Source organism: Staphylococcus sp. HMSC035D11 (assembly GCF_001836075.1).
GTDB classification, from domain to species: domain Bacteria; phylum Bacillota; class Bacilli; order Staphylococcales; family Staphylococcaceae; genus Staphylococcus; species Staphylococcus hominis.
Window position 1 is genome coordinate 57,672 of record NZ_KV827241.1, and the last position, 53,424, is coordinate 111,095.

At 32.1% G+C, this 53,424-nt stretch carries 41 protein-coding genes and 3 pseudogenes (1 of these 44 cut by a window edge); 3 read left to right on the forward strand and 41 right to left on the reverse strand.

Annotated elements, in window-relative coordinates; translation table 11 throughout:
- The 33 genes and pseudogenes from HMPREF2647_RS05790 to ylqF form a co-directional block, all read right to left on the reverse strand.
- A pseudogene (locus HMPREF2647_RS05790) lies at positions 1–1,137 on the reverse strand (DNA translocase FtsK); its annotated part reaches 537 nt to the left of the window's first position; the annotation flags it as partial.
- 77 nt (positions 1,138–1,214) lie between these two features.
- Positions 1,215–1,887: pseudogene (locus HMPREF2647_RS11595) on the reverse strand (cell division protein FtsK); the annotation flags it as partial.
- A gap of 336 nt (positions 1,888–2,223) precedes the next feature.
- Positions 2,224–3,897, reverse strand: a complete 1,674-nt coding sequence (rnjB, locus tag HMPREF2647_RS05795; protein ID WP_017174616.1) for a ribonuclease J2 — start codon at positions 3,895–3,897, stop codon at positions 2,224–2,226.
- A gap of 205 nt (positions 3,898–4,102) precedes the next feature.
- Positions 4,103–6,199, reverse strand: a complete 2,097-nt coding sequence (pnp, locus tag HMPREF2647_RS05800) for a polyribonucleotide nucleotidyltransferase (protein WP_019835109.1) — start codon at positions 6,197–6,199, stop codon at positions 4,103–4,105.
- Between the two features lie 136 nt (positions 6,200–6,335).
- Positions 6,336–6,605, reverse strand: a complete 270-nt coding sequence (gene rpsO / locus HMPREF2647_RS05805) for a 30S ribosomal protein S15 (RefSeq protein ID WP_017174614.1) — start codon at positions 6,603–6,605, stop codon at positions 6,336–6,338.
- 110 nt (positions 6,606–6,715) lie between these two features.
- Positions 6,716–7,687 carry a riboflavin biosynthesis protein RibF gene (gene ribF, locus HMPREF2647_RS05810; RefSeq protein ID WP_002448787.1) on the reverse strand — a complete coding sequence of 324 codons (972 nt, stop codon included), beginning with the start codon at positions 7,685–7,687 and terminating at the stop codon, positions 6,716–6,718.
- Between the two features lie 17 nt (positions 7,688–7,704).
- Complete coding sequence (gene truB, locus HMPREF2647_RS05815; RefSeq protein ID WP_017174613.1) at positions 7,705–8,622, reverse strand: tRNA pseudouridine(55) synthase TruB; 918 nt, start codon at positions 8,620–8,622, stop codon at positions 7,705–7,707.
- Between the two features lie 211 nt (positions 8,623–8,833).
- Entirely contained in the window at positions 8,834–9,184 is a 351-nt protein-coding gene (rbfA, locus tag HMPREF2647_RS05820) for a 30S ribosome-binding factor RbfA (protein WP_002448740.1), read from the reverse strand.
- Positions 9,185–9,278: 94 nt separating this feature from the next.
- On the reverse strand, positions 9,279–11,393 hold the full coding sequence (gene infB, locus HMPREF2647_RS05825; protein ID WP_070859715.1) for a translation initiation factor IF-2: 2,115 nt from the start codon (positions 11,391–11,393) through the stop codon (positions 9,279–9,281).
- Between the two features lie 4 nt (positions 11,394–11,397).
- On the reverse strand, positions 11,398–11,715 hold the full coding sequence (locus tag HMPREF2647_RS05830; protein ID WP_017174611.1) for a YlxQ family RNA-binding protein: 318 nt from the start codon (positions 11,713–11,715) through the stop codon (positions 11,398–11,400).
- Entirely contained in the window at positions 11,712–11,996 is a 285-nt protein-coding gene (rnpM, locus tag HMPREF2647_RS05835) for an RNase P modulator RnpM (RefSeq protein ID WP_002448835.1), read from the reverse strand. The genes HMPREF2647_RS05830 and rnpM overlap by 4 nt, the downstream gene beginning before the upstream one ends.
- 29 nt (positions 11,997–12,025) lie before the next feature.
- A complete protein-coding gene (gene nusA, locus HMPREF2647_RS05840) occupies positions 12,026–13,252 on the reverse strand; it encodes a transcription termination factor NusA (protein ID WP_019835114.1) in 1,227 nt (408 codons plus the stop codon).
- Between the two features lie 20 nt (positions 13,253–13,272).
- Positions 13,273–13,740, reverse strand: coding sequence for a ribosome maturation factor RimP (rimP, locus tag HMPREF2647_RS05845; RefSeq protein ID WP_017174609.1), 468 nt, complete (start codon positions 13,738–13,740; stop codon positions 13,273–13,275).
- A gap of 145 nt (positions 13,741–13,885) precedes the next feature.
- Positions 13,886–18,196 (reverse strand): PolC-type DNA polymerase III, encoded by a 4,311-nt coding sequence (locus HMPREF2647_RS05850; RefSeq protein WP_128805165.1) that lies wholly within the window; start codon positions 18,194–18,196, stop codon positions 13,886–13,888.
- 168 nt (positions 18,197–18,364) lie between these two features.
- Positions 18,365–20,065 carry a proline--tRNA ligase gene (locus HMPREF2647_RS05855; protein WP_017174607.1) on the reverse strand — a complete coding sequence of 567 codons (1,701 nt, stop codon included), beginning with the start codon at positions 20,063–20,065 and terminating at the stop codon, positions 18,365–18,367.
- Positions 20,066–20,081: 16 nt separating this feature from the next.
- On the reverse strand, positions 20,082–21,368 hold the full coding sequence (gene rseP / locus HMPREF2647_RS05860) for an RIP metalloprotease RseP (protein WP_049415301.1): 1,287 nt from the start codon (positions 21,366–21,368) through the stop codon (positions 20,082–20,084).
- Between the two features lie 212 nt (positions 21,369–21,580).
- On the reverse strand, positions 21,581–22,363 hold the full coding sequence (locus HMPREF2647_RS05865; protein WP_017174605.1) for a phosphatidate cytidylyltransferase: 783 nt from the start codon (positions 22,361–22,363) through the stop codon (positions 21,581–21,583).
- Positions 22,364–22,366: 3 nt separating this feature from the next.
- Positions 22,367–23,137 (reverse strand): isoprenyl transferase, encoded by a 771-nt coding sequence (locus tag HMPREF2647_RS05870; protein ID WP_017174604.1) that lies wholly within the window; start codon positions 23,135–23,137, stop codon positions 22,367–22,369.
- Positions 23,138–23,322: 185 nt separating this feature from the next.
- Positions 23,323–23,877 carry a ribosome recycling factor gene (gene frr / locus HMPREF2647_RS05875; protein ID WP_017174603.1) on the reverse strand — a complete coding sequence of 185 codons (555 nt, stop codon included), beginning with the start codon at positions 23,875–23,877 and terminating at the stop codon, positions 23,323–23,325.
- Between the two features lie 16 nt (positions 23,878–23,893).
- Complete coding sequence (gene pyrH, locus HMPREF2647_RS05880; protein ID WP_017174602.1) at positions 23,894–24,616, reverse strand: UMP kinase; 723 nt, start codon at positions 24,614–24,616, stop codon at positions 23,894–23,896.
- A gap of 138 nt (positions 24,617–24,754) precedes the next feature.
- On the reverse strand, positions 24,755–25,633 hold the full coding sequence (gene tsf / locus HMPREF2647_RS05885; protein ID WP_017174601.1) for a translation elongation factor Ts: 879 nt from the start codon (positions 25,631–25,633) through the stop codon (positions 24,755–24,757).
- Between the two features lie 260 nt (positions 25,634–25,893).
- Complete coding sequence (rpsB, locus tag HMPREF2647_RS05890) at positions 25,894–26,682, reverse strand: 30S ribosomal protein S2 (RefSeq protein ID WP_002448842.1); 789 nt, start codon at positions 26,680–26,682, stop codon at positions 25,894–25,896.
- 220 nt (positions 26,683–26,902) lie between these two features.
- Positions 26,903–27,679: a GTP-sensing pleiotropic transcriptional regulator CodY gene (codY, locus tag HMPREF2647_RS05895; protein WP_017174600.1), complete on the reverse strand. Its 777-nt coding sequence runs from the start codon at positions 27,677–27,679 to the stop codon at positions 26,903–26,905.
- Between the two features lie 21 nt (positions 27,680–27,700).
- The gene (hslU, locus tag HMPREF2647_RS05900) at positions 27,701–29,101 is read right to left on the reverse strand and encodes an ATP-dependent protease ATPase subunit HslU (RefSeq protein WP_017174599.1); all 1,401 of its coding nucleotides are present in this window, start codon (positions 29,099–29,101) and stop codon (positions 27,701–27,703) included.
- Positions 29,102–29,167: 66 nt separating this feature from the next.
- Positions 29,168–29,713: an ATP-dependent protease subunit HslV gene (gene hslV / locus HMPREF2647_RS05905; RefSeq protein WP_002448739.1), complete on the reverse strand. Its 546-nt coding sequence runs from the start codon at positions 29,711–29,713 to the stop codon at positions 29,168–29,170.
- Positions 29,714–30,607, reverse strand: coding sequence for a tyrosine recombinase XerC (gene xerC, locus HMPREF2647_RS05910; protein WP_017174598.1), 894 nt, complete (start codon positions 30,605–30,607; stop codon positions 29,714–29,716).
- A 137-nt stretch (positions 30,608–30,744) separates the two neighbouring features.
- A complete protein-coding gene (gene trmFO / locus HMPREF2647_RS05915; protein WP_002455420.1) occupies positions 30,745–32,052 on the reverse strand; it encodes an FADH(2)-oxidizing methylenetetrahydrofolate--tRNA-(uracil(54)-C(5))-methyltransferase TrmFO in 1,308 nt (435 codons plus the stop codon).
- A gap of 23 nt (positions 32,053–32,075) precedes the next feature.
- Positions 32,076–34,145 (reverse strand): type I DNA topoisomerase, encoded by a 2,070-nt coding sequence (topA, locus tag HMPREF2647_RS05920; protein WP_017174596.1) that lies wholly within the window; start codon positions 34,143–34,145, stop codon positions 32,076–32,078.
- 138 nt (positions 34,146–34,283) lie between these two features.
- Positions 34,284–35,156, reverse strand: a complete 873-nt coding sequence (dprA, locus tag HMPREF2647_RS05925) for a DNA-processing protein DprA (protein WP_049434046.1) — start codon at positions 35,154–35,156, stop codon at positions 34,284–34,286.
- Positions 35,157–35,413: 257 nt separating this feature from the next.
- On the reverse strand, positions 35,414–36,319 hold the full coding sequence (gene sucD / locus HMPREF2647_RS05930; protein WP_037540990.1) for a succinate--CoA ligase subunit alpha: 906 nt from the start codon (positions 36,317–36,319) through the stop codon (positions 35,414–35,416).
- A gap of 21 nt (positions 36,320–36,340) precedes the next feature.
- Entirely contained in the window at positions 36,341–37,507 is a 1,167-nt protein-coding gene (gene sucC / locus HMPREF2647_RS05935) for an ADP-forming succinate--CoA ligase subunit beta (protein WP_017174593.1), read from the reverse strand.
- A 126-nt stretch (positions 37,508–37,633) separates the two neighbouring features.
- Positions 37,634–38,401 (reverse strand): ribonuclease HII, encoded by a 768-nt coding sequence (locus tag HMPREF2647_RS05940; protein ID WP_017174592.1) that lies wholly within the window; start codon positions 38,399–38,401, stop codon positions 37,634–37,636.
- A complete protein-coding gene (ylqF, locus tag HMPREF2647_RS05945; protein ID WP_017174591.1) occupies positions 38,385–39,269 on the reverse strand; it encodes a ribosome biogenesis GTPase YlqF in 885 nt (294 codons plus the stop codon). The genes HMPREF2647_RS05940 and ylqF overlap by 17 nt, the downstream gene beginning before the upstream one ends.
- 255 nt (positions 39,270–39,524) lie before the next feature.
- Here ylqF and HMPREF2647_RS05950 point away from each other — a divergent pair, with 255 nt between their 5' ends.
- The 3 genes and pseudogenes from HMPREF2647_RS05950 to HMPREF2647_RS05960 all read left to right on the forward strand — a co-directional run.
- Entirely contained in the window at positions 39,525–42,131 is a 2,607-nt protein-coding gene (locus tag HMPREF2647_RS05950; protein ID WP_017174590.1) for a YfhO family protein, read from the forward strand.
- The gene (locus HMPREF2647_RS05955) at positions 42,121–44,745 is read left to right on the forward strand and encodes a YfhO family protein (RefSeq protein ID WP_070859718.1); all 2,625 of its coding nucleotides are present in this window, start codon (positions 42,121–42,123) and stop codon (positions 44,743–44,745) included. Before HMPREF2647_RS05950 ends, HMPREF2647_RS05955 begins: the two co-directional genes overlap by 11 nt.
- A 342-nt stretch (positions 44,746–45,087) precedes the next feature.
- Positions 45,088–45,615: pseudogene (locus HMPREF2647_RS05960) on the forward strand (transposase); the annotation flags it as partial.
- A 47-nt stretch (positions 45,616–45,662) separates the two neighbouring features.
- On the opposite strand, the gene rplS reads toward HMPREF2647_RS05960, so the two are convergent.
- From rplS to smc, 8 genes are all read right to left on the reverse strand, one after another.
- Positions 45,663–46,013, reverse strand: coding sequence for a 50S ribosomal protein L19 (gene rplS, locus HMPREF2647_RS05965; RefSeq protein WP_002448843.1), 351 nt, complete (start codon positions 46,011–46,013; stop codon positions 45,663–45,665).
- A gap of 104 nt (positions 46,014–46,117) precedes the next feature.
- On the reverse strand, positions 46,118–46,855 hold the full coding sequence (gene trmD / locus HMPREF2647_RS05970; RefSeq protein WP_070859719.1) for a tRNA (guanosine(37)-N1)-methyltransferase TrmD: 738 nt from the start codon (positions 46,853–46,855) through the stop codon (positions 46,118–46,120).
- On the reverse strand, positions 46,855–47,355 hold the full coding sequence (gene rimM, locus HMPREF2647_RS05975) for a ribosome maturation factor RimM (protein WP_017174586.1): 501 nt from the start codon (positions 47,353–47,355) through the stop codon (positions 46,855–46,857). The genes trmD and rimM overlap by 1 nt, the downstream gene beginning before the upstream one ends.
- Before the next feature lie 131 nt (positions 47,356–47,486).
- A complete protein-coding gene (gene rpsP / locus HMPREF2647_RS05980; RefSeq protein ID WP_002448807.1) occupies positions 47,487–47,762 on the reverse strand; it encodes a 30S ribosomal protein S16 in 276 nt (91 codons plus the stop codon).
- A gap of 261 nt (positions 47,763–48,023) precedes the next feature.
- Positions 48,024–49,394 (reverse strand): signal recognition particle protein, encoded by a 1,371-nt coding sequence (gene ffh, locus HMPREF2647_RS05985; RefSeq protein ID WP_019835642.1) that lies wholly within the window; start codon positions 49,392–49,394, stop codon positions 48,024–48,026.
- A gap of 20 nt (positions 49,395–49,414) precedes the next feature.
- On the reverse strand, positions 49,415–49,747 hold the full coding sequence (locus tag HMPREF2647_RS05990) for a putative DNA-binding protein (protein WP_017174585.1): 333 nt from the start codon (positions 49,745–49,747) through the stop codon (positions 49,415–49,417).
- Complete coding sequence (gene ftsY, locus HMPREF2647_RS05995) at positions 49,734–50,963, reverse strand: signal recognition particle-docking protein FtsY (RefSeq protein WP_017174584.1); 1,230 nt, start codon at positions 50,961–50,963, stop codon at positions 49,734–49,736. The genes HMPREF2647_RS05990 and ftsY overlap by 14 nt, the downstream gene beginning before the upstream one ends.
- Positions 50,960–53,424, reverse strand: a 2,465-nt coding sequence (gene smc / locus HMPREF2647_RS06000; protein WP_256326479.1) for a chromosome segregation protein SMC, incomplete at its 5' end; no start/stop codon positions are given. The genes smc and ftsY, both read right to left, overlap by 4 nt.

Genomic DNA, 53,424 nt, shown 5'->3' on the forward strand with positions numbered 1-53,424 from the left:
GGCTGCACGGGCCATTTGTGTGATACGCTGTATTGCATTTTCAACTTCTTTTCCTGCCACCATCATTAAATCTGCTAATTCATCAACAATGACAACGATATAAGGAAGTTCTGATTGCTTTTCATCAAGTTCTTCATTTTGACGTCTTATAAATTGATTGTATCCTTCAATGTTTCTAGTAGACGAATGTTGAAATAAATCGTAACGACGTTCCATTTCAGCTACAATTTTCTCTAATGCCTGTGATGCTTTATGAGGATTTGTTACTACAGGTATTAATAAATGTGGAACACCATTATATACATTTAATTCTACCATTTTAGGATCAATTAACATTAATTTTACCTCGTGTGGCTTAGCGTTTAATAAAATGCTCGTAATAATACCGTTGATACATACTGACTTACCACTACCTGTAGAACCAGCCACTAATAAGTGAGGTGTTTCATTCAATTCAATAGTCATTGGTTCTCCGGAGATGTCTCGTCCTAAACCGACTTCTAATTTATTTTTTGCTGGAAACTTAGATTCTAAAACTTCTTTTAGCGTAACTAAAGAAATTTTATCATTTGGAACCTCAATGCCTACAGCTGAACGTCCAGGTATAGGCGCTTCAATACGAATGTCCTTCGCAGCAAGTGCTAAAGCTATATCATTATGTAAATTAACGATTTTATTTACTTTAACACCTTGAGCTGGTTGAACTTCATATTGAGTGACAGCCGGTCCAATTTTAATTTGAGTCACTTTAGCATTAACTCCAAAATTTTTCATGGTTGATTCTAATATTTGACCTTTACGTTGTACTTCAGCTCTTGAAGTTGTCGTTTGTTTTGTTGGCTGTTTAAGTAATGATAAAGGAGGAATGTGATAGGCTACATTGCCAACTTCTCCTGCTTCTATGATCGAACTATTATTCGTATCGTCATCATTAGAAACGTGTTTTATTTTATCTTTTTTCATAGAATTTGACGCAGACACATGCGTAGGTTCTTTATCTTGATGGTCTATGTCAAATTGACGTTTTTTACGTTTAGATCGTACTTTTTCTTCATCCGTTGCTGCATGATGGCTATATATAGGAATATCTTCATGTTGCTGTTTCACTTCTGGGAAGTCACTCACATCTTTCATGACTTCATCTTTCCTTTGTTGTTCTTCTAATTCTCTTTGGTGTGCCAATGCTTGACGCTGTTCTTCTTTTTCACGTAATCGTTCTTCTCTTCTAATTTTATTTGCTTCTCTTTTTTCTTTTAAAGTAGATGAGGCACTCTGAGTAGAACGTTTAAAATAATCAATTGTGTTTCTCGCCACATCTCTATGATGTAATTTTAGTAATAGGATAAAGCTCGATATCAGTAAAATCAAAGTCACAATGATAATCCCAGCAATAGAGATTAAAGGTACAAATAATTTTAATAAATAAAAGCCTATAATACCTCCACCGAAATTTGGAAAATGAGTATGTTCATAAGATTTATAGACGTAAGACAATACCGGTTCTCTTTTCGCAACTTCTCCTTTAGAAAAATAATAAATGAGTTGAGAAACAATCAGTAATACAAATTGTAATAAAATGAGACCGAATGTACGACGTGTTTTTGGAAAATGTCTTTGCATTGCAATATAAATCGTAATTAAACTTACTAAAATATATGTAAGGTAACGACTTGCGCCAAATAAATAATTGAAAAAGCTATCAATCATTCTACCAACAAGCCCTAATTGAAATATTCCTAAAATAGATATAATCACAATTACAATAGCAATAATATACCTTATAGAACTATCTGTTTTTTGTTGCTTTTTCTTTTTAGTTTGGCGTGCTTTCGTTTTCGTCTTTGAATTGGTTTTTCTAGTCGTTGTTTTTTTCTTAGTTCGTGGCAAATGTTACACCTTCTTTTATTTTTAATTATAATAATGACATTTTCAAAAATATAAAAAAATGTAAGTTATGTTTTAGAGTTAAAAGTATGAAAGAGGTTGAGACAATATGTATCACATAGACTCTTAAGCCCATTTTTAAATAATTAAAAATAAATGAGTCAAATCATCTTTTAAAATTATAGAGTTCACTATAAAAGTTAGGGTAAATGTCTTATCTTTTATATACTTTCAATTTAATACATCAATGAATCTATAAATAAGAATGATAAACGTTTATATTTTTAATTATTTTATAAAAGTGATATTGTCCCGACCTCTTTATTAAATGTATATCTTTTAAATTTCAGAAATAACTGGAATAATCATTGGGCGACGTTTTGTACTTTCGAATAAAAGCTTGCTAATTTGGTCGCGCATATTTTGTTTAATTTCAGACCACTCAATGCGTTTTTCTTGTAGTCCAGCTTCCACAATTTCTCGAACTTTATCTTCCGCTTCTTGCATTAATTCTTCACTTTCACGTACGTAAACGAATCCGCGTGATTGAATTTCAGGTCCAGCAGCTATACGTCTATTTTTAGGGTCTAATGTTACTACTGCAATAAAGATACCATCCTCTGCAAGAAGATGACGATCTCTTAACACAATATTTCCAACGTCTCCTACACCTATACCATCGATAAGAATATTACCTGAATTTACTTTTTCATTTAATACCATGTGTGAGCCATCAAAATGAATCACATCACCTTTTTCGACAAGGAAAATCTTTTCAGGTGCAACACCTGCTTCATTTGCTAATTTTGCATGAGCAATTTGCATTTTAAATTCACCTTGAACAGGAATAAAGTATTCAGGTTTCATAATATTAATCATCATTTTTAATTCTTCCATACAACCATGACTAGAGGCATGAATTTTTTTATTATTTGGAATAATATGTGCACCTGCTCGAACAAGTTCATTTAACGTATTGGCTATAATAACTTCCATATTTGCTGAAGCAGTGATGGCTAAGTAAACTGAATCGCCCTCTTCAATATTTAAAATCTTATGTTTATGTTGGGCCATTTGACTCAACGCTTCAATAGGTTCGCCTTCCATACCTGTTGCTATAATAACGACTTCATTTTTAGGATAGTTTTCAACTTCATTGATTGGAAGCAATAAATCTTTAGGAATATCAAAATATCCCATTTTGCGTGCAGTATTAAATGAACTTTCAAGAGATTTTCCTAAGAAAGATACTTTACGATTTAATTTACTAGCAACATTCAATACTTGTTGAATTCTAATAAAATTCGATGCATAGCATGAAACAATTAAGCGTCCTTTTACTTTAGCAAATGCATCATAAATATGCGATTCTATGACATTTTCTGGAGTATTATAACCAGGTTTTTCTGCTTCAGTTGAATCACTAATCAAAGCAAAAACACCTTCTTCTCCAATTTCAGCCATGCGTTTCATATCAGGAGCATAATGCCCTTGTAAACTTTGGTCAAATTTAAATTCACCTGTATATACAATTGAACCGTGTGAAGTATGAATACAGATACCTAAACTATCTGGAATACTATGTGATGTATTAAAGAAAGTAATATTGACGTTTTTAAATCTCATCACTGAATCATGATTTACAGTATAATATCGTACTTTTTTCTTTATATTTCTTTCTTTGATACTTTCTTTAACTAAAGCTAAAGTAAGTTTTGATCCATAAATTGGTGCATCAACTTGCTCTAAAATATAACTCACTGCACCAATTGCATGTTCATGACCATGACTTAAAAATATCCCTTTTAATTTATCTTTGTTTTCTACTACATATTGGATGTCAGGAATAACAATATCTACTCCTAACATTTCATCTTCAGGAAACATTAATCCTGCATCTAACATAAACATCTCATCGTCTACTTCGACGATATACATATTTTTAGCGATTTCGCCTACGCCCCCAAGTGGAATAATGCGAATATCGTCATTCTTTTTCTTTACTAAACTCAAAATGTTACCTCCTATAATTAATTCCCGTCCATATAAACTCATAATTTATTATAATTTAATTTACGAAGGATGTACACTATTAAAGTGTGTTGTAACTAAGGAGTAAAAGACCTTTAATAAAAAAATATATACTTTCATAAAATCATTCTTTATATATATAAAGAAGGTTAGGACTTCATTTTGTCCTAACCTTAACTTCATTCACTTATTCATCTAAAACTTTATGAGACGCATTTACACGGCCTTGTTTATCAATTTCTGTAATTTTAACTTCAATTGTATCACCGATTTTTAAAACGTCTTCAACTTTATTTATTCTATCTTTAGAAATTTGAGAAATGTGTAATAAAGCATCTTTACCTGGGAATAATTCTACAAAAGCACCATATTTTTCAATACGCTTAACTTTCGCATGGTATACTTGGCCAACTTCAGCTTCGCGTGTAATTTCATTAATAATTTCTCGAGCTCTATTTATCATTTCTTGATCAACAGCGCCAATAAAGATAGTGCCATCTTGTTCAATATCTAACTTAACGCCAGTTTCGTCAATAATTTCATTAATTTTTTTACCACCTGGGCCAATGACATCACGAATTTTTTCAGGTTTGATATGCATAATTTCTACCTTAGGTGCATATGCACTTAATTCACTACGTGGTTGATCGATTGTTTGTAACATATGATCCATAATCGCTAAACGACCTTGACGAGCTTGTTCAAGAGCTTCTTCAATCACTTCACGTGTTAAACCATCAATTTTGATATCCATTTGAATCGCAGTAATTCCCTCTTTAGTTCCAGCAACTTTGAAGTCCATATCACCTAAAGCATCTTCCATACCTTGAATATCAGTTAAAATTGTATAACTATCTTCACGAGTGACAAGACCCATAGCAATACCAGCTACTGGAGCTTTAATAGGCACACCAGCATCCATTAACGCTAATGTTGATCCACAAATTGAAGCTTGTGAAGATGATCCATTTGACTCTAATACTTCACTCACAATACGAATTGTGTAAGGGAACTCTGTAGTGTCAGGAATGATATATCTAAGCGCTCTTTCACCTAGTGCACCATGACCAATTTCACGACGACCTGGCGCTCTCACTGGACCCGTTTCACCTACTGAGAAATTAGGGAAATTATAGTGGTGCATAAAACGTTTTTCAATTTCAGGTCCTAATCCATCAATAAGTTGGTAGTCTCCTAATGCTCCTAAAGTAAGTACAGATAATGCTTGAGTTTGTCCACGGGTAAACAATCCAGAACCATGTGCACGTGGTAATAAACCAACTTCTGATTCAAGCGGACGAATTTCATCTGGTTTACGTCCATCAGGTCTAATTTTTTCATCTGCAATTAATCGACGAACTTCTTCTTTTACTAAATCATTTAAAATCGCATATACTTCATCGATAAGCAACTCATTTTCTGGATCCGCTTCGTCTACAAATTCAGTAGCGATTTCTGCTTTAAGTGCATCTAAATTTTCATCACGTTGTTGTTTGTCAAATGTTAATACAGTTTCTTTTAATCCTTTTTCTTCCGTTAAAGATTTTACTCGTTGTACTAATTCTTCATCACGTTCAACAGGAATAAATTCTTTTTTTACAGGTTGAATATGCTCAACAACTTCTTCTTGGAAAGCAACTAAGCGTTTTATCTCTTCATGACCAAAGAAAATCGCTTCAAGCATTTCTTGTTCTGTAATTTCACTCGCACCTGCTTCAACCATATTTACAGCATCTTTATGACCAGCAACTTCTAAATCTAAACGAGATACTTCTTTTTGTTCAAGTGTTGGATTAATCACGTATTTTCCATCAATATATCCTACATTTACACCGGCAATTGGTCCTTGGAATGGAATATCAGACACGCTCAATGCCATTGACGATCCAATCATTGCTGCCATTTCTGGGGAGCAGTCTGGATCCGCACTTAATACAGTATTCATAATTTGAACGTCATGTCGATAACCTTTAGGGAATAATGGTCTAATTGGTCTATCAATTAAACGTGCAGTAAGTGTCGCTTCATCTCCAGGACGACCTTCGCGTTTTTTAAATCCACCTGGAATTTTACCAGCCGCATACATTTTTTCTTCATAGTTAACTGTTAAGGGGAAAAAATCACCATCACGTGGCTCTTTAGAAGCAACTGCTGTAGATAATACAACAGTATCACCATAACGTACTAAAACTGCACCATTAGCTTGTTTCGCTAATTGACCTGTCTCAATCGTTAACGATCTTCCAGCCCATTCAGTTTTGAACACTTTCTTTTCTTGAGACATTATGAATCTCCTCTCTGAAATCTAATACTTACATCATATCATTTATTTATATATTTTTATATTAGTGTTTATGATAAAAATACAAAAAAAGGAAAGTACCAATCTAAATGGTGCTTTCCCTTCAATATATTTAAAATTAACGACGAATACCTAATGATTTAATTAATTCACGGTAACGTTGAATATCTTTACTACGTAAGTAGTTTAATAAGTGTCTACGACGACCAACCATTTTTAATAATCCACGACGTGAATGGTGATCTTTTTTGTGTTCACGTAAGTGTTCGTTTAATGCAGAGATTTCTGCAGTTAAAACAGCGATTTGTACTTCTGGTGAACCAGTATCTGTTTCGTGTACACGATATTCTTTAATAATTTCATTTTTACGTTCTTGAGTAATAGCCATAATTAAATTCCTCCTAATTTTTGTTTACACCTTAATCTGAGCAAGGCGTCGGAGTTTCAACCTGCCAAGATAAAGGATTCAATAGTAATAAGTTTTTCAAAAACTCAACTTTAAATATTATACGATACATCATCACCAAAATCAACTGCTAAAAGATATTTTGCACGTTCTTTATCGTCATTCATTTGACTTACTAAAGCATCTATACCATCAAATTTTACCTCTGGTCTTAAATAATGGTGCCAATATACGATTACACGTTCTCCATAAATATTTTCTTCAAAATCAAAAATATTTACTTCTATCACTACTTCTGCTTTAGATGGATCGTGGAATGTCGGCTTAACACCTACGTTAGCTACCCCACGATATATTTTGTGTTCGGCACCTATTTCAATACTTACCGCATATACCCCTTTTTTAGGAAGGACATAATCATCGCTAGGTTGGACATTAGCTGTTGGAAAACCGATTGTTCGACCTCTTTTTTCTCCTTGAACAACTGTGCCTTTAATTCGATATAAATACCCTAATTCATCATTAGCTTTTTGTAGATTGCCTTCATGTAACGCTTGTCTAATTGATGTTGTTGAAATTTTTTCAGAATCTAAATCTAATTTACCGACTATTGTAGTATTAAATTCATCTATTTCATTTAACACGGCCATATTTCCTTTACCAAATTTACCAAATGTAAAATCAAATCCAGCAACAACTTCTTTAACATGATTATTAATAATATAGTCTTTGATAAACTCTTCAGCTGTGACGTTAGCGAAACGTGATGAGAAATTGATAACAATACAATAATCAATATCATGCTGTTCTATCATTTCTAATTTATCAGATAGTGGCGTTAAGTAATCTGTACGTTTACGTTCAGGATTTAATACTACTGATGGATGCGGATCAAATGTTGTTACTGCCTTTTTTAAATTTTTTTCTTTTGCACGTATATCTAATGCTTCAAATACTTTACTGTGACCACGATGCATACCATCAAAAAAACCAAATGCCATTGCAACATCTTCTTTTATGAGTTGTTCATTTTGTATTGGATGTGTTATTTCTATCACTTTCATATCAATCAAAGGCTCCTTTAATTAAATACTTTTTTAGGCTTTATTTCATTAATTTTGTCAGGATGATGTTCATAAATGGCTAATGCTTTTTCACTTATCTTATCAATAAACACAAATTGCTTTTCTAATGATAGAGTAAAATCTTTTTTTAGGAGTTTTTGACCATTTAAGATTCTATACTTTAAAGTGTCATCATCAATGACTACATGTTGTAAACTTTTCAAACCATATTCTATAGGAAATAGATAATGTTGTAATGTTTCATGCTCATGTAATTCAGAAATTTTTTCAAGTGATAAACTTTCATTTATATTAAATCCACCCGAATTTATACGAGTTAACAACGACATATGAGCAGGATAGCCTAAAGCTTTGCCAATATCTGTTGCTAACGTTCTGATATAGGTGCCTTTTCCACACGTTACTTTTATATCAAAATGACATGTTTGTTCTATAAATGTTAAATCAGATATTCGTTCAATTTCATCAATTTTAACTTGTCGTTTTGGCCGTTCAATAGTTTCTCCTTTTCTAGCATATTCATATAATTTTTTTCCATTTACTTTTACAGAGGAATACATTGGAGGAATCTGCTCTATTACTCCTTTAAATTCTTCTAAAACACGATCAACTTCTATAGAAGTAATCGTATTCGATGATATATTTACTTTTTCTATTACTTCTCCAGTTTGATCTTCAGTTGTCGTACTTTCACCTAATGTAATGGTTGCTTGATAAGATTTCCCCATATCCATGACATAGTCGCTTACTCTTGTTGCTGTCCCTATACAGATAGGTAGTACACCTGAAACTTCAGGATCTAATGTTCCAGTATGACCTATCTTTTTAGTTTTTAAGATTTTTCTAAGTTTAAATACAACATCATGACTGGTCAAACCACGTTCTTTATACACTGGTAATATACCGTTGTACATTTTTTCACACCCTTTAGTTTATTATGTCTCACTATGTATTATTAAATCATCTAATGTCTTATCCATATTTTATCAGTATTAATCATATAAAAAGGAGTAGGACTGAATTCATGTAAATGTTATCGTCCTACCCCCATCATATGTTGCATCTAAACTTCTTTTTCTGAAGTTATTTGATTGAATGTCACTGATTAATAACAATGATAAAGTATTATTTATCTTGTTTGTGTAAATCTTGAATCATTTTTTCAATTTTATTACCGTATTCAATTGATTCATCATATTCAAAGAATAACTCTGGTACTATACGTAATCTCATTCTTGAACCTAGCTCAGATTTAATGAATCCTTTTGCTTTATCTAAAGCTTTAAACGTATCATTAACTTCCTTCTTATTGCCAAGCACTGTTAAGAAAACTTTGGCTTGTGATAAATCATTTGTTAATTCAACGTCAGTAATAGTAATAAATCCTACTCTTGGATCTTTTACTTTATTATTAATGATATCCATAACTTCTTTTTTCATTTGTTCGCCAACACGTTCAGCTCTCATATTACTCATGGATATGTCACCTCTTTATTATTTAACATATGATTAGAAGAGAATGCTAAAGTGCCTACCTATATCATATACACTTTAGCCTCTTACAAATTAGTTATCTTTCAATTTCTACCATTTCGAATGCTTCAATAATGTCGCCTTCTTTAATGTCATTAAAGTTTGCAATTGTAATACCACATTCGTAACCTTGTGATACTTCTTTAGCGTCATCTTTAAAACGTTTTAACGTATCAAGTTCACCTTCGAATTGAACAATACCATCACGAATGACACGTACGCCTGCGTTACGAGTGATTTTACCTTCAGTCACGTAACTACCAGCAATGGTTCCAACTTTTGAAACTTTGAATGTTTGACGTACTTCAGCTTGTCCGATAACTTGTTCTTCAAATTCAGGATCTAATAAACCTTTCATCGCTGATTCAATTTCTTCTATAACATTATAGATGACTCTATGAAGACGCATATCAACATTTTCAGCTTCTGCTGCACGTTTCGCACCTGCATCAGGACGTACGTTAAATCCAACAATAATACCATTTGAAGCATTAGCTAATGTAACATCTGATTCATTGATTGCCCCAACAGCTGTATGAATAATACGAACATTTACGCCTTCAACATCAATTTTCATAAGAGATGCAGCTAAAGCTTCTACAGAACCTTGTACATCACCTTTAATAATGACATTAAGATCTTTCATTTCTCCTTGTTTCATTTGTTCGAATAAATTATCTAATGAAACATTTTTGCTTTCTTGACGTTGTTGAATCACACTTGCTTCATGACGAGCTTCACCAATACGACGCGCTTGTTTTTCATCTTTGAAAATAACGAAGCGGTCACCTGCTTGAGGTACATCGTTAATACCAGTAATTTCAACCGGTGTAGAAGGGCCAGCTGTTTTAATTCTTTGACCCAAATCATTTACCATAGCTCTTACGCGCCCATACGTATTACCAACTACAATTGAATCACCTACATGTAACGTACCATTTTGAACTAATAATGACGCAGCTGGTCCACGTGATTTATCTAATTCTGCTTCAATAACAGTACCTACTGCTTGCTTATCAGGATTAGCTTTTAATTCTTGTACTTCGGCAACTAAACCAATCATTTCTAATAAGTCATCAATACCATCACCATTTAATGCTGAAAGTGGTACAAAGATTGTGTCGCCACCCCAATCTTCTGGAATTAAACCATATTCAGTTAACTCTTGCATCACTCGGTCTGGATTTGCAGTTGGTTTATCAACTTTGTTGACCGCAACAATTGTTGGTACATCCGCTTCTTTAGCATGGTTAATTGCTTCAATTGTTTGAGGCATAACGCCATCATCTGCTGCTACTACTAAAATAGTGATATCTGTTACTTGAGCACCACGTGCACGCATTGTTGTGAAAGCTGCATGTCCAGGTGTATCTAAGAAAGTAATTTTTTTACCATTATTTTCAATTTGATATGCACCAATGTGTTGTGTGATACCGCCTGCTTCTCCTGCTGTGACTTTAGTATTTCTAATTGAGTCTAGTAATGTTGTTTTACCATGGTCAACGTGTCCCATAATTGTTACAACTGCTGGTCGTTCAATTGCATCTGGATCGTCTTCTTCATCATCAAAATAAGTTGTTAGGTCTTCTTCATTAACAACAACTTCTTTTTCAATTTCAACACCATAATCATCTGCGATAAGTTCTAATGTTTCTTCATCTAATGATTGGTTAATATTAGCAACAATACCTAACAAGAATAATTTTTTAATAATACCAGATGATTCGATATTTAATTTATCAGCAAGTTCTCCTACTGTAATACCTCCCTCATACGTGATTTTTGAAGGCATTTCTTTAGGTTCAGCAGCAGATTTGTTATTCTTACCTTTATTATTATTTTTGTTGTTTTTATTGTTTTTATTGTTTTTATTGTTTTTGCTATTTTTATTGTTTTTTTTCTTTGAATTAGATTTGTTTTGATTATTATCTTTTTTACTTTGTTGTTTTTGGTGATTATTTTGAGTGTTTTGTTTTTTATTTTCTTCATTTTGTGATGATTTGAACTTTTTATCAAGCATCTTAATTTGGTCATCTTCTAATGCTTGCATGTGATTGGATACTTCAACGTCCATTTTCTTTAACTCATCTATAATCTCTTTACTTTTAACATTTAATTCTTTCGCATATTCGTAAATTCTCTTTTTACTCATATAATCACTCCTTACAATATTCATCAATCATCGACATAAGTTTTTTAGCAAAACCTGAATCTGTCACGCCAACATTTACACGTTCTTCTTTGCCCAATGATTGTCCTAATTCTACTCTCGTACCGAAAACTCTAAACGGAACATGATATGTGTCACATTTATTCTTTATATTCTTTTTAGCGTTATCTGAAGCATCAGTAGATAAAATCACAAGTTTAATATTACGTTTTTTTATCTCAGATATGAGTACTGATTCTCCAACTTTAACTTTTCTAGCTCTCATCGCTAAGCCTAAAAAATTAAATATCTGTTCTTTTATCATTTAGGAATCTCTTCTCTATAAATTAATCGAATTACTTCTTTATATACAGGATCTAATTTTTCAGGACTTTCATTAAAGTACTTCTCGAGTACACCATTTTTTTGAGCATCTTCTACGCTTTTAACATCTTTTGAAACATATGCACCTCTACCTTGTTGTTTTCCAGTACCATCAGCGAAAATTTCGCCTTCTTTATTAATTACTACTCGAATCATGTCTTTTTTAGGACGCATTTCATTCGTGATGATGCATTTGCGCATTGGAATTTTCTTCTTCTTCATTTACTACTCACCCCATATGCTTAAACGTATTAATGTTCTTCTTTATTATCTGAAGCGTCTTGTGCTTCATTTGAAGTTTCATCAACTTCCGCTGATAATTCAGCTGTTGTTAAGTTTGTTTCTTCTAAATTTATGTCATCAATTTCAATATCTTTATCTTCAGAAAATACTATTTCATCAGCTTTTTCTTCAGATTCAATTACAGGATAAATCCCTGCTTCGCGAGCATCTGTTTCAGATTTAATATCAATTTTCCATCCTGTAAGTTTGGCAGCTAAGCGCGCATTTTGTCCACGTTTACCAATAGCTAATGATAATTGATAATCAGGTACTACCACTACAGTAGATTGGTTATCTTCATCAACAATAACTTCTAAAACTTGTGATGGGCTTAAAGCATTACGTACAAAAACGTTTGGATCTTCATCCCATTGAACAATATCGATTTTTTCTCCACCTAATTCTTCAACAACCGCTTCAACACGTGAACCTTTTGCACCTACACAAGCTCCCACTGCATCTATATCTGGATTTTCAGAGTATACACTAATTTTAGAACGATCTCCTGCTTCACGTGCAACTGATTTCACAATAACAGTTCCATCATAAATTTCTGGAACTTCTTGTTCAAATAAACGTTTTAATAAACCCGGATGACTTCTTGACACATAAATTTGTGGACCTTTTGTTGTTTGCTCTACTTTATTAACATAGACTTTAATTCTTTCATTTGGAATGTATGTCTCATTAGGACTTCTTTCAGCTTCAGATAAAACCGCTTCGATTCTACCTAAATTAACATACACATATCGATGATCAACACGATCAATCACACCTGTTAAAATATCTTCTTCTTTATCAATAAACTCAGAGTATAAAATTTCTCTTTCAGCATCTCTTAGACGTTGCATTACTGCTTGTTTAGCAGCCTGTGCGCCCACACGACCAAAGTCTTTAGGTGTGACATCTTCTTCGTAAATATCACCTATTTCATAAGCAGGATTTTTAACTAAAGCTGTGCTTAAATCAACTTCTTCACGATCATCAAATACTTCTTCTACAACTTCTTTACGTGCGATGACTTTAAATGTGCCTTCATCCATATTTAATTCTACACGGACGTTTCTAGCACTATCATAATTTTTCTTATATGCAGTAATTAAAGCTGCTTCAATTGCATCAATCAAAACTTCTCTTGGAATTTTCTTTTCCTTTTCTAAGTATTCAGTTGCTAATAATAATTCATTACTTGCCACAATTATTCCTCCTCATCACGTTAAATCATTACAGCGTGACGTGCTTTTGCAATTTTATTTCTTGGTATCTCAATTGTTTTTTTCTTTGCTTTTTCTTTAACTTCCATAGTTATTGTGTCATCATCGACAGACTTCAGAATGCCTAACCATTCTTTATCACCTTCAATTGGCGCATAAAGAGATACAAATATAGGTTGCTCTATCGCATTTTGATAATCTTTTTCTTTTTTTAGTGGACGTTCAGCTCCAGGTGAAGCTACATCAAGATAATACATTTCAGGAATAGGATCATTTTGATCCATTGCTTCACTTATTTTTTCAGAAGCAAGCGTACAATCATTTAAATCCACGCCACCTTCTTTATCAATAGAGATTCTCAAAAAACGATCTTTGCCTTCTTTTGCATATTCAACATCAACTAATTCAAAGTTTAAATCATCTAAAATGGGAGTAATGATAGTTTCTACTTCTTCAGTAATTTTACTCATACAGGCCTCCTTTTTTGGCAAATAGAAAAGAGCGGGTATATGCCCACTCTTTCTGCCTGAGTCTAAATTTTTACACAAACTAATTATAACATACTTTATATGCTTAAACAAATGAAGCTACTATTAATACTTCTAAGTTGTCCATTTACATATCAAAAATGGACAATTGTGCTTTATCTGGTAAATCTGGTAATGAACCCAAATCATCAAGGTATTCAATAATTTTTTGAGATAAACCTGCTTTTTTATTAAGGTCTTCTTTGGATAAAAATGGACCGTCTTCACGTGCCTCAACAATACGTTTAGCTACGTTTTCACCTAATCCTGGCACAGCAATAAATGGTGGGATCAATGTATCATCTTCAATAATGAAATCAAAAGCTTGACTTTTTTCTAAGCTAATCGGCTGCATTTTAAATCCACGATGTGCCATTTCATTCATTATTTCTAATACTGTTAATACATCTTTTTCTTTTTTTCCTAAATCCATATAACGAGAATACATATCTTTAACTGTGTTCTTAATACTTTCTTTATCTTTAATCATTGTAATTAAATCAAAGTCTGATGCACGAATTGTAAAATATGCTGCATAATAGTATAACGGATGATGCACTTTAAAGTATGCAATACGTACAGCCATAAGTACGTAAGCAGCTGCGTGAGCTTTAGGGAACATGTATTTAATTTTTAAGCATGAATCTAAATACCAATCAGGTACATCATTCGCTTTCATCGCATCTATCATTTCATCCGTAAGTCCTTTACCTTTACGCACAGACTCCATTGTTTTGAAGGCCATTGATGGTTCAAGCCCAGCATACATAAGATATACCATAATATCGTCACGACAACCAATTACACTGGATAAATCGCAGATGCCTGAGCGAATTAACTCTTGTGCATTACCAAGCCACACATCGGTACCATGTGATAAACCTGAAATTTGTACAAGTTCAGAAAATGTTGTTGGCTTAGTGTCTTCTAACATTTGACGAACGAAACCTGTACCAAATTCAGGTACACCAAATGTGCCTGTCTTACATAAAATATCCTCTTCTGTTACACCTAAAGAAGCCGGACTACTAAATATTTGCATTGTCTCCTTATCATCAACAGGAATCGTTTTAGGATCGATACCCGATAAATCCTGTAACATCCGTATCATTGTAGGATCATCGTGTCCAAGTATATCGAGTTTTAACACATTATCATGAATCGAGTGGAAATCAAAGTGTGTGGTCATCCAAGATGCACTTTGATCATCTGCTGGATATTGTATCGGTGTAAAATCGTAAATATCCATATAATCAGGAACTACAATAATTCCTCCTGGATGCTGTCCAGTTGTACGTTTAACACCTGTACATCCTTTGACAAGTCTATCGATTTCCGCACCACGTTTATGAATACCTTGATCATTTAGATATCCTTTAACGAAGCCAAATGCCGTTTTTTCAGCCACTGTACCAATTGTACCTGCTCGGAATACTTTATCTTCTCCAAAAAGTACTTTCGTATAGTTATGGGCATGCGGTTGATATTCACCACTAAAGTTCAAGTCAATATCTGGTACTTTATCTCCTTTAAATCCTAAGAAAGTCTCAAATGGAATATCTTGACCTTCTTTAATTAATTCGCCACCACATGTTTCACATGTTTTATCAGGTAAGTCGAATCCTGAACCTACCGACCCATCATCAAAAAATTCACTCGTCTTACAATGTGGACATATATAGTGTGGAGGGAGCGGATTCACTTCTGTTATCTCTGTCATCGTTGCAACAAAGCTCGAACCTACAGAACCACGTGACCCTACCAAATATCCATCATCTAATGACTTTTTAACTAACCGTTGTGATATGAGATAGATAACTGAAAAGCCATTACCAATAATACTATCTAATTCTTTTTCGAGACGATCAATGACAATTTGCGGTAAGTCATCACCATACAATTTTTTCGCATTTGTATAGCTTAATTCACGTATTTCTTCGTTAGCGCCCTCCATACGTGGCGTAAATAATTGATCTTTAATTGGAATTACTTTCTCAATTCGGTCTGCTAATTCATTCGTATTTTTAACAACAATATCATAGGCTTTATCTTCTCCTAAAAAATGAAATTCATCTAACATTTCATCTGTTGTTCTAAAATGTGCTTCTGGAAGTGTGGAACGATTTAATGGATTACCTGGTTGTGATGCAATTAAAATTTTACGAGCAATAGCATCATGCTCAAATAAGTAATGAGCATTACCAGTAGCTATCACAGGTATTCCTGTACTTTCTCCCGCTTTTAAAATACGATCATATATTTCATACAATGTTTCAGTATCACGGATTAATTCACGATCGATTAAATCTTGATAAAGCTTAGGTGGTTGTACTTCTATAAAATCATAATACTTTGCTATTTTTTCAACTTCAGATTGATCACGTTGCATCACAGCTGTAAATAATTCCCCTTCATCACAAGCTGTACCTACTAGAATGCCTTCTCGATATTCATTTAATAATGATCGTGGAATTCTAGGTGTTCTATAATAATATTTTACTAAAGAAGCACTTACGATTTTAAATAAATTCTTGAGTCCATCTTGATTTTGAACTATGAGTGTGACATGGGTTGGTCGTGCACGTTTATAGGCATCTTCATTTGATAATTTTTTATTAATATCTTTATGATTAGTCACACCTAGTTCTTTCATCTGTTGAACCATTTTAATGAAAATATAAGCTGTTGCTTCAGTATCATAAATCGCTCTATGGTGTTGAGTAAGTTCAACGCCATATTTTTTAGCTAAGAAATTTAATCCATGTTTACCATATTCAGTGTTAATGGTACGTGATAATTCAAGAGTATCAATCACTCCATTAGTTGATGGACCGAAACCTAATCGTTCGTACCCTGTATCAATAAAGCCCATATCGAATGAAGCATTATGCGCTACAAAAATGGCATCTCCTACCCATTCCTTAAATTCTGTTAGTACTTCTTCAATTTCTGGTGCATCCACTAGCATGTCATCTGTAATGTGTGTCAGATTAATTATTGTTTCTGATAATTTTTCATGTGGATTACTAAATCTTTCAAATTTATCTATAATTTCGCCGTCTTTAACTTTGACAGCAGCAAGTTCGATAATTTGATCATATTGATTAGATAAACCTGTTGTTTCGACGTCAAACACTACATATGTAGCTTCTTTTAAATTTCTATCAGTAGGTTTATAGGCAATAGGCACACCATCATCGACTAACATGCCTTCCATCCCGTAAATCATTTTAATTCCATTTTTTTCCGCTGCACTATGAGCATCAGGAAAAGCTTGAACCACATTATGATCAGTAACAGCTATTGCTTTATGTCCCCATGCTGCAGCCTGATTAACGTACGCACTGATGTTTGGAATACCATCCATTTGACTCATTGATGAATGTAAATGAAATTCGACACGTTTCTCTTCTGCTTTATCTTGTTTAGGTGTCTTTTTGATTTCTTCAATATCTGACATCATCATGACTAAATCACGTACAAACGTATCTTCTTCTATACGACCTTGTGCACGTACCCATTTACCTACACTTAAGGCTTTAAAGTGATTTAAATCATCCTTATTTTTTCTAGTAAACATTTTTAATACTAAAGAATCTGTATAGTCTGTCACTTTAAGTTCAACAATGTGACGTCCACTTTTTAGTTCTTTAATGTTAATATCAAAGATAACCCCTTCAATGGCTACTTTAAATTCTTCTTCAATAATTGTTTCAATAGGTTTAATATTTTCAACGTGAATTGGCTTTCCTATTTGACATTTTTCAACACTACTGCCGTTATTATCTTGTTGTTTTGCTTTTTCAGCTTTTATTTTTTCAATTTTTTCTGTAGCTTCTTTAGCACTTTGTTGATCTTCTTCTTGAATATGTGCCTCTAATGAAGCAAGATCTTCATCTCTATTCGAATCATCAGTTTCAAATATTACTTTATCTATATCAAAGCCACATTTTTGAAATGCTTTTACTAAACTACCATTACATACTTTATCAAAATGATTTCTTTCAATATCATTTGAAGTCATTACTTTTAAAACATTACCTGACATAATTAAACGTTTTTGTTTAAGTTGACCCTTCACTTTTGGTGATAAAGCTGTGTGTTCAATACAATGTCCAAAATATTTAATCACATGTTCATCTTGATTCGATGTATTTTGAATTGTAAAATGCCAGTCCACATGTGCAATATCTTTAAACTCTTCTTTAATTGCATGAGTAAAGATTAAATAATCTTCATTTGAAAGAAAATAAGGTAACGTAATTTGAAATTCCCAACTTCTATTTTTATTTGATACATCTATTCGTGTGAGTTCACCTTTTTCAAGTATTTCTTTATCCAATTGATTTGAAATCTTAATTTGATCGGCAAGTACTCTAAATTTTTCCTGACTTGTCATTGCCACAAAGAATAACCACCTTATTTCGAACTTATCATTTACTTTAAAAAACTTGATTTATATTATACTACTTTCACATTTATTTTTCATGATTACAGTTTAACTAATAAAAACAATAAAAGAGGTTGGAAACAACAAAATGTTCCAACCATTTTTATTCATGTGCACCTATAGTTTTTCATAGAGTGAAGCAATGTGATTGTCTAATTCATTAACATGAACTTCTTCACTTTCACCCGTTTGACGCACTTTAACTTCAACAATACCTTCACTTGCATTTTTACCTACAACAATTCTTATCGGTAAACCAATTAAATCAGCGTCATTAAATTTAACGCCTGCACGCTCTTTACGATCATCATAAAGTACATCATATTTAGATTGTAATTCTGAGTATAATTTATCTCCTAATTCAAGTTGTTCTTCTTTTTTAGGATTGATTGTAATTAAATGTAAATCAAATGGAGTGACTGACTTTGGCCAAATAATACCATTTTCATCATTATTTTGCTCAACAATCGCACTTAATGTTCTAGACACTCCGATACCATAGCAACCCATAATTAAAGGTTGCGCTTTACCTTGATTATCTAAAAATTTAGCATTCATTGCTTCAGAATATTTCGTTCCCAGTTTAAATACTTGTCCAACTTCAATACCTTCTGCAAATTTTGCATTTCCAGAACCATCACTTAACGGTTCACCTTCTAAAATAAATCTAAAGTCTCCGTATTCATCGATATTAAAATCACGCTCAACATTTGCATTAATATAGTGATAGCCATCTTCATTAGCACCTACCACTATGTTATTTAAATCTTTAACAAAATTATCAGCAATAATTTTAATGTCTTTATTATGAATAGGTCCTAATGAACCAGGATTTGCTCCAAGTAAATTTACAATTTCATCTTGAGTCGCCATTTCCACATTATCAGTTTCAAAGTATGCTTTCACCTTCACATCATTGAGCTCGTGATGGCCTCTTACTAAGAACATCATGAATTCTCCATCCACTTTGAAAATCATTGTTTTTACAATTTCATCAATTGGACGATTTAAAAAGTCAGCCAATTCTTGAGCTGTTTTAATATTTGGCGTTTCTATTTTTTCTAGTGATTTAATGTCTGTATGTTTCTCATTTGGATAATACTTAACTTCAGCTTTTTCAATATTTGCTGCATAATCACTATTTTCACTATACACAATCGTATCTTCACCAATTTCACTTAAAGCCATAAATTCATGTGTATGATTACCGCCAATAGCACCTGAATCAGCTACTACTGGACGCGCATTAATTCCAACACGTTTAAAAATACGACTATAAGCATTGTACATCTCTTGATATGTTTGATCTAATGATGCTTCATCAGCATGGAAAGAATAAGCATCTTTCATGATGAACTCTCTTCCACGTAATAAACCAAAACGTGGACGTTTTTCATCACGGAACTTAGATTGAATTTGGAATAATGTTAATGGTAATTGTTTATAAGACTTTAATTCGTCTCTAACGATAGAAGTCACTACTTCTTCGTGAGTAGGTCCTAAAGCAAATTCTCTTCCATTACGGTCTTTTAATCGCATTAATTCAGGACCATAAGCGCCCCAACGTCCCGACTCTTCCCAAAGTTCTGCTTGCTGCAATGCTGGCATTAAAATCTCAACTGCATCAATATTTTCCATTTCTTCACGAATGATTTTAGAAATATGATTTAGTACACGTGTTGCTAAGGGTAAATAACTATAAATACCACTTGTGCTTTGTTTAATTAAACCTGCTTTTAATAACAACTGATGACTTAAAGCCTCAGCTTCAGAAGGGACTTCTCTCATTGTTGGTATAAAGACTTTCGATTGTTTCATTTTTTATCCTCCTAAATTATAAGAAATAACGTTGTATATCATTCCAAGTGACTAAGACCATAATAATCACTACAAATATAGCTCCAACAGCAATAATTGCAGTTTCAGCTTTTTTGTTTACTGGTCTTCTAAATATCGCTTCATAAATAACAAATAAAATTCTACCACCATCTAAAGCTGGAATAGGTAATAAGTTCATAATCCCTAAGTTAACACTCAGCAATGCCGTATAGTATGCTAATGCAATAATACCTTGTTTTACTACAGAATCTACATTGTGATAAATACCCACTGGACCATTTAACATATCAAAAGTAAAGCCACCTGTGAAAATACTTCCAATCATTGTTCCAACTGCTTTAAAAATAAGTACACTTGCATCTAAAAATTGTTGTACGCCTAATGCTAATGGCTTAAATAGTGAATGTTCATTCGCAGGTTGAAAACCTAATACATAAGAAGTTTTAGAATTTAATTTTGTCTGTTTAATCACTTGTTTTTTAGGTGTAACATCTAGTGATTTGGTGTGACCATCTCGTACAATTTTAATTGTTGTTTGATGGTCTTTCGTTTTATTAAGTGCACTTTGAATATCGCTAAAATCGTTAATTTTATAGTGTCCAACTTGAACAATTTTATCTCCAGCTTTTAATCCAGCTTCTTGTGCTGGATAATTGTCTGCTAATTGTTTTACTGTAGGGGTAGGCGTACCTTGATAATAAGCTAAGCCAATAAATAGTACGAGAGCTAAAATAAAGTTAAATAATGGGCCCGCAAATAAAGTTAAAAACTTAGGTAATGGTTTTTTATGTGTAAATTGACGATGCCTTGGTGCAATTTGAATTAAACTACCATTTTCAACAAAGTAAGCTTTTTTAGCAATATTAAAATGATGTCTTTCATTATCATATGCTGTAATACCTTCAATATATAAATCATCTTTAAAATCACATCGTTTAACTTCAATCGCTTCAATTTTTTGGAATTTATGTTGATCATCTAAAATAATATGTGTAATTTCATCTTGTTCATTTAGTTTTATTTTAACATTCATTCCTGGCTGAACGGGTGGTTCTTCTAATCCATCTCCTGCCATTCTTACATACCCACCAACTGGAAGTAAACGTATTGTATATAACGTTTCATCTTTACGGAAACTGAAAATTTTGGGTCCCATTCCAATCGCAAATTCTGGACACATAATACCTGCACGTTTTGCAAAAAACATATGTCCATATTCATGTACTGTAACGAGTACACCAAATACGATAATAAATGAGACGATTGTGATTAAATAACTCACTTACAACACCTCAATTAATTTTAATATTTAAATTATCTAGATTATAAGATTTTAGATTTTAAATTTTATAATAATTTCTAGTATAAAAAAACAGTTTTAAAAAAAGAGCTATAAAGTACACGATTGTATAATATTAATCAAATGTGAACTCAATAACTCCTCAATTATATCATTATATGCTTTTCATAAATAAATAAAACGTTAATTTTTTATTACATTTGTAGTAATAGAATGTTTAACAGTGGTAAAACAAACATAAAGCTATCAAATCTATCTAAAATACCGCCATGTCCTGGCAAGATTCTGCCTGAATCTTTAACACCAAAATGACGTTTAAAACCAGATTCTACTAAGTCACCTAATTGACCAAATACACTTAAAATAATTGTAATTAATAATAACAGCCAGATATTTAGATGAAAATCTACAAAAAACATCATTACAAGTGGAACAATTAAACTACAAATGAGTCCTCCAATAAAACCTTCAATCGTTTTGTTTGGACTAATAACTGGCCATAGTTTGTGTTTTCCCATTAATCGTCCAAATATATATGCGCCAGTATCTGTTAACCATACGATTAAAAATGCAAAAAGTATATAATGTAAACCATAAGAACGTGTAGCATAAAAATACATAAATCCTATTCCAACGTATGCTACAGACATTAAACAAAATGCAGCGTCCATAAAGCTAAATCTGTTTTTCGAAAGTACAGTATAACTTAATAGTATGAAGCTCATTGCAATTAAACTTTTTAATTGAACATCACTCACCCAATCTCCGGCAGACTGAGGAAGCATAATAATAATAAGCGCTATAGCACTGAAAATACCTGGAATTGATAAAAATTTAATCATATTCATATTTAACAATTCTTTTAAAGCAATGAGCGCCAGCAAATAAGCAAAAAGCATTAAAATAGTTCCACCTTTTAATAATATAGGTAGAAAAATAAGCAATGCTATAATCGCGGTCAATGTTCTTACTTTCATAATTTACTCCTCACTTAATCCTCCAAAACGTCTTTGGCGAGATTGATATATTTTTATACATTGTTTTAATTCTTCACCATCAAAGTCTGGCCATAACTTCTCATTAAAAATAAATTCACTATACGAAGCCTGCCAAATTAAGAAGTTACTAAGGCGTTGTTCTCCAGATGTACGTATTAATAAATCTGGATCTGGATCTGGATGGGTCATTAAATGTTTGGAAATCATCAATTCATCAATATCATCACTGTTTTGACCATTACGTTGAAGTTCATCATAAATTGATTTCATACTTTGAACAAGTTCAGCTCGTCCACCATAATTAATGGCAAATACTAATTTCAAGCCTGTATTATTTTTGGTTTTTTCTTTAGCATAATTAATCGCCTCAATTGTTGATTGGGGTACTGCATCTAAAAAACCAATAGTTTCTATCTTAACATTTTTCTCTATAAGTTCTGGTAGAAATGTTTTTAAAAAATTCACAGGTAAATTCATGATATAATTAACTTCACTTTCAGGTCTTGACCAATTTTCCGTTGAAAAAGCGTATAAAGTTAAATATTTAATACCTAAATGACTTGCTTCACGTGTCACTTTTTTTATGGTTTGCATACCTTCATAGTGACCTTTAATTCTAGGCATTTTACGCTTTTTTGCCCAACGACCATTTCCGTCCATGATAATTGCTATATGTTCAGGTAAATTATGTATATCTAAATCATCATTTTGATTGATTTTAGTCTTATTTCTTTTTATTAGCTTTCTAAACATGGTCTTTCCTCCGAGCCTGATCATTTCTGTTATATTATATAGGTTATTTAAGAAATCATCTATCATTTTATCATACTAAATAATGGCATTGAATAAGCAAATTAAAAAACTGTACCAAAGTCTGACTTGGCACAGTTTAGACTAAAACAATTTATAATCTTGTCATAGAAGAGTATGATGAAATATTAAACAGACATAATATCTTTTTCTTTTTCATCAACTAAATTATCAATTTCTTTAATTGAATTGTCTGTTACTTTTTGAACATCTTCTGTTTGGCTTCTTAAATCATCTTCAGTAATGTCTCCATTTTTTTCGTCTTTTTTCAATTGATCATTGATATCACGACGAATATTACGGATTGAAACTTTTGAATCTTCACCGATTTTTTTAACATTTTTAACTAATTCTTTACGACGTTCTTCAGTTAAAGCAGGAACAGTGATACGAATAACTTCACCGTCACTAGTAGGGTTCACACCTAGGTTAGCAGCAATAATCGCTTTTTCAATATCAGCTACAGATGATTTATCATATGGAGAAATGACAAGTAAGCGTGCTTCAGGCACGTTTATACTCGCTAACTGTTGAACTGGTGTTGGGGCACCATAATAATCAACATTTACTCCGTTTAATAAATTAGAATTCGCTCTACCCGCACTAATATTAGCTAATTCACGTGATAAATTTTCAATTGATTTTTTCATTCTAGATTTTGTATCTTGAATTATCTCACTCATACATTTACACCTCTAATTATTTAGTAATTAATGTACCAATTTTTTCGCCCATAACGGCACGTTTAATATTGCCTTCTTCCATAATAGAGAATACATTTAATGGAATGTTATTATCCATACAGAATGAAGAAGCAGTTGAATCCATAACTTGTAGGCCTTCTTGTAACATTTGAATATGTGTTAGATGATCATATTTTACAGCATTTTTATCAATTTTTGGGTCGGCAGAATACACACCATCAACATTATTTTTACCCATTAAAATGACATCGGCCTCTACTTCAGCTGCACGTAGTGCTGCAGTTGTGTCAGTAGAGAAGTATGGATTACCAATACCAGCTGCAAAAATAACTACGCGTTTTTTCTCTAAATGTCTAATTGCGCGACGACGAATATAAGGCTCAGCAACCTGTTTCATTTCAATTGAAGTTAATACTCGTGTATCACAATCTAATTGCTCTAAACTATCTTGTAATGCCAATGCATTCATTACAGTAGCAAGCATGCCCATATAATCAGCTGTACCTCGGTCCATGCCTAAATCGCTACCTGTTTTACCTCTCCAAATATTACCGCCACCAACGATAACAGCTATTTCACAATCCATTTTAGCTACTTCAGCGACTTGTTTTGCTACACTTTTAATGATGATAGGATTGATACCAAAACCTTTTTCACCTGCAAGTGCTTCACCACTAAGTTTCAGTACTACACGTTTATATTTAGAAGTCTGCGCCATTATTTTTTCCTCTCTATGATTAATGATATGTAATATATACAAGTAAAGAAGACACTAATGGTCTTCTATAATAAAAGAATTTTATTATATAGAATTCCTTAAAGGTGTCTTCTTTCTTGTTAGAATAATGTGAACAAATTATTTCATTTGACCTTTAACTTCATCAGCAAAGTTTTCTTCGCGTTTTTCCATACCTTCGCCTACTTCATAACGTACGAAGTCAGCTAATTTACCGCCTTTAGATTTTAAGAAAGCTTCAACTGTTTGATCTGGGTCTTTAACGAAGTTTTGGTCAACAGCACAAATTTCTTGAAGATATTTACGTAAACGACCTTCAACCATTTTTTCAACGATATTTTCAGGTTTACCTTCATTTAATGCTTGTTGTTTTAATACTTCTCTTTCGTGATTAATTTCTTCGTCACTTACTTGGTCTGAAGAAACATATTTAGGATTAATTGCAGCGATGTGCATTGCTACATCTTTAGCTGCTTCTTCATCAGTAGAACCTTCAACAACAGTCAATACACCGATACGTCCACCCATGTGTAAGTATGCACCAAAAGCATCGTTATCAGATTTAGTTCTAATAGCAAAACGACGGATGCTTAATTTTTCACCGATTGTTGAGATAGCCTCTTTCATTCTTTCATCAACTGTTTGACCACTTGCTAATTTAGTTTCTAATAAAGCTTCTACTGTTTCAGCTTTACTTTCAAGGATTTGATTAGCAATTTCTTTAACTAATTCTTGGAATCCTTCGTTTCGAGCAACGAAATCAGTTTCAGAGTTAATTTCAACGATTGCTGCTTCATTACCTTTTACTTCTACATGTACTAAACCTTCAGCAGCGATTCGATCAGCTTTTTTAGCTGCTTTAGCAATACCTTTTTCACGTAAGTAGTCGATTGCTTTATCGATATCTCCATCAGTTTCAGTTAGCGCTTTTTTACAATCCATCATACCTGCGCCAGTTCTTTCACGTAATTCTTTAACAAGTTTTGCTGAAATTGCCATTAATTATTCCTCCAATATGTCTAATTGTAATAATAGATGATATTTAAATATTACCATTAAAGGTACTATTATTTCCAATACTCTATTACGATTTATTAATAATTTTTTAAATTAAGGTTATTTTAAAAATAAAATCTGATTTAAAAGTATAATTGAATATTTATCTTTTATATTTATACCCAATTTACTATCCATTTTAAATAAATATTTTAAAAAAAGGGCGATAAGCATTACATCTTATCACCCATTTAAACTATATCTTAGTTTGATTCAACAGTAGTATTTTCTTCAGTTGATTCTGCTTTTTGAGTTTCTTCACTTTCATCTAAATCGATGTTTTGTTCTGCAGCTACTTCATCGTTTGAAATACCTTGTTGACCTTCTAAGACAGCGTCAGCCATTTTACCAGTTAATAATTTAACGGCACGAATAGCATCATCATTCGCTGGGATAACATAGTCGATTTCATCAGGATCACAGTTAGTGTCAACGATACCAACGATAGGGATATTTAATTTACGTGCTTCAGCAATCGCATTGCGCTCTTTACGAGGGTCAACTACGAATAATGCTTGAGGCATAGATTTCATATCACGAATACCGCCTAAGAATTTGATTAAACGGTCATATTCTTTTTTAAGTTCAACAACTTCTTTTTTAGGTAAAACGTCAAATAAACCGTCTTCTTCCATTTTTTCAATTTCAGAAATACGTTTAATACGTTTTGAGATTGTTTTATAATTAGTTAAGATTCCACCTAACCATCTTTGGTTAACGTAGAATTGACCAGCACGTTCTGCTTCAGCTTTAACTGATTCTTGTGCTTGTTTTTTAGTACCTACGAATAAGACTTTACCGCCATCTTCAGATACTTGTTTTAAGAAGTTATAAGCTTCTTCAACTTTTTTTACTGTTTTTTGTAAGTCAATGATATAAATACCATTTCTTTCAGTAAAGATATATTTTTTCATTTTTGGGTTCCAACGGCGTGTTTGGTGACCGAAGTGAACACCGGCTTCTAGTAATTGTTTCATTGAAATTACTGCCATGTTAAATTCCTCCTATTGGTTAATTACCTCCATAGTAAACTAATATAAAGACAATACTTAAGACTGCACCCTTTATATTTACATTCACTACGTGTGTATTGGCTTTATAGCCGTCAATAATAATATCATATCTAGAATCATTACGCAACATTTTTTAACTGTGTAAAATAAAAAACTACTATCTTAATTTTAATAGATAGATAGTAGTTTTAAAAAATATTTATTCACTTCGATTAAGTTCATCTAAGAATTTTTCTTTTTTAACTTTAATAAATGTACCTTTCATGCCAAGCGATCGTGATTCTATTACACCAGCACTTTCTAATTTACGTAACGCATTTACAATTACAGAACGTGTAATACCTACTCTATCTGCTACTTTAGATGCAATTAATAGACCTTCATTACCACCAAGTTCCTCAAAAATATGTTCAATCGCTTCTTTTTCAGAATAAGATAATGAATTGATTGCCATTGTAATAGCAGCTTTATCACGTGCTTCTTTCTCAACTTCATTATGTTTCTCACGTAAAATTTCCATACCAATAACAGTTGCAGCGTATTCGCCAAGCACTAAATCATTTTCATTAAAGTCATCTTTAACTCTTCCTAGAATCAGTGTACCTAAGCGTTCGCCTCCCCCTAAAATCGGGAAGATGGTTGTTCTACTATTAATAAATACATCTCTGTGTTCTGGAGGGAATACTGTCAAGTCTGAATCAATATCAATATTCGCTTCAGTTTGTTGAACTTGCATAAGTAGTTCAGTGTATTCACTTGGAATATGTTTACTTTCAGTCAACATATTACTAATTCGTTCACTCTTTAAAAGTTCATTTAAACTTGAACCTAAAATTTTACCTCTACGAGAAACGATGAAGACATTTGTAACAGTTACATTACTAATAGTCTGAGCAACATCTTTAAAGTCTACCGCAATGCCTTTATGTTTTTGTAATAATGTATTTAATTCTCTAGTTTTAGATAATAAGCTCATAAAATTTCTCCTTTATTTATATTATAAAATAAATGCACTTAAATCTTTGTTTGTTGAAATAGATTTCAACTTATCATCAACATACTGTGGTGTTATATCTACTACTGCATTTGGCATATTTGGTGCTTCAAAAGATAAATCTTCTAACATTTTTTCTAAAATAGTGTGTAATCGACGTGCACCAATATTGTCTGTATCTTGATTCACTTGATATGCCATTTCAGCTAATCGTGTTATCGCTTCATCAGAGAAGTTGACCGTAACTTCTTCAGTTTTTAACAGTGCTTCATACTGCTTTATAAGAGATAACTTAGGTTCAGTCAATATTCTATAGAAATCATTGACTGTTAAGCTTTCAAGTTCAACTCGAATTGGAAAACGCCCTTGTAACTCAGGAATCAAGTCACTTGGTTTAGAAACATGGAAAGCGCCAGCACCAATAAATAGCATGTGCTCAGTATTTACAGTACCATACTTAGTTTGAATCATGCTACCTTCAAGGATTGGTAATATATCTCTTTGAACACCTTGTCTTGATACATCTTGACCACTATTGGAATTGTTTGTAGCGACTTTATCAATCTCATCGATAAAGATAATTCCCATTTGTTCTGCTAATTCTAAAGCTTCTTGATTAGCAGTTTCTTGATCAATTAATTCATCTGCAAAATCATCAGTAAGAATTTTACGTGCTGTTTTTACTGGTACTTCTCTTTCTACTTTTCGTTTAGGCATCAATTGATTCATCATATCTTGCATTTGTTGATTTTGACTCGTGCCTAACATTCCTAATGCGCCAGGGTCTTGTTCAACTTTGATTCTAACTTTTTCTTCTTCTAGCTTACCTGCTAAAAGTTGTTGTCTTATTTCTGACCGTTTTGTTTTGATTTCTTCTGTAGGGGCTTCTTCTTCCTCGTCATTCTGATTAAAATTAGGAATAGCACCACCTAAAAGAGATTCAAGTGGATTATTATTTTGAGCTGCTTTTTTCTTCATACTAGGAACAAGTAATTTTACTAATTTTTCATTAGCTTTTTGTGTTGCTTCATCTTCAACTAATGATTTCTTTTGCTCTTTTACGAGTCTTACAGACACGTCCACCAAGTCTCTAACCATACTTTCTACATCACGTCCAACATATCCAACTTCAGTGAATTTTGTAGCTTCTACTTTAATGAATGGTGCACCTACGACTTTTGCCATACGGCGTGCAATTTCTGTTTTACCTACACCAGTTGGGCCAATCATTAAAATATTTTTGGGTGCAATTTCTTGCTTAGTTTCTTCATCAAGAAGACTTCTTCTGTATCTATTTCTTAACGCGATTGCTACTTTACGTTTTGCATCTTCTTGACCTACAATATATTCGTCCAATTTAGATACGATATCTTTAGGTGTTAATTTTATACCGTTTGCATCCATTTACTATTACCTCCACCTTAATGTATGTCCATATCAATTCATTTCCGTTTTGTTTATATATGTTATTTATAAAGTCTCAACAATAATATTATCATTTGTAAATACACAAATATCTGAAGCCACTTTTAAGCTTTCATATGCCATTTCTTTAGCAGTCATATGTGAAGCATGACGTTTAAGTGCTCTTCCTGCACTTAATGCATAGTTTCCTCCTGAACCAATAGCGATTAAATCATCGTCAGGCGCAATGACTTCACCTGTACCACTTACCACTAAAATACCATCTTTATCCATTACGATAAGCATGGCTTCCAGTTGACGTAATTGCTTATCTCCACGCCATTCTTGAGCAAGTTCTACAGCAGCGCGTTCTAAATTACCGCTAAATTGTTGTAATTTAGTTTCAAATTTTTCAAATAATGTAAATGCATCGGCTACGCTTCCTGCAAATCCTGCTAACACTTTACCTTCGTATAAGCGTCTTACTTTTCTAGCTGTTTGCTTCATAATTACTTGTTCACCAAGTGTAACTTGACCGTCTCCAGCCATTGCCGCTTCTCCATTGTGTCTTACAGCATATATCGTTGTAGCATGTAATGATGTCTTACTCATTTATTTACTCTCCTTTTTTGCTCGAGGATGTGCATTTAAATACACTTTGCGCAATTGTTGATTAGATACATGTGTATACTTACCAGTTGTAGAAAGGTTAACGTGTCCTAATAAAGATTGAACTGTTCTTAGGTCTGCACCTTGATTCAATAAATGTGTAGCAAATGTATGTCTTAATTTATGAGGGTGGATTTCAGTTACCCCCGCTGTACGTTTAACTACATCATTGAGAAGATATCTAATACCTCTCTCAGTAATAGGATCACCTTTCATATTAACAATTAAATAAGGATGACTTTTACCTTTAAGTGGTTTGAATTTTTCTAAATATTGTTCAATACTTTGTCTACAAAACTCTCCAAAAGGCACAAATCGTTCTTTATTTCCCTTACCCAATACCTTTACCCCTGGAAGATTCATATCTAAATCCATAACCTTTATATTCACAAGTTCTGAAACACGAATGCCTGTTGCATATAATAATTCAATTACTACTCTATCTCTTAATCCTTTTTTTGCATCGTTTGAAACAGTATTAAATAATGCTTCCATTTCTTCTTCATAAAAAAATTGAGGAAGATATTGCTCTTTCTTAGGATGTACAAGTTGTATAAAAGGATTATTTACAGATGTATCTTGAGTCATCCAGAACTCATAAAATGTTCTTAATGTTGATATTTTTCTTGATACAGTAGTACGTTTCAAATTATTGGAATATAAATAACTTAGATAATTTCTTGCATCTTTATATTCAAACGTTCTTAAATTTAAAAGTTCTTGTTCTAAAAACTGATTAAATTGAGCTAAATCGTCATGATACGCTTTTAATGTATGGTCGGAGAAATTTCTTTCAACTTTAAGCATATTCAAAAATTTCTTTTGGATTTCTTCCACTAAAAATCCCCTCCATCATATGCATTGTAGCATATAAACTGAGGGGGACTAAAATAATTAGCTATAGAATTCAAAATCTTTTGAGAATTTGTGAATAATTTAAAAATTCCTTCAAAATATTTTATTATAATTTAAATCTATAACGTTTTTTTGAAATTTTCTAAATAGTCTAGTGCACGATATGCTTGTGCTTCATAACGTTCTTTTTTATCTTTAATGCGGCGATCAAGTGACGGCAATAAACCAAAGTTAGCATTCATTGGTTGGAAGTTTTTTTCATTTTTAGCATGAGAAATATAATAAGCCATACTGCCTATCATTGTTTCTCTTGGAAAAATCACTTCTCCTTTTCCAAGTAACTTATGCGCTAAATTGATACCTGCTACAAGTCCACTTGCTGCACTTTCAACATATCCTTCCACACCTGTCATTTGTCCTGCAAATTGAATTCTATCATTATTAATTAATTCATATTTTTCATTTAAAACATCAGGTGAATTAATGAAGGTATTTCTATGCATCACACCATATCTAACAATATCAACATTTTCTAAACCTGGAATTAATTGAATGACTTCTTTTTGAGCGCCCCATTTTAAATGTGTTTGGAAGCCGACAATATTATAAAGCGTACCAGCCGCGTCATCTTGACGTAATTGCACTACTGCATATGGACGTTTACCAGTTTTAGGGTCTTCTAATCCTACTGGTTTCATTGGACCAAATAGTAATGTTTTACGACCTCTACCAGCCATCACTTCAAATGGCATACATCCTTCAAAATATTTTTCTTTTTCAAATTCATTTACAGGTGCAACTTCAGCTTCTAATACCGCATCATAAAAACGATTGAATTCTTCTTCAGTCATAGGGCAGTTTAAATATGCTGCTTCACCTTTATCATAGCGTGATTTCAAATAGACTTTATCCATATCAATTGAATCTTTTTCAATGATTGGAGCTGCTGCATCGTAGAAATATAGTTGATCTTTACCTGTAATTTCTACAATTTCTTTAGCTAAATGTTCAGTTGTTAACGGGCCTGTTGCAATGATTGTATGTCCTTCTGGAATACTGTGAATTTCTTTATTCAAAACAGTTACATTAGGATGATTTTTCAATGTATCTGTAATATAACCAGCAAAGTCATGTCTATCTACTGCTAATGCACCACCAGCTGGAACTCTAGCTTTATCAGCTGCTGCGATGATTAATGAATCTAAACGTCGCATTTCTTCTTTAAGCACACCTACACCATTTGTTAATGCATTACCACGTAGTGAATTAGAACATACTAACTCAGCAAATTTATCTGTATGATGGGCAGGCGTTTGTTTAACAGGACGCATTTCGATTAAATTCACTTTAATACCACGTTCTGCTAATTGATAAGCTGCTTCTGAACCAGCTAATCCTGCGCCTATAACATTAACAGTTTGACTCATATACATTCTCCTTTAATAAAACTCTATTTTTGTACTTCTTCTTTATAGTCACAATTAGAACAAATCACTTGAGAACTACGTCCTTTTTTATGTTGCATCAAGTAATGATTACATTTTGGACAATCTCTTCCTATTGGTTTATCCCAAGAAATAAAATCACACTCTGGATAATTCGAACAACCATAAAATAATCTATTTTTCTTAGATTTTCTCTCAACTACATCGCCATCTTTGCATTTTGGACAAGTGACACCAATAGTTTTAACAATAGCTTTTGTATTTCGACAATCTGGGAAATTCGAGCACGCCATAAATTTACCATAACGTCCCATTTTTATTACCATAGGAGCTCCACATACTTCACAATCTTCGCCGGCTGGTTCATCTTTAATTTCAACTTTTTCCATTTCTTCCTCTGCACGTGCAACATCTAATTTAAAACTACCATAGAAATTATCGATAACTTTTCTCCAACCGATATCACCTTCAGCAATTTTATCGAGCAAGGTTTCCATATTAACTGTAAATTCAACATCAATAATTTCTGGGAAGTAATCCTTCACTTGCTCATACACGATTTCTCCTAGTTCAGTTGGTACAAAACGTTTACTTTCAAGTTTAACATAATTACGTTTTTGAATTGTGTCAATCGTTGGAGCATATGTTGAAGGTCTACCAATTTTTAATTCTTCTAATGTTTTAACTAATCGTGCCTCTGTGTATCGTGGAGGTGGTTGAGTGAAATGTTGTGCCGGTTCAATTTGTGTTGCAGTTACTTTGTCACCTTGATTTAATTTTGGTAATTTATTTTCTTTATCATTATCTTTGTCATCTTTTGCTTCAACATATAATGTCATAAAGCCTTTAAATTTGATTGTTTGTCCATTTGCTCTAAATTTAATGTCATTTTGTGTTACATCTAAAGCCACAGTATCTAAAACTGCAGGAGCCATTTGACTTGCTACAAAACGTTCCCAAATTAATTTATACAAGCGATGTTGATCACGTGTTAAATATGCTTTCATTTCATCTGGTGTACGTAATGTACTTGTTGGACGAATAGCTTCATGGGCATCTTGATCCCCTTGTTTACCTTTTGTTTTACGGTTTGAAGTATACTCAGTACCATATTTCTCTTCAATATATGATTTTGCTTCATCTTTAGCAGTTTGTGAGATTCGTGTTGAATCTGTTCTCATATATGTGATTAATCCAACTGTACCTTGTCGTTTCAAATCGATACCTTCATATAATTGCTGTGCTAACATCATAGTCTTACGTGCTTTAAAATTAAGTTTACGTGCTGCTTCTTGTTGTAACGTAGACGTTGTAAATGGATTTGCAGGGTATCTCGTTTTTTCTTTTTTATTTACATTAGTGATTTCAAATTCATCACCATTTAATTCGGATGTAATTTTTTCAACATCTTTTTTTGTTTTTAATTTGTACGGTTTGTTTTTATAATGTAAGAATTTAGCAGTGAACTTTGATTTTTTATATCTAAATTCACCTTCAATTGACCAATATTCTTCTGGTTTAAAATTACGGATTTCATTTTCACGATCAATGACTAATCTTAAAGCAACTGATTGTACTCGACCAGCTGACAATCCTTTTTTTACTTTCTTCCATAGTACTGGAGAAATATTATAACCTACAAGTCTATCTAAAATACGACGCGCTTGTTGTGCATCAACTAAATTCATTTCAATACCACGAGGATGTTTAAAACTTTCTTTTACTGCATCCTTAGTGATTTCATTAAATACAACTCTATTTTCTTTTGATTCTTCAAGTTCTAAAATTTTTGATAAATGCCAAGCAATCGCTTCACCTTCGCGGTCAGGGTCACTAGCTAAGAAAACTTTTTTAGCTTTTTTCGCATATTTTTTTAAATCTTTAACAACAGGACCTTTACCTCGAATAGTTATATATTTTGGTTCATAGTTATCTTCTACGTCTACACCCATTTGACTTCTTGGTAAATCTCGTACGTGTCCCATAGAAGCAATAACTTTATATCGTTTACCTAAATATTTTTCAATGGTTTTCGCTTTTGCAGGCGACTCAACGATGACTAAATTATCTGCCAAAGTGAATTCCCCCTTGCTTTTTCAATTACTAAAGATAAATGATAAACGGTTAATTTTGTTTTTGTCAATATTTTAATCCAATATAGATATTTTTTTGTGAAATATCCTTTGAATTTTCACAATTAATTATTTATATATTTAATCGTTTAAAAAGCGATAATCATATAATATATCTTCTGCTTCTGAAACAATCATTGCACCTTCTTGAGCACGTAATAAATTTCCTCTTGTCAAAGGATTAAACATTGATCCAGGCAGTACATAAACATTTCTATTTTGATCTAAAGCACAATCTATTGTAATTTGACTACCACTTTTAATTTTAGCTTCAGTAATTAATACACCACGAGACAACCCGCTTATCAGACGATTTCTTTCAGGGAATTGATATTTGTTTATTTTTGTTAAAGGAGGATATTCACTTATGACTAAACCAGTTTCTTCAATTATATTGCGTAACTTTCGTGTTTCCTTTGGATAATGATTTAAATGACCAAAACCTAGAACTGCAATAGTTGGAAGATGATGTTTTAATGCGAATTGATGAGCTATGCTATCAGCACCTTTCGCTAAACCGGATACAATCGTTAGTGGAATATTTATAAAGTGAGGAAATAGATAATCTAGTGCACACTTAGAATAATTTGTGGCCTCACGTGAACCTACAACACCTAAAGTATACGTAGATGATAATAAATGTATATTTCCACGATAAAATAATATAAAAGGATAGTCGTAAATAGTTTTAAGCAATGAAGGATATTGAGAAGAAAATGAAGTAACATAGTTAACCTGATATCTAGAAAGTTGGGTTTGAATATAATCGTAAGAAATCTCTGTTAATTGAGTAAAACGCTTCTTTTTTAAATATAGAGATTCCCATTCATTGATCATTTCAAATTGATCATGTTCATTAACATTGAAAAATTTTGGAAATACATTGAGTAAATGATGAATATGTTGGGTCGTATACCCTATCCATCTCATTTTTAATAAAATAAAATCATTCATGAAGTAAATGTCTCCTTTTAATTTATTATACCGTGAATCATTAACAGTAAAATTTCATTTATAAGACAAATTTGATATATAAATGTAAGGAGTAATAATATTAAAAGATTATGTATACTTTTTGATTTCATAACATGTGAAAAATAGAGCGTTCAGTCATTTATAATATATTGTAGTCTACGATATATATAAGAAAAACTGCCAACAAATTTCAGTAATTGTTGACAGTTTGAATTCAATTATTAATTACATAATTGCTACTTCACTGTTAATAGTTCTTCATAAATGCCTGCTTCTTTTGCCGCTTCAATTAGTGTTGTACCAATTTCTGATGGTGTATCTGCTGTTTTAACACCACATTCATTAAGCGTTTTAATTTTTTCTGCAGCAGTTCCTTTACCACCTGAGATGATTGCACCTGCATGGCCCATACGTTTTCCTGGAGGTGCTGTTTGTCCACCAACAAAACCAACCACTGGTTTAGTCATGTTTGCTTTGACCCATTCAGCTGCTTCTTCTTCAGCAGTACCACCGATTTCGCCAATCATAACAACAGCTTTTGTTTCTTCATCTTCATTAAATGCTTTAAGTACATCGATAAAGTTTGTACCGTTAACTGGGTCCCCACCGATACCTACTGCTGTGGTTTGACCAATACCTTCTTCAGTTAATTGATGTACTGCTTCATATGTTAAAGTACCTGAACGAGAAACAACACCTACATGCCCTTTTTTATGAATATAACCTGGCATAATACCAATTTTACATTCATCTGCCGTAATTACACCAGGACAGTTCGGTCCAACTAAACGTGTTTTTCTACCCTCTAAATAACGTTTCACTTTAATCATATCAACAACTGGAATATGTTCAGTAATACAGATCACCATATCTAATTCTGCATCAGCTGCTTCTAAAATTGAATCTGCAGCAAATGGTGCTGGTACGTAAACTACTGATACGTTAGCACCTGTTTCTTTTTTAGCTTCAGCTACTGTATTATACACTGGCACGCCTTCAACAACTTGTCCACCTTTACCTGGTGTTACCCCTGCGACAATTTGTGTGCCATAATCAAGCATTTGTTTTGTATGGAAAAGGGCAGTAGACCCTGTAATACCTTGCACCATTACCTTAGTATTCTTATCTATAAATACACCCATTTTAGTGTTCCCATCCTTTCCTTACGCTTCTTTAACAAGTTTAACAATTTGTTGTGCACCTTCAGCCATTGTTGCTGCTGGTTCAATTGCTAGACCAGATTCATTTAAAATCTCTTTACCACGTTTAACGTTTGTGCCTTCTAAACGAACAACTAAAGGTAAAGTTAATTCGACTTCTTTAACTGCTGCTACAATACCTTCTGCAATCACATCACATTTCATAATTCCACCGAAGATATTTACAAAAATACCTTTAACATTATCATCCCCCAAGATGATTTTGAATGCTTCAGTTACTTTTTCTTTTGTAGCACCGCCACCAACGTCTAGGAAGTTAGCTGGAGTACCACCGAAATGATTAATTGTATCCATTGTAGCCATGGCTAATCCGGCACCATTAACCATACAACCAATGTCACCATCTAAAGCAATATATGATAAATCATATTTAGATGCTTGAATTTCTTTTGGATCTTCTTCTTCTAAATCACGTAATTCTAAAATATCTTTATGTCTAAATAATGCATTATCATCAAAATTTAATTTCGCATCTAAAGCCAAAACATCACCATCACCCGTTGTTACAAGTGGATTAATTTCAACAATAGAACAATCTTTTTCAACAAAAACATTATATAAAGAAAGTAAGAATTTTGCTGCTTTATTTACAGATTCTTTTGGAATATTGATATTGAATGCAATACGACGTGCTTGGAATGGTGATAACCCTATCACTGGATCGATTGTTTCTTTAAAGATCTTTTCTGGCGTTTTAGCTGCAACTTCTTCAATTTCAGTTCCACCTTCTTCAGAAGCCATCAATGTAATACGATCAGTAGCACGATCAATGACAAAGCCTACATAATATTCTTTTTGAATATCACAACCTTCTTCGATATATAAGCGTTTAACTTCTTTACCCTCAGGTCCAGTTTGATGCGTTACTAATTGCTTGCCTAATAATTCATTAGCATAAGTTTCAACTTCAGACAGTGATTTAGCAATTTTAACTCCACCTGCTTTACCTCTACCCCCAGCGTGAATTTGTGCTTTCACTACATAAACATCTGAATTTAATTCTTTTGCCTTTTCCACCGCTTCTTCAGCAGTAAATGCTACACGTCCTTCTGGAACGGCTACACCCATAGCACGAAATATTTCTTTACCTTGATACTCATGGATATTCATCTTCCATCCTCCTGTTTCTTAGGTTAAATTCACTTTAATTATAGAAAATGTAAGCGCTTTTGTAAACTGAAAGTGTTATACTTTTTGCAATAGTTTTTAAATTCAAATAATTTTATTTTTATTTAATTATATCATTGATTTAACAGGCTCAAACGTTTTACGATGATATGGCGTTATGCCTAATTGTTTTAATCCTTGAAGGTGTGATTTAGTGCCATATCCTACATTTTTTTCAAAATCATAACCAGGATATTTCAGTGCTACTTCCGCCATTAAACCATCCCTATATTCTTTTGCCATGATACTAGCAGCAGCAATAGAAACACTTTTAGCATCTCCTTTAATAATAGAAGTTTGAGGAATTGCATTATCCAATGTCATAGCATCAATAAGTAAATGGTTAGGTTGTTCTGTTAATTGATTAATAGCACGTTTCATAGCTAATTTGGTTGCGTTGTAAATATTGAACTCATCAATTTCTTCAGCGCTTGCTATCCCGTAAGCATAATCATAAACGCCTTCTTTTAATTGTTCGTTAAGTATTTTTCGCTTTGTTGCTGAAACTTTCTTCGAGTCATCTAATCCTAAATATTGATGTTCTTTATTTAAAATGACTGCACAAGCTACAACAGGCCCAGCAAGTGGACCACGACCTACTTCATCAATCCCACATATTAAAGCATTAGGATTGTCCTTTAATATTTCATTTTCATATTTATTCATTTGTTGATAATGTTCTCGTGTTTCTTGATCTTTTAAAAGCTGTTTACGACGTCGTACTATATTTTGCTGTACCCCTTTTCTTGTATCACTCATTAATTCATGTTGTTCAAGTGCTTCAATTGAATCAATTGTGTCTAATAATGCTTTAATCTCTTTAATTGTTTGAGGCATAATCTAAGTCCCCTTTCATTTCTGAATAAATATCAAAACAATAAGTTCCAATTTTAGCATTACGCACATCATTAATAATCAATTCGATGACAGCCTCGTAATCGACTTCATTTCCTTTTTGTAATAACCCACGTCGACGTCCAATAGCATCAAACCATTCTAAAATTTCTGCATCAGTTTCTACATCAATATTGTAATGATTCTTCAATCCTTCAATATCATGTTTAATTAAGAAGTGTAAACCGTATATTGCTACTTCATCTAAGTGTACGATACTATCTTTAATGGCACCAGTAAGGCTTAGTTTTTTACCTACAGTTTCATCTTCAAATTTAGGCCATAAAATACCTGGCGTATCTAGTAGTTGTAATGCTTTACCTACTTTAATCCATTGTTGTTGTTTCGTTACTCCCGGCTTATTTCCTGTTTGAGCAATATTTTTTTTAGCTAACTTATTAATTAATGTAGATTTCCCCACATTAGGTATACCAACAATCATGGCACGTATTGCTCTAGGTTTAAGTCCTTTCGCTTTTTCTTTCTCAAATTTTTCTTTAGTCGCTTCAATTGCAGCATATTCTACACCTTTTAAATTTTTGCCGTGTTTCGCATCAACTGCTACAGGATAAAAACCTTTATCAGTAAAGAAATGTTCCCACTTTTGCATTTCATTTAAATTCGACATATCTTTTTTATTTAAAATAACTACGCGTGGTTTTTGTTTAATGACATCATCAATCATTGGATTTCTTGAACTATACGGTATACGTGCGTCAACAAGTTCAAATACCACATCTACTTTCTTAAGTTGTTCTGTCACTTCTCTTTTGGCCTTTGCCATATGCCCTGGATACCATTGAATCACCATGACATTCACCCTACTTTCATTAAATTTATTTCAACTGTTCGATTATAATCAATATTTAAAATCTTCACTACTATTATCAATTCTATTATATTTTAACATGCTATTTCATATTCATTAAATCGCTAATATTAAAAACAAATTTCTAATTTTTTATAAAACATATAAATACTTTTATTAAGAAGTTTAATACTCTACAATTTAGTATGTAGTCATTTTTTAATTATGAATAGTACATTCTAACTATAGAGGTTTAATATGAAAAAATTCTTTACTTATCTAGGACTTTTTATAGCACTGTCCATCATAGGACATAGTTATGTCATTTATCGTTTTATTCACGATGGTATTTTATTTACAGGTCCAAATGATGGAATGGAACAAATGGTTCCAATTCAAATGTATTTATTTGATAAATGGAGTAGTGGCAATTTGTTTTATTCCACTGATTTTGGATTAGGTGGCGATTTCTTTACAGATCTTAGTTACTACTTCTCCACAAATATTTTATTTATAATAAATGTAGTATTTATTGCACTTATTAAAATTTTTATTCCTTTACATACGCATAATGTATTATTTTGGATGATTAATGCACTGATTATGTCCATGATTAAAGCAATGATTGCCATGTATTGCACTTATTTATATAGTAAATACATTTCAAATAACAAATGGTTAAGCTTAGTTGTAGCGTTTTTATTTGTTATGTCACCCTTATATTATCGCTTTACAGTGTATTGGCCCTTCTTTAGTGATGTGTTTGTTTGGATGCCGTTATTATTACTCTCTATTGAAAGAGTCTTACAAAAACAGAAGTTTGGACTATTCATTGTTACTGTTTCTTTAATACTAATTAATAACTTTTATTTTGCATACTATCTTTGTTTAATAGGTGCGGGTTATATACTGATTCGTATAATATTTAGACATCCAAAAGATATTCTCTCAAGAAGTAAAGCATTTTTAACTTTAATCATTAGTGCCCTGTTAGGTTTAGGTAATAGTTTATTTATCTTTTTTCATGGTGCTCAAAGCTTTTTAAATAACCGTCGTGTACCTTTTTCTGGAGCAGTTGATACATTTGAAAAATTAGATATTAATACAAATATTTTCTTTGATAATTATTTAATTGTATTATTATTTATTACCATTCAAGCTCTTTTAAGTTTTAAATTATATAAACATTATTATTATCGTTTATTTGCTATCCTTACCTTTGTATTTATTATATTTAGTTTTATACCTTTCATCGACCAAGTATTTAATGGTTTTTCAGCGCCTCAAAAGCGTTGGCATTTTATTTTAGCTTTTAATTCCACACTATTAATCGGATTATTTTTAAAATATTTCAAAACACTAACTACAAAATCTTATCTAATAAGTAATATTATTGCAGAATTAGTTATATTTATAAGTGCTATGATATATCATAAATTTTTAGCATGGTTCATATTAGTCCCTATTGTATCTTTGATTGGATTGATGGTTCTTATCATTAAAGATCGTACATATCGTTTTAAATTAAGTTATTTATATAGTGTTTCAATTATATTATTAAGTATCTTGGTCTCTATAGTATTTATTAAAAATCAAATTTACTATAAAGATCACACTGATCGTGGAAATACGTTTTATATTAATTCCAGTTTATATAGTTCCGACTTACAACGTGCACTTGTTCAAGAAATGAATCAAAATAAGCATGAAGATGAACGTATCGATTGGAGAGTCAACGAGCAAGATAATACACCGATGTATCAACATTTTAAAGGGTTAAGTTTATATTCAAGTATTTTTCATCATAATATACTCGATTATTATTACGATGCTTTAAAAATTAATTTAGCTGAGGAGTCATTGAGTAGATATCAATCAACGAATGGACGACAAAATATCGCGAGTCTATTTTCAGTGCGTTATATGATGCTAAAAAATTATCAAAATAACTTACCTTCCTACTTCAAAAAAATAAAATCAAGCGGACAATATGGTATTTATGAAAATACACTTAACTTACCATCTGTTAAAGTAACTGATTCTATATACAATAGTAAAAAATTGACGACTGCAATTGATAGAGAACATGCAATGTTAAAAGGTGTGATTTTAAACAATGAAGGCACAAGTTATAAAGCTAAAGCTCCTAATTTATTAAATCAATCATCATTGAGTTATAAAAATTTAAAACATTTAAATGGTAATGTCTATAAAGTAATTGGAGATAAAGGTGGAACATTAACGATACACTTACCTCAATCATTACGCCAAAAGTATGATGATTTTTACGTTACGATGAAAATAAAGCGTGGTAATCCTGATAGTAATTACACAGTCTCTGTAAATAATTATGCAAATCACCGATTATTTAACAATTCTACTTATCGTACTGGTATTGATACTCAACTTTATCGAACACAACCTGATAATAAGGGAAACATTAATATCACTTTATCTCCTAAAGGAACATTTTATTTAAACCTTCAACAATTAAATGGTGAAAACTATAAAATATTAAAACAAATGCATAAAAAAGCTGATTTTAATAACAAATATAAAGATATTAAAAACGGCGTTGAAGTCAACTTAGCTAAACATGATAAAGGGATTGCTTCAATTAATATTCCTTATAGAGAAGGGATGCAAGCGTATGTTGATGGACACCGTATTAAACCTATGAAAGTTAATTACATGATGACAGGCGTTCCTGTTAATTCATCTGCTAAAAAAATAATTATTAAATATCAACCACCTTATTGGAATACTATGATTTTAATCTCACTCATCAGTATAGTAATAAGTGTTGTATTTGTTAGATTTGTTAATACCAAAAAGAGAAAGTTGAGGAAAAACATTGATCAATAAAATTCGGTCCAATCGATTATTGACCTTTTTATCTATATTTATAATTGCTAATATCATTTCTTTAGCAATTTATTATCCATTTATTCAAGATTATTTCAAAGAAGGATTTGTATTTAGTGGTTCTGGAGATGGTTTTAGACAAATGATGCCATTTCAAATGTACTTATATGAACATTACAGTAAGTTCAAAGGAGCCTATGATCAATCTTTTGGATTAGGCGGAGATTACATTAAGGGGTTGGCCTATTATTATTCTTTATCTCCCATAATGTGGATTAATTTTTTTATAATCTGGGTAAGTCATTTTTTATTTCATTGGCAAACGAGTCATATCGCCTTTTGGGCAACTAACCAATTAATAATCGCTTACGCTAGAACGATTATTACAATTATTGTTGTATTTTACTATTTAAAATGGCTAAAGTTGAAAACAGCGCCATTGCTTATCGCTACTATTTTATATGGTGCATCCACTCTTGTGCTTTACTATAACTATACATGGTCATTTTATGGAGACTTATTGATTTTATTACCTTTATCTTTATGGGGAATGGAACGTTTCTTCCAAAAAAGAAGAATAGGGCTATTTATCTTTTCAGTTGCTCTGACCTTATTTTCTAATTTTTATTTCAGTTACTACCAAGCTATTGTATTAGGGATTTATTTCATATTAAGAGTCATTTTTAAATATCGTTGTGATATCGTATCAAGATGGGAAAAATTTTATTTACTCGTTATTGGTGCAATACTTGCGCTTTTATCTAGTATTTTAGGATTCTATACAGGTGTATCTTCATTCCTAAACAATGATAGAGCCCAAAATGATGACTTTAATATTACATTGTTTACAGATTTAACACAAAGTAAATATCATATTTTTTCTGATGGTTTTTATATCACAGTTTCGATTATTGCATTAATGGCTTTATTTACGTTTAAGTTATATCGTCACTACTATTATAAAATTTTTGCTATCATCACTTGGTTTTTACTTATTGGATCGTTATCACAATACTTTGATAGTGCATTTAATGGCTTTTCATTACCACAACGTCGATGGGTATACTTTTTATCTATTTCAACTAGTATCTTAATTGCATTATATATTCAATATTTATCTGAACTTACATTAAAACAATATTTACTTGTAGCAATTCCGGTATTTATATTTGGTTTATATCACTATATATTTGCAAGTGCTTATGTCAATTGGATGATTGTACCATTATTTTTAATCATCGTTTTAATCTTTGTAGTATGGAAAAAACAATGGTTATATCAACCTTATATACTAATAGCTATTGTATTACTATTCTTTGTACAACAAATTATAATGACACACGATTCACGAGCCCGTACTATTGATCCATATGCAACGACTACGAAAACATTAACAGATTCAAGTTATTATAATCATAAACTTGCTAAAAAAATTAATAATATTAAAAAACAAAAAGATAATAAAAATCCTTTCCATCGTATCGATTACATGTCAGCCTATGCACTCAATTCACCATTTATTTACCATTATAATGGCATTTCACTTTACTCAAGTATTTTTGATGGTGACATATTAAAATACTATGATAAAGAAATGCAAATTAATATGCCTGTTGATAAAAATAGTACATATCGATACTTAGGGAATCGAGCAAATTTAGAAGCCATGTGGGATGTTCAAGATCGATTCCGACATCCTAATGATCTGAATATGCCTTATGGTTTTAAAAAGGTAGATACTATCAATAATGGTTCAGATAAATTAATTCATTCAGAAAATACTATTAATTATCCAGCCACGCATATTACTAATAAGATTTTTAATAAACATGATCTCAAATCGCCATTAGATCGTGAGCAAGCGATGCTACAAGGTGTAGTATTAGATGATGATTCAATCAAAGCGAATACTTCTTTCACTCAAAATAAAAACCTATTAAGTAAAGCATATCAATCTACAAATAATGCTACTTGGAAAGATAAAACTCATTTAAACGTAAAAAAAAATAATGGTGGTATCACATTAACATTACCTAAAACTTTAGCAAATCAATATAAAGATATGTATGTCGAAATGGATGTAGAATTGTTAGCTCCCGATATTGAGCATTCTATAGGAGTAAATGAATATGCTCAAAATCGTAATATGCTAAGTTATAAATATCGACGTTTTGTAACGCCTGTAACAATGAGAGTAAAAGCTTCGGATCAATTAAAGATTCGTCTTACTAAAGGACATTATCGATTATCTATTAAAGGTATCTATGGAGAAGATTATCATACATTGAAACAAGCTTCTAAATCACTTAAACCTGTGACTATTTCACAATTTAGAAGTGGCTATACATTCACTAAACCTAAAGGAACTTCTGGATACTTAGTGGTACCAATCGCCTATGCTAATGGTATGCATGCACGTGTTAATGGACACGATGTAGATGTAAAACAAGCTAACGGTATTATGACAGCTATTCCAGTCAAGAAAAATGATACTCATATTGAATTATCTTATACACCACCACATTTTTATATACTATTAATTTTGAGCGTTATCGGAATAATAAGCAGTATAATATTTAGCAGATATTTAAAAAGAAAAAATCAATTAAAATAAAAAGAGCCTGGGTCATAATTACTAGCAAAATAGCCAGTAAATGAGTTTATAATAAATTCATTTACTGGCTTCTTTATTTACAATACTGGGTATTGTTGGATCGCTTTTTTAGGGAATAGCTTCAGCCTGCAGTCTTCAGCTTGTCCTATTCTCTCAAGAGTCTTGCCAAAATATTTTGTATTTATATGTAATTTTACATTGAAATACTTTAGAAAATAAGGCATATTCGTACAATTTAATAAACATCACTAAACTAAATCAACGAGATGTCTTATGTATAAAGATTATAATATGATTCATCTTACTCTACCAATGGCAATTTCAGTTCTCACTCCCATAAATGATATTGTAGAAATAAATACTAAGACTGAATTTATTTATACGAACAATAAAAGACTAGGATTTAAAAAATATACCTATCACCATGATAAATATAGCTTTAAACGAGACTTTAAATTATATGAATGTGATGATGATTCAGAATGTCCTCTGAAACACCCATGTATGAACTTCAATTCAAAAACAAATAAAAAAGTAATGAAGAATTATAATTGGGAATATTTTAAAGCGCAAATTAATAAAAAGCTTTCAAAAACAAAAACCATTTATAGTCAAAGAAAAATTGATGTGGCGTCTGTTTTTAGATTTATAAAGGCTATTTTGAGTTTCACTCGAATGTCCGTTCGAGGGATAAATAAAGACAAAAGAGAACTAGGATTTGAGCTAATGACACTTAATATAAGAAAAGTAACAGCTCAATGAGCTGAAAATAATCAAAAAAATTATAAAAAAGACAATTTCTATATTATTTCAATAGAAATTGTCTTTTTTTACTTATCTTGGAACTTTATATCCAAGACTCTTTTTTAATTGCGTATTAACTTACCCATTTTTTAGTATAGTTTTCTATATACTGATTAGCGAATTTCTTGAATTCTTGCAGCTTTACCACGTAAACTACGTAAGTAGTATAATTTAGCACGACGTACTTTACCGCGACGTTTAACTTCGATTTTTTCGATTTTTGGAGTGTGTAATGGGAATGTACGTTCCACACCTACACCTGAAGAAATTTTACGAACTGTGAAAGTTTCAGAAATTCCTCCACCGCGGCGTTTAATTACAACACCTTCGAAAACTTGGATACGTTCACGTGAACCTTCGACGATACGTACGTGTACACGTAAAGTGTCACCAGTACGGAAAGTTGGTAAGTCTGTGCGTAATTGTGATTTTGTAACTGCTTCGATTAACTTATGATTACTCATTTTTATACTCTCCTTCAACCTATGTTCTTGCCTAGACATTCATATAGCAGCGGATCATAGTGATTTTTAGTGTCTTTTCACACTTGATATATATTAGCATACTCCTAGTTGTTTTTCAATTGGTTTTTATAGCTTTCTAAAAATTCTTTATCCTTGTCACTTAATTGATACTTTTCTAGTAAGTCCGGACGTTTATGCAAAGTACGTATTAATTTTTGTTCATGTCGCCATTTTTCTATATTTGCATGATTTCCAGATAACAATACGTCAGGTACAGTCATACCTTTATATTCTCTTGGACGTGTATATTGCGGGAATTCAAGTAAACCATCGGAGAAAGAATCATCTTGATGGGATTGTTCATTACCAAGTACTCCAGGAATTAATCTAACGATAGCATCAGTCATAGTCATAGCTGGTAATTCTCCACCAGTCAATACATAATCCCCCATTGAAATTTCATCGGTTACTAAATTTGCTCTAATTCTTTCGTCATATCCTTCGTAGTGTCCACAAATAAATACAATATGTTCCGCTTCACTCAATTCTTCAGCAATTGCTTGAGAGAATGGTCGTCCTTGAGGACACATGAGAATGACACGCGTTTTATCAGTACGTTTTAAATCTTTCATTGCATTAAACACTGGTTCTGGTTTTAAAACCATTCCTTGACCGCCACCATACGGATAATCATCCACTTGATTATGTTTATTTTCAGCGTAATCTCTAAAGTTTACAGTATTAACTTCAATAATATTTTTATCTTGCGCACGCTTCAAAATCGAATAATTTAGAACGCCGTCGAACATTTCTGGAAATAATGTTAGGTAATCTATTTTCATTATTCTAATAATCCTTCCATTGGCGTAATACGAATTGTTTTATGTTCAACATCTACTTCTTTAACGACATCTGCTATATATGGAATAAGGTATTCTTTGTCACCTTTAACAACCCATACATCATTGGCACCTGTTTCAAAAATATTAATGACTCTTCCAATTGGTGTATCGTTATTAAAAACCGTACACCCAATAATATCAGAATAGTAAAATTCGTTTTCATTCAATTCAATATCCTCATGATCACGTTCTTGGAATAAGTAGTCGCCTTTATATTGTTCGACGTCATTAATATTATTAATACCTTCAAATTTAAGCATGTGAAATCCTTTATGTATACGATATGATGTAATAGTCATTTCTATTTCATTATGGTGGTGATTCACGATAAGGACTTCTCCAGGTTGAAAACGTGTATCAGTAAAATCAGAATTAGATTTTACTTTTACTTCTCCTTTAATCCCATGTGTATTTACAATTTGTCCTACTTCTACTTGCATCCTTATCCTCCTTACATAGTCGTTTATTTATACATATTAACATGTTTCTTATAAAGTGAGAATATAATAAAAGCCTGTGACATACCTTATGCCACAGACCTGTTATTATATGATATTGATATTATTATCAATTATTTTGAACGTTTTTGTTCATCAAATGTTTTTAAAATACCTTGTTTTGATAAGATATTGTGAACAGTATCAGTTGGTTTTGCACCGTCTTTTAGCCATTTTAAAGCTAATTCTTCATCGATTTTAACTTCTGGTGCATTTACACTTGCTGGATTGTAAGTACCGATTTGTTCAATGATACGACCATCACGTGGTGAACGCGCATCAGCTACAACGATACGATAGAATGGATTTCTTTTTGAACCTAAACGAGTTAAGCGAATTTTAACTGCCATTTATAAAACTCTCCTTTAAATCTTTTAATTTTTATTTTCTACAAGAAATAATAATAACAGGAACCTCCAACTTTGTAAAGACTTTTTTCTTTACCAAATCTAGATTTATGAAATAAATTGTAGATTTGATTATGTACTAGCTTTAACTAGAGCTTACCTTTATTCATTTTGGTTATGCATGTGCCAATGTACATGCATTCCTTTACTTATTTATGAAAAAGCGGAATAACACTTAGGATGTTATTCCGCTTTCATTACTTTTTAGAATGGTAAATTCATGCCTTTTAACATATTTTCCATTTGGCTACGTTTACCTTTTTTACCTTTACGACCATTACCCGTAAATTGTTTCATCATTTTTTTCATATCATTAAATTGTTTCATTAAACGATTCACTTCCTGCAATGAACGGCCTGAGCCTTTTGCTATACGTTTCTTTCTTGAAACATTTAAAATTGCTGGATCTTGTCTTTCATTAGGTGTCATTGATTGAATAATAGCTTTAATATGGTCAATTTGTTTATCGCTCATATTTAGCTTATCTAAACCTTTCATTTTATTCATACCTGGAATCATTTTCATAATATCATCCAGTGGTCCTAAATTCTTCACTTGATCCAATTGTTCTAAGAAGTCATCTAATGTAAATGAGGACTCACGCATTTTCTTTTCTAAATCTTTAGCTTTTTCTTGGTCCACATCTTGTTGCGCTTTTTCGATAAGACTTAATACGTCACCCATACCTAGTATACGAGATGCCATACGCTCTGGATGGAATAATTCTAAACCATCCATTTTTTCACTCATACCAACAAATTTAATTGGTTTATGTGTTACTGCACGAATAGAAAGTGCCGCACCACCACGAGTATCTCCGTCTAATTTAGTTAAAGTCACACCAGTGACATCCAATTGCTCATCAAATGATTGCGCAACGTTCACAGCATCTTGTCCTGTCATCGCATCTACAACAAGCATAATTTCATCTGGTTTTGAGATTTCTTTAACATCAGTTAATTCATTCATTAATGTTTCATCAATGTGTAAACGTCCCGCAGTATCGATAATTACAAAGTCCAAATGTTCTTCTTTAGCATATCTTAATGCGTTATCTACAATTTGTTGTGGTTTAACTTGATCACCTTCACTATAAACAGGTACATCAAGTTGTTTACCTACTGTTTGTAATTGATTAATCGCAGCTGGACGATATATGTCGGCTGCTACTAACATTGGCTTTTTATTATATTTTTTACGCATTAACAATGCCAATTTACCAGCGGTAGTTGTTTTACCTGCCCCTTGTAAACCAACCATCATTACAACTGTGGGTGGCTTATTAGCCATTTTAATAGATGTATTTTCTCCACCCATTAATTGTGTTAATTCATCTTGTACTATTTTTATAACTTGTTGTCCAGGTGTTAAAGACTGCATAACGTCTGATCCCAAAGCACGTTCGGAAACTGTTTTAACGAAGTCTTTGACTACCTTGAAGTTAACATCGGCTTCTAACAATGCTAATCTAACTTCACGCATCATTGTTTTAATATCCGCTTCTGTTACTTTACCTTTACCGCGAATTTTTTGCATCGTGGCTTGTAAACGATCGGATAATCCTTCAAATGCCATATTAACAACCTCCTTATAAATTATTCTAGTTCTTCTAATTTTTGGATTAAATGTTCCAGTTTTTTAGTATCATGAATAGATTGTTTCATTTCGTTATAAATCATTTGACGTTGTTCAAATTTCTCATATAACTTTAATTTAGTTTCATAGTCTTCTACTAAATCGCCAGTTCTTCTTATATTATCATAAACCGCTTGTCTACTCACTTTAAACGTTTCAGCAATTTCACTTAATGAGTAATCATTTAGATAAAATAACTCAAGATAATTCTTTTGTTTTTCAGTAAGCAAAGAATGGTAAAAATCAAATAGATAATTCATTCTTAACGTTTTAACTAAATCATTTTTCCCCATTTTGGTGTTCCTCATTATTATCTGTTAAGCTTTGCATTTCATCAGGGATATTATCATTTTGCTCAATCATATCAGCAAACAATCCATATACATAACTTTCAGGATTAAATGGTTGTAAATCATCTAGTTTTTCACCTAAACCAACGTATTTTACTGGAATATGCAATTCGTTTCGAATAGCAAGTACAATACCACCTTTTGCTGTGCCATCTAATTTAGTGAGCACAATCCCTGAAACGTTGGTTACTTCTTTGAATGAACGTGCTTGTGATAGTGCATTTTGACCAGTGGTTGCGTCTAAACATAATAATGCTTCATGGGGTGCATCTGGAACAGCACGACTAATGACTCGTTTCATTTTGTCCAATTCTTGCATTAAGTTTGATTTATTTTGTAAACGACCTGCTGTATCACAAATTAATATATCTACATCTTTATTCTTAGCCGCATTGATTGCATCATAAACCACTGCTGCAGGATCAGAACCTTCGCTTTGTCTGATTACCTCTACGCCTACACGATCGCCCCAAACTTGTAATTGTTCAATTGCACCTGCTCTGAAAGTATCACCAGCAGCCAACATAACTTTTTTACCTTCCATTTTATAACGATGTGCCAATTTACCAATCGTTGTAGTTTTACCTACACCATTGACCCCAACCATTAAAATGACATTTAATCGGCCATCTTCGATATTCATTGCTTCTGAATGATCATCTTCTTGGTGATAAATTTCTACAATTTTTTCAACGATAACTTCTCTTAAACCTTCAGTTTCTTTGATATTACGACGTTGTGCTTCTGTACGTAATTCATCCGTTAATTGCATAACCGTATTAAAACCTACATCCGCAGTAATCAACATTTCTTCTAAAGCTTCGAAGAAATCTTCATCTACAGTTCTATAACGTGCAATCAAGTTATTTAATTGCTCCTGGAAGTTTTCTCTTGATTTTTCTAAACCTGCTTTAAATTTCGCTCCCATTTTTTGAGCTTCAATTTCTTCAAAATCTTCAATTGAAATTAACCCATCTTCGTCAAAGTCAGCTTCGCTTAATTTACGTGGTTTTTTCTTTTTTGGTGCAGGTTCTTCATTTTCTTGTTCATTGTCTTTTGTTGATGGTTGATCTAATTCCTCATCTTCCGTTAATTCCTTTTCAATATCTTCAGTCGACTTTGTAGAAAATTTATCTTTTAGTCGTTTGAAAAAACTCATGCATTTTCCTCCTTCATAACCTCATCTATTGTATTTAAATTTACACTTACTAATTTTGAAACGCCTGACTCTTGCATTGTAACACCATATAAACGATCCGAATACTCCATGGTACCTTTTCTATGCGTAATGACAATAAACTGTGTTTTTTCCGATAAATCATTTAAAAATTGTGCGTAACGAATAACATTAGCTTCATCCAAAGCTGCTTCCACTTCGTCTAGTATAACAAATGGTGCTGATCTTACTTTTAAAATAGCAAACAGTAATGCAATAGCACTTAATGCGCGTTCGCCACCACTTAATAAAGAAAGATTTTGTAATTTTTTACCTGGTGGTTGAACAATAATATCTACTCCCGCAGACAAGTAATCATCATCCGTAAGCTCTAACTTGGCATGACCACCACCAAAAAGTGATTGAAAGACAGTTGTGAAATAATCTTGTACTTCAAAAAATGTAGCTTTGAAACGATCTTTTACTTCTTGATCCATTTCATCAATGATTTGTTCTAAAGTCTGTTTTGCTTCTCTTAAATCATTTCTCTGTTCATTCAAAAATGTATAACGTTCATTTAATTCTTCAAATTGTTCAATAGCATTAACATTAACTGAACCTAATTCTTCAATTGACATCTTAGTTAATTTTACTTTTTTTCTTAATGTTTCTATTGGAACATCTGATTGATAAGTTTCTCTCGCACGTTCAAGTGTAAGATGATACGTTTCATTTAAATGATTCATTGCGTGATTAATAAGAACATCTAATTTAGACTGTTGGGCCTTAATATCTTGATAAAAACTTTCAATAGATAATAAATCTTGATGGCATTGTTCGAGTTTGTACTCATGAATTTCAATATCTTCATTTATAGAATCTTTCTGTTCTTTTAAAGTATCAAGTTTTTGTTTTAATTTATCACGTTGAGACGCTTTATCTTGGATACTTGATTGAAGTTGTTGAAATGCTTTTTCGCCCATCATATCGTCAGAATTAAATAATTCTATTTTCTCTTTAGTTGCAATGATTTGTTGGTTAATTTGTGCAAGTTGCTTATCTATTCTTTCCAATGACATAGTTTGATGACTTATTTTTTCTTTAACGACTGCAACATCAGAACGTTTTTGATTTAATTCTTTTTCAACTTGCGATACATTTTCTTTACCTTCTTTAGAGAGTTTTGAATATACCTCTATGTCATTTTCAAGTTGTTTTAGTTGCTCTTGAATTTCAGATAAACGCAATTGTTGTTGCTTTAATGTATGACGACTTTTTTCACTTTGATAGCCATCATTTTTCTCAAATTCAAATTCTTCATGTTCACTTTTTATATGTGTTTCTTGTTTTTTCAATCGATCTAAAGTCAATGTTTCTTCGTGAGCGGTATCTTTTAATTGATGATATTGTTGGCTTAAATCTACATACTTATTACTTAATGTCTCAACTTTCTCTTTTTGCTTTTGCAATTGTTGTTCGAATTCTTTTGTTTTCTCTTCGTAGTCGTTTAATTGTGTTTTCATTGTTGCCAATTCATCTTTTTGAGCTAAAATACTTTTTGATTGACGCATTCCGCCACCTGTCATTGCTCCTCCTGGATTAACGATATCTCCTTCTAAGGTAACGATTCGCGCTTTATATTGAATCGCTCTTGCAAGTTCATTCGCAATTTTAAGATTCTCCACTATAATTGTAGTACCCATCAAATTATCTATCACAGCTTGATACGTTTGATTAACTTCAACCGCTTCCGATGCAATATTAATAAAACCATCAAAATTTCGAGCTACATTTTGAATATGATGAGATAAACTTCTTGCTCTAATTACATTTAGTGGTAAAAATGTTGCTCTTCCTAATCCTCGTTGTTTTAAAAATTTTATCGCTTGGCGACCATCTTTTTCATTATTTACAATAATGTGTTGTAATGAGGCTCCTAACGCTGATTCAATCGCTTGTGTCAATTTTGATGGTACCTTGATGACTTCAGCTACTGCACCATGAATACCACTTAAAGTATTCTCTTTTGCTTTTAATATATGTTTTACTCCATTAAAAAAGTAGGAATAGTCTTCTGCTTGTGTTTCTAAACTTTCCATACGCACGCGCATTTTATCAGTATATCGATAAGCTTGATATAACTTATCTTCATATGTCGCTTCTATACGTTTTGCTTCAGATAAACGATCTTCAACGTCACGCATGTCTTTCTCTGTTATGTTCATTTTTTGTGATATAGTAGTATGCGCTTGTTCTGTTTGATGTATGTCATTTTGAATATGTTTAAGTTGATCAAATACTTCTATTAATCTTGCATCGAGACGTGTTTTTTTAGTTTCATTTTCTTGAATAGTACGTTCTAAAAAACGAATATCATTATTCACTTCAGATTGCTCAGACATTAATTCATAATATTCATTTTTAATAGTTTCTAATTTTTCATCATGTTGTGCATCTGTAAGAT

Coding starts and splice junctions, on each gene's coding strand:
- ylqF (WP_017174591.1), bottom strand. CDS start 39,269: ATGGTGATTCAATGGTATCCAGGGCATATGGCAAAGGCCAAAAGAGAA.
- ribF (WP_002448787.1), bottom strand. CDS start 7,687: ATGAAAGTGATAGAAATAACACATCCAATACAAAATGAACAACTCATA.
- sucC (WP_017174593.1), bottom strand. CDS start 37,507: ATGAATATCCATGAGTATCAAGGTAAAGAAATATTTCGTGCTATGGGT.
- HMPREF2647_RS05830 (WP_017174611.1), bottom strand. CDS start 11,715: ATGATAAAAGAACAGATATTTAATTTTTTAGGCTTAGCGATGAGAGCT.
- HMPREF2647_RS05850 (WP_128805165.1), bottom strand. CDS start 18,196: ATGACAAGTCAGGAAAAATTTAGAGTACTTGCCGATCAAATTAAGATT.
- rplS (WP_002448843.1), bottom strand. CDS start 46,013: ATGAGTAATCATAAGTTAATCGAAGCAGTTACAAAATCACAATTACGC.
- pnp (WP_019835109.1), bottom strand. CDS start 6,199: ATGTCTCAAGAAAAGAAAGTGTTCAAAACTGAATGGGCTGGAAGATCG.
- HMPREF2647_RS05855 (WP_017174607.1), bottom strand. CDS start 20,065: ATGAAACAATCGAAAGTCTTTATACCAACAATGAGAGAAGTCCCTTCT.
- frr (WP_017174603.1), bottom strand. CDS start 23,877: ATGAGTGAGATAATTCAAGATACAAAATCTAGAATGAAAAAATCAATT.
- HMPREF2647_RS05990 (WP_017174585.1), bottom strand. CDS start 49,747: ATGGGGAAAAATGATTTAGTTAAAACGTTAAGAATGAATTATCTATTT.
- ffh (WP_019835642.1), bottom strand. CDS start 49,394: ATGGCATTTGAAGGATTATCCGATCGTTTACAAGCCACGATGCAAAAA.
- truB (WP_017174613.1), bottom strand. CDS start 8,622: ATGTACAACGGTATATTACCAGTGTATAAAGAACGTGGTTTGACCAGT.
- HMPREF2647_RS05950 (WP_017174590.1), top strand. CDS start 39,525: ATGAAAAAATTCTTTACTTATCTAGGACTTTTTATAGCACTGTCCATC.
- trmD (WP_070859719.1), bottom strand. CDS start 46,855: ATGAAAATAGATTACCTAACATTATTTCCAGAAATGTTCGACGGCGTT.
- dprA (WP_049434046.1), bottom strand. CDS start 35,156: ATGAATGATTTTATTTTATTAAAAATGAGATGGATAGGGTATACGACC.
- sucD (WP_037540990.1), bottom strand. CDS start 36,319: ATGGGTGTATTTATAGATAAGAATACTAAGGTAATGGTGCAAGGTATT.
- rpsP (WP_002448807.1), bottom strand. CDS start 47,762: ATGGCAGTTAAAATTCGCTTAACTCGTTTAGGTTCAAAAAGAAATCCA.
- rimP (WP_017174609.1), bottom strand. CDS start 13,740: ATGAGTAAAATTACTGAAGAAGTAGAAACTATCATTACTCCCATTTTA.
- rpsO (WP_017174614.1), bottom strand. CDS start 6,605: ATGGCTATTACTCAAGAACGTAAAAATGAAATTATTAAAGAATATCGT.
- rimM (WP_017174586.1), bottom strand. CDS start 47,355: ATGCAAGTAGAAGTAGGACAAATTGTAAATACACATGGGATTAAAGGA.
- rpsB (WP_002448842.1), bottom strand. CDS start 26,682: ATGGCAGTAATTTCAATGAAACAATTACTAGAAGCCGGTGTTCACTTC.
- trmFO (WP_002455420.1), bottom strand. CDS start 32,052: ATGAGTCAAACTGTTAATGTTATAGGCGCAGGATTAGCTGGTTCAGAA.
- HMPREF2647_RS05870 (WP_017174604.1), bottom strand. CDS start 23,137: ATGTTTAGAAAGCTAATAAAAAGAAATAAGACTAAAATCAATCAAAAT.
- pyrH (WP_017174602.1), bottom strand. CDS start 24,616: ATGGCGCAGACTTCTAAATATAAACGTGTAGTACTGAAACTTAGTGGT.
- HMPREF2647_RS05865 (WP_017174605.1), bottom strand. CDS start 22,363: ATGAAAGTAAGAACATTGACCGCGATTATAGCATTGCTTATTTTTCTA.
- rnpM (WP_002448835.1), bottom strand. CDS start 11,996: ATGAAGAAGAAGAAAATTCCAATGCGCAAATGCATCATCACGAATGAA.
- codY (WP_017174600.1), bottom strand. CDS start 27,679: ATGAGCTTATTATCTAAAACTAGAGAATTAAATACATTATTACAAAAA.
- ftsY (WP_017174584.1), bottom strand. CDS start 50,963: ATGAGTTTTTTCAAACGACTAAAAGATAAATTTTCTACAAAGTCGACT.
- tsf (WP_017174601.1), bottom strand. CDS start 25,633: ATGGCAATTTCAGCAAAACTTGTTAAAGAATTACGTGAAAGAACTGGC.
- rbfA (WP_002448740.1), bottom strand. CDS start 9,184: ATGAGTAATATGAGAGCTGAACGTGTTGGCGAACAAATGAAAAAAGAA.
- hslU (WP_017174599.1), bottom strand. CDS start 29,101: ATGGATGCAAACGGTATAAAATTAACACCTAAAGATATCGTATCTAAA.
- infB (WP_070859715.1), bottom strand. CDS start 11,393: ATGAGTAAAAAGAGAATTTACGAATATGCGAAAGAATTAAATGTTAAA.
- hslV (WP_002448739.1), bottom strand. CDS start 29,713: ATGAGTAAGACATCATTACATGCTACAACGATATATGCTGTAAGACAC.
- HMPREF2647_RS05940 (WP_017174592.1), bottom strand. CDS start 38,401: ATGCCTCAAACAATTAAAGAGATTAAAGCATTATTAGACACAATTGAT.